We start from the raw sequence: 45,108 nt of genomic DNA, 5'->3' as shown, positions 1-45,108 counted from the left end.
ATTTTTGTGATGCATTTTTTTAAATTAACAAATTTATTTAATTTTTTTATTTTTGACTTGACATTTAATAGTTAGTCTTTAATATTCTTTATGATACAATAGGTTATAAAGATAAAACAAATAAATTAAAGGAGGTACGGATATGGCATTATCAGTAGAAGAGGCAAAAGTGATTGTTCAAGAATCTTTAGACAAACTAAAAGAGTCTATAAAAAGAGAGGTTGGGTATACTAAGGAGTTAGCTGATGATAAATTAACTCTTAAAACTCTTGAAAAAATGAGAACTGACGGAGAAGAACTTCCTGTTGGTTGTCCTTATGAATCTTTTGATGAATGGATTACTCAAATTAACAAAGAGATAAAATCTAGTGAGCAATCTATAGCGAGAATCGGTAAGGAAAAAGCTGAAATAATGGCTTTTGAATATTACGTCACTAACGGTAAATAGATATGGACAATTTCTATAAGTATAGGCTAATAGAGATACTTGCTAAAATCATTGAAAAAATAATAAGAAAAATCTTTTAGGAGGGAAAAGAATCCCTCCTTTTCTAATAGCTAGATTTATAGAGTGATTAGGTCTGAGAAAAGTTTTAATTAGTAACTGAATTTTTATTATTTATCAAGAAAAGACCAATCAAATTTGATATATAAATCTTCCTCTTTTATTTTATCATCTATAAATGGGATTTCTTCATTGATTTTATCATAGAAATCAGAAAATTCTAACTCTTCTACAAATATTTTTCTAATTTGATTTTCTATATCAACAAAAAATTGTATAGGAAGTTTTTCTAAATAATATTTTATATTTTTAAAATCGTCTTTATCCTCTTCGGTTTCTAATTCTTGATATAAATCCAATTGAATATCAAAATCTTTTTCAAAATTATAAATATACCCATTAAATAAAATTACATATTTTCTATTTTCTTTTAAAACTTCTATAAAAAAAGAGAAAAAATTATTAGAAGAACCATACTTATATTTAAAACTATCTAACTTTATCTCTATATCATAAGGGACATATATAAACAGATCACTAGGAGTTATCTTTAGATAATTACAAAGAGCATTCATAGTTTCAAACTGAATCCCTTTAGCAACAGACATCAATGAAGTAAGAGTTGTCCTTGAAATCCCAGTATCATTGGAAACTTGAGTTATTGATATATTTCTCTCAGCTAATAGCACTTTTAAATTACTTTTTAACATTTAATCACCTCTTTCTTTTTATAATATTGTACAATAGTTTGAACGTTTTGTCAAAATTTATTTAAAAAAGTAGTTGACAATTAAAAAATATAGGGTATAATTAAAATATAAAAAACGTTCAACAGTCTGAACAAATTATAAAATATTTTAATAAAAAGGAGCTTTGAAATGAGGTTTAATGAAAGGAAATTTAGAGAAAAGATGATTGAAAATTGTCTAAGCCACAGAGAATTATCTAAAAAATCTGGAATTTCTGAGGGAACTATAACAAGATTAGTGAACCAAAATGGAGAGCCTAGATTGAAAACTCTGGGGTTGATTGTAAAAGTTTTAAAATGCCAAATATCAGATTTATTAGAGGAGGAATAATATGACAGAATTAATTAAGGTTCAAGAAAGAGACGGAGAACAACTTGTAAGCGGTAGAGAGTTACATAGATTTTTAGAGGTATTAACTCCATATAAAAAATGGTTTGATAGAATGAGTGAATATGGATTTATTGAAAATGTTGATTTTATCGTGATGGACAAAAATGTCCAAGACGATACAGCCTTTGGTGGAATAAGAAAAATAACAGACCATTTAATGAAAATATCTATGGCTAAGGAGATCTCAATGTTACAAAGAAATGAGAAAGGTAAAGAGGCTCGTATGTACTTTATAAAATGTGAAGAGGCTTGGAACTCTGATGAAATAGTGATGGCTAGAGCAATACTAATACAAAATAAGAAAATACTTGGATATAAAGAAAAAATAGATATTTTAGAAAAAAAGATAGAAAATGATGCTCCAAGAGTTTCTTTTGCTGAGACTATCGAAAAAGCCAGTGATTGCTTGTTAGTTAGGGAGTTTTCAAAGTTAATAGCTACTGAGGGGATACACCTTGGAGAGAAAAAACTATATAGATGGTTTAGAGAAAAAGGATTTATCTTGAAAAATTCCACAGAACCAACACAGACAGCAGTACAAAAAGGGCTTTTTAAGGTGGCAGAAAGGGTTGTTAAAGCAGTAACTGGAGATATAATCTCAACAACTACTCGTATCACAGGAAAGGGGCAAGTATATTTCTTGGATTTATTAAAAAAAGAATTTTTAGCTTAGGGGATAGATAAGTTAAAATAAATAGATATAATGGTTTAGAAAAATTTTTAATATTTTTGTGGGAGAGAAGAAAGGGGGAGAAAATGAATTATAATTATACAAGACAGGGAAATCAACTTAGATTTAAGTATTGTCCAATCTGTGATAAAGTTAAAGAAAATCCAGACTTTACAATAAATATAGCAGAGGGAGTTTACTTTTGTTTCTCAAATAATATTGGGGGACGTGTAGAGGATTTATCAAAATATGGTTTTGATATTGGGGAGATACCAGAGCTTAGGAGATTTTATAGAGTAGAAACTAAAAACAATGGAAGTTTAAGGGGAGATAATCCCCTTAACTCCAAGGATAGTTCTTTAAATGGAGATATAAAAAAATATTATAAAGAGGAGGGAAAAAACTCAAAAGATTTTGCTAGAGACATAGAAAATAAAGATAGATGTTTAGGGGGAGAAATCCCCCAAGATTTTAAAGATGGTTCTTTAGGTGGAGATAAAACTTTATCAAATGGTAGAGCTAATAATTTTACTGATAATAACTCTTTTAATAAAGAAATTAAAAAAAATATAGATTTAACCTCTATATTCCTTGCTAGAAAAGATAAATTTCTAAATGATGAATGGATAAAATATCTTGCTAGTCGTGGTATAAGTGATAAATATCTTAAGAAGTTTGCAAGACTTGGAAAAAGTAATACTATGATGATGCCACTTACCAACGGCAAAAAAGTGATTGGTATAAAATATAGAACTATTGATAAAAAGATATTTTCTGAAAGGGAAAGCCAAAGCGATTATCTTTTAGGTTGGCAACTTGTAAAGGATTTTAGCTATGTAATTATAGTTGAGGGGGAGATTGATTTATTAAGTGCTTTGGAAGTGGGATTTGAGAGTGTTGTAAGTTTGCCTTTTGGAGCTGGTAACTTAAAATCTATCGAACATCAAAAAGATTGGCTCTCTAGTTTCGAGAAGATAATAATAGCAACTGATAACGACACCCAAGGAAAAAAATCTAAAGATGAGATAATTAAGATTTTATCTAGTATTAAAAGTAATAAAGATAAATTATTTGAAGTAGATTTAGGAATTTATAAAGACTTTAACGAAGTATTGACAAGTGGACTAAAAAATAAATCTACCGATAATAAATCAGATAATATTAATCAAACTTACCTAAGTAGTAAATCTTTAGAAAATAAGCCTACTAACAATCTATCAAAAGAAATTAACCTACATAATAACACTTTAGAAAATAGATTAACTAATAATCAGTTAAACGAAACTAATCAAACCAATCAAGATTTAATAAACCTTGGAAAAGAAAGGCTTATAAAAATAATAGATAATCCTATAAAAATTAACTTTAGTGAAGATATTAAAAAAGACTTAAATAAAAAGATTTCCCCTTTTAGCAAAGGAGAGGACGGATATTACTACAACTTAACTACCAAAATAACAGATTTTCTTTTAAGGATTACAAAGTTTTCTGATAACTATATTGGAGGCTTTGTCATAACCAATGGACGTGAGAGGGAGTTTTTTGCCAAGAAGACAGACCTTATCACAAAAAATGGAATCCTTGAAAATATAGGGTATTTTTTAGGTAGTATCACTATTATTCCCAATTTTTGGAGCTGGATTTTGGAAGAAAATGCCGAAAAATATATTGAGGAGATAGAACACTATGGGATAATTAATGACAAATACTATGACCCTACCTCTCCTGTTATCTGTAGTAAAGCTGATTTAAAAATAAAACCTCTAGAGGAAATAAAAGATTTTACTGATGAGGAAAAATTTTGGTTAGATGAGAACCTTTTGAGCCTTAGAAAAGATAGAAATGAAAGTTTACTGGGGATTTGTTGGGCATTAGGAAGATTTCACATAGATGGAGCATACCCAATACTTGAGGTAAGCGGAACAACTTCCATTGGTAAAACTGAGTTTATAGAGTTTATCTCTAGGATTATGTTTGGTACAAGGGAAAATATTAAATCTCTAGTAACCTTATCAAATCATCAGATACGTAGCTTTTCAAGTTGTTCTAATATAACCCCTTGGGCGATAGATGAGGTAAAAATCACAGGGTCTCGTCAAAAGGAAAAAGCAGAGGATCTATATGCCACAATCCGTTCTGTCTATGACAACAAAACCATAAACCAAGGAAATATAACCTCAAAGCTTACTGAATTTAAACTCTGTACACCGCTTATTATATCTGGAGAATCTGAGCTATCTGATGTATCTGTAAAAAATAGAATGATAAGCATAAAACTTACAAAGGAGAATAAATGTGAAAGCAAGATTTTTAATATTTTTAAAACCACAGATTATTTGGAGAAGTTGGGGAAATATGCTCTCTTTTATAGACTTAACAGAGAAAAAATAAAATTTCCTCAATGGGAAGTCCGTTATCATCTTCAAAGTGTAGATGACGAGAGACAGCTTTATAATGGACTATGTATTTTTACAGGGCTTAGAGCCTTGGAATGTATAATCCCTCTAAAAGATGAGATTTTAGAAGATTTTTATAAATTTTTAAATAAAAAACTATCTAATTATTACACACCTACTGCCAACTTTTTAGAACTTTTGGAACTTGTAAAAGAATCTGGAAAAGATACGAGTCTTTTTTATCAGATTAAGGGGGATAGACATTTTGTGAGATTTTCCCTACTTTACAAAGCTATTGCAGAAGAACACTTACTTACTAACTCTACCCTTGAACTTCTGGATATGAGAGGACTTAAGAGACAACTTATAGAGGAGGGATTTATCATAAACGACAGAGTATCTGTGAGATTTCCTAAGGGGGATTTTACCAAAGAAAACATCATTGTAAAAGCTTGTGAGATTATGAAAAATGATATTTTTAAAAAAGATTTTTTAGCTATAGACTAGGTGTAACCTTTGTAGCCTTTGTTGTAGCCTAAAACCTTTTATCTAACATTTAATAAAAACTAAAATTAAATAAGACGTAGTAATATCAAAAAAACTTTGTCTACTACCTAACTCTTTTAAAATAGCTAAACTATATTATTAATATTTAAAATGTAGTCAGAAAATATATTTTTTATTATTATAGTTACTTTTCTTAATATACTATTTGTTATTATCTAATCTAATATATGTATGAATAATATTATTTTGACTACAAAGGGTAGATTTTAACTATAACTCTATCAAATAAAAAAGTTTAGGAGGTAGACACTGGTTTTCTACAACCTACTAAATAAAAAGATAATCATAATATTTATATAGATTTAAAAAAAATAAAATGTAGCCAAGGAGGGACTATGGATTTTAAGATGAGCAGATCATATGAGGCATTTTACTATAGGGCTTTGTCTTTTGATGACGCCGAGAGCCTTAAAAAATTTTTACATTTTCATAAATGGTATTTTAATCACTCGCCTTTGGAAGTGAGGGAGCAACTTGAGAAATTATATTTTAGTTTAAAAGAGAGGGAGGAAAAAAATGGATTTTACTAATTATCGTTATCACTTGACAATTAAACAGATGAGAACAATATTTGGGCTATGCTCTGAGATTGCTAAAAAGTTTGGTATTGATAGGGAGGAGGCTAGAGAGGCTTTAAAACTTAACTTCTGTGAGGCAAAAGGGATAGATTATTTTTCTTGTAGCCCATATGAGTTTGATGCTCTGGGGTACTATGATGCAATAGAGTTTATCGAATATCTTAATTCAAAAATATAGTTAGTTTAGAAAAAAAGTTAAGAATTACTACAGACTTCAATAAATTGATTAACTACTAGGATTATATATCTAAAAATTACTCCATATTTCAGAAATCTGACTTAGCTAAGCTCATTTCACTAAAAACGACAAACTCACTTCGTTCAAACAGTGTCGTTTTTTAGCGTTCAACATCACTTGCTAATTCTAGCTTTCTTCCATAAATTACGTAATTTTTAATATGTAGTTATTGGTATTCGTAATTTTTTTAAATTTTTAAAGGAGGTAGCATTATGGCTAAAATTAATAGAAACAAAAATTTTGATTTTTTATCTAACGAGGAGATAATAAAACTGGCAACACCTCAAAACGAAGTGGAATCTCAGTTTCTAGATGACGCATTAAAAAAACTTGGGGATAATACATCTGTTATAAAACTAGCTAATTATCTTAATGTTGGAAAAACTACTATCTATAGAGCTATTGAAGATAAAAAATTGGTAGCTTTTAAAGTAGGAAGTAGAAATATAATTATGACTAAATGTATTTTAAACTTAGTAGAAATAGAATCTTAATATAAAAAATAAGGAGATGCAACTTCTCCTTATCTTTTTTTCTTAAAAATCCTTATATATCTGTCCCCTTGATGCCACAGCAACAACACTTACTACTATTATCTCACCATTAACTAATTTATAAACAACTCTATAATCATTTATTCTCATTCTATAAAGATTTTTATAGGTTTTCATTGCTTTTATATCAATATTTTGGTTTTTATAATGATAGTAACTTTTTATATTTTCAATAAATTTCTCATAGACTTCTTTATGTTTGGAAAAAAATTTATCTGCTACTTTAGTAGTTTCCAATGCTATTTCTTCAGTAATTTTTATCATAATTCAATTTTTTAAGAAATTTAGTTTTTTTTACATTTATTTTGACATCTATTTAATATACAAAAAATAAAAAAAGACAGATTACTCTGTCTTGATTTATATAATATTTAAAAATTATAATGCAGCTTTAGCAGTTGCAGCTAATTTTGCAAATCCTTCAGCGTTGTTTAAAGCCATATCAGCTAAAACTTTTCTGTCTAAAAGGATTCCAGCTTTTTTAAGACCATTCATAAATGTAGAGTAAGTCATTCCGTTTAATCTTGCTCCAGCGTTTATTCTTATGATCCATAATTGTCTCATTTTTCTTTTGTTAACTTTTCTATCTCTTGTAGAGTAAGCCATAGCTCTCATAACAGCTTGTTTAGCTTGTTTTATAACGTCACCAGATGCTCCTCTAAATCCTTTAGCAGCTTTTAAAACTTTTTTATGTTTTCTTCTTCTTACTATTCCAGTTTTAACTCTCATTATTATCCTCCTCTAATTTATATATCCGAAAATCGAATTATCTTCCAACTCCGTATGGTAATAATCTAACCATAGCTGTTTTATGCACGTTATCTAAAATTACAAAGTCTTTTTTCATTCTATTTTTTCTTTTTCTAGTTTTTTTAGTTAATATGTGGCTTTTTCCTGAGTGTTTAGCAACATATTTCCCTTTTCCTGTTACTTTGATTCTTTTAGCTGTTCCTCTATGAGTTTTCATTTTTGGCATTTTTGTGTTCCTCCTCTCAAATTACAAACCTATTTTTTTAGTGACAATAATAAATGCTTTTGTGCATCTTTATATCTTTTTTCAACTTCAGCAAATCCATCAAATTTACTAGCTACGTCATCAAGAAGTTCTATTCCCATATCTTCGTAACTTCTCTCTCTTCCGAATTGTACTAAAGTAACTTTAACTTTATTATCTTTTTCTAAGAATTTTTTGATACTGTTGATTTTTGTTTCTAAATCGTGAGTATCTATTCTTGTTCTTAACTTAACTTCTTTAACAACTATTTGTTTTTGTTTTTTCTTAGCATCTTTAGCTTTTCTAGTTTGCTCATATTTATATTTTCCAAAATCCATTATTTTGCAAACTGGTGGAGCTGCATTTGGAGAAATCTCTACTAAATCTAGATTTTCTCTTCTTGCCATATCTAAAGCCTCATTAGCTGTCATTATTCCTAGTTGTTCTCCAGAATTAGATATGATTCTAAATTCTTTCCCTTTTATTTTTTCGTTAATTCTAATTTTGTCAGAAATAGCCGACACCTCCTAATAAGATAATCATATAAAAAAACGAGGTCAGACCAACCCCGTTATAAAATCAAAATAATTATTATTTTAATTACTCGTTACCTTATAAAAGCTCGTAGCCTGTAAGGTGAGAAACGGGAGTTTCTACTTCATTAATTCAACTATGATAGTATACTATATATTTCCTATTCTGTCAAGTATTTTTATTCAAAAAATCTATATCTTCCAATTCTTTTTTAGTTGATACCTCGTAAATATACACATCATCAAGATTTTCTTTTATTATCTTTTTTCCACCAATATCTCCAGAGAGTTTTTTTAAATTCTCAAGATACTTCCAAGAAAAAATACAAGGATTTCCCATTATTTTTTCAAAAGCCACAGCACCTATCCCTTTATCACTTTTTAGAAAACTTTTGATAAAATTCTCTATAGTGGAGCTTTTTGTATAGGGCTGGTCACATACCATAAACATTATATAATCACTTTCAGATTTTTCACTTTCAGAAATCCCAAAGATAATAGAGGTAGAAATCCCCAATTCACTTTGAGGATTTTCTACATAAATCATATTTTTAGAAAGTACATATTCTTTTATCTCTTGATATTTAGACACCACTATTATATTTTTTATAGTCTCTTTCAAAGATTTTTTTAAATCATCAGCTAAATCCACCGAATATTTAAACATCTCTTTTCCATTTATCTTATAAAGTAGTTTATTACTACCAAATCTTTTGCTATTTCCACTAGCTAACAAAACCAGATTAATTTTCATTTAATTTTTTCATTCCCATAAATACTTTTTCTGGAGTTATTGGAAGTTCTCTTATTCTTACACCAACAGCGTTATATACAGCGTTAGCAATAGCTGGAGATGAAGTATTTATTACAACTTCCCCTATTGATTTTACACCAAATGGACCTGTTGGCTCGTAGCTACTTTCAAACTGTACTTCCACTTCTCCAATATCCATTCTTGTAGGGATTTTATATTGCATAAATGAACCTGTTTGTAAATTTCCTTTCTCAGTATAGACTACATCTTCATAAAGAGCCATTCCTATTCCTTGAACGATTCCTCCCTCTGTTTGTATTCTTGCAAGATTAGGATTTACAACAGTTCCACAGTCAACCACAGCTTTATAATTTATAATATCTACTTTTCCAGTTTCTGTGTCAACTTCTACCTCTGCAATTCCTACCATATATGGTGGTGGAGATACTTTTGAAGAGTGAGATTCGCTTGCATATAAAATATTTGTATTATTGCAAAAAGCTTTATTTGCTATATCTTTTAGAGAAATTTCTTTATTAGTTGCTAAATCATATACTCTTTTTCCGTCAAAGTCTACATCTTCAACTGATGAGCCTATATATTCAGCTCCTTTTTCTTTTATTCTTTCAATAAGTTTTTCACAAGTTTTTACAACAGCCATTCCAGTTAGATAAGTTGTACTTGATGCGTAAGAACCAGAATCATATGGAGATACATCTGTATCAACCCCTTGAGTTATGATATTGTCTACGCTACAATCTAAACATTCAGCAGCTATTTGAGCAAGGACTGTATCACAACCAGTTCCCATATCTGTTGCACCTACCATAAGATTATAGAATCCATCATCTCCTACTTTTATTGCAACAGAACCAACGTCAACATTTGATATAGAAGACCCTTGCATAGAAAATCCAAGTCCTACTCCTCTAACTTTTCCATTTCCCATATCACGACGTGGATATTTAGAATCCCAGTCTATCATTTTTTTAGCACGAGCAAGACATCTATCTAAAGCACAGCTATTGGCAGTTTCTCCATAATAAGCTGGCATAAAATCTCCCTCTCTTACCATATTTTTTTCTCTTAGTTCAATAGGATTCATTCCTAGTTTTTCTGCTAACTCATCAATTATTGATTCAATAGCAAATATTCCTTGAGTAGCTCCGTAACCTCTATATGCTCCAGCTGACATAGTATTTGTATAAACTACATCATAAGTAAATCTGTATGAATCTGCTTTACTATATAATGGAATAGATTTATGTCCACTAAGTCCTACTGTTGTTGGACCGTGTTCTCCGTAAGCTCCTGTATTTGAAAGTGTGTATAGATCAATAGCTTTTATTTTTCCATCTTTTGTAGCTCCGATTTTTACAGTAACTTCCATTTCGTGTCTTGGGCTAGATGCTGTTTGACTTTCCTCTCTTGTGAAGATAAGTTTTGAATTTTTTCCAGTCATATAAGTTACAAAAGCTGGATAAATCTCCATTACTGCTGTTTGTTTTGCTCCAAATCCTCCACCGATTCTTGGTTTTATCACTCTTATATTTGATTTTGATATATCAAGGGCGTTTGCCACTATTCTTCTTACGTGGAAAGGTATTTGTGTAGATGAAACTATATTAAGTCTTCCAAACATATCTTTTGTGGCATAAGCTCTAAAAGTTTCCATTGGAGCTTGTTGATTTGCCTTTGTATGATAAGTATTTTGTAAAACTACATCACATTCAGCAAAAACTTTATCTATATTTTGATCTCCGTCTGTTGCACTAGCACAAAGATTTCTTTTGTTGTCAGCACCTACTGGACAAAGAGCTTTCCAGTTTTCTTCTGGGTGGATTAAGATATTGCTATCTTTAGATTTTCTAAAATCCAAGATTGGCTCTTGTACATCATATTTTACTTTTATAAGTTTTATAGCTTTTTCTACAGCTTTTTCATTTTCTCCAGCAACTATTGCCACAACGTCTCCTACAAATCTTAATCTTTTGTCAAGGATAAGTCTATCATATGGACTTGGCTCTGGATAAGTTTGACCAGCCAAAGTAAATCTTTTATTTGGCACATCTTTATATGTAAAGATACACTCAATTCCTGGCACTTTTTTTGCAATATCTATATTTATATCCTCTATAAGTGCGTGTGCATAAGGACTTCTTAAAAGTTTTATAACTAGACAATCACTTGGAGCTATATCGTCAGTGTACACAGGTTTTCCTGTAACAAGTGCCATAGCATCTTTTTTTATAACTGAGGTATTAACTACTTTCATTATTTTTTACCTCCCATTTTATAATCTAAATATTTTTTTACAGCTCTAAACTGTCCCATATATCCTGTACATCTGCAAAGATTTCCAACTAAATATTCTTTTATATCCTCGTCAGAAAACTCTTTTAACTCTCTTGCCATTGCAAGTACATTCATTATAAATCCAGGGTTGCAGTATCCACATTGGTCTGCTCCCTCTCCAGCCATAAATTTTCCAAATTCATAAGCCTCATCTTGTAGACCCTCAAGAGTTGTAACTTTTTTTCCATTAGCTCTTACAGCTAGGACTGTACAAGAAAGTACAGGCTTTTCATCTATCCAAAGAGTACAAAGTCCGCAGTTTGATGTTTCACAACCTCTTTTTACACTTAAGCACCCTTTTGATCTTACATATTCAAGTAGCGGAGTATCTGGTTCTATTGTATCTTCTATTAATTTTCCATTAAGCCAAAATTTTATTTCCATTATTTTACCTCCACTAGATTTTTTAAAGTTCTCTTCACTAAAACTTCTGTAAGATGTTTTCTATACTCTCCACTTGCTCTCATATTACTATCAAATTTTAAAGAGTTACTTACATATTTTGCAAATTTTTCTATATTTTCCATTGATTTAACTTCTAAAATATTTTCACTATCTTCCACAACTCTTGCTCTATGTGGTCTTGCTCCGATACTTGCCAATACTTTTCCATTGTCAAGGATTGCCACCCCACAAGTTAGGACAGGGAAGTCTGTTGTTTGATTTCTAAAAGATGAATATCCAACCAATCTTTTAGATTTTTTTATAATTATATTTACCAATATATCTTTATCATATTTCATATCTACAAAATCTTTTAAAGGGATAATTCCACCTTTATACATCTCTACATAAGTATCAAGAGCTAAAAGTGAAGTAAGTATATCTGAAAATCCAAATCTACTGTAGATACTTCCACCTATTGTTACAGAGTTTCTAAATTGAACTCCCACTATATGTCTTAAGCTCTCTTTTATAGCTCCCTTTGTAAATTCGTTTAAAGATTTGTTAAGCTCTATATCCCTTAAAGTTGTCATACAACCGATTACATATTTTTCATCATCTTCAATTATTTTATCAAGCCCTAAGTTTGATAAATCTATTGCTTTTCCTATATTTCTATTTTGTAATTTTAACCAACCAGTTCCACCAAGAATAACATTATTTATATTTTGGTTTAATTTATAAGCCTCTTCTAAATTTTCAACTAGGATATAATCTTTTATTGTTAGCATTTAACACCACCTTATCCAAGAAAAAAGAGTTGATATTTCTAAACTTTCGTTTAGAATGGAACAATCAATCTTCATCAACTGTTTCTTTCAACTCTCCTCTCCCTTATTTTTATTATTTTTTTAATTTTACCATTGTTTTTTAATATTTTCAATATTTTTATCACTGAAAATATTATTGTCTATATACATTATTTATCAGCTTTTTTTGTTGGTAATAATAAATTTAAAGCTGTTGCTATAACGAATGTCATAATGATTCCGTTTTGAGCGAATATTTGTCCTACCCAAGCTGGTAATTGTCCAAGAAGTTCTGGAACGTTTCCGATTCCTACTCCAAGTCCTAAAGATATAGCGATAATTAAACCTTTTCTGTCATCTATCTCTTCTCTTAATAGAGATTTTAATCCACTTACAAATATCATAGCAAACATTACAACTGCAGCTCCTCCAAGAACTGATTGAGGCATTACTGTAAATATTGCACTTAATTTTGGAATAAATCCCATAAGTACAAGAACTATTGCTCCAGTTCCTATAACAAATCTATTTACTACTTTTGTAACTGCTACTAGTCCAACGTTTTGGCTAAATGTTGTATTTGGTAAAACTCCAAAGAAAGCAGCGATTAAACTTCCAAATCCGTCAGCAATAACTCCACCAGATAATTCTTGGTCAGTTGGTTCTCTGTCAAGTCCTCCGTTAGCGATTCCTGATAAATCTCCAACAGTTTCAACAGCAGTAGCTATATACATAATAACCATTGCTATGATTGCGTGAGTATTAAATACTATTTTTACAGGCATAAATTTAGGAAGACTTATCCAAGCAGCCTCTTTTACAGCTGTAAAATCTACCATTCCCATAAGAATTGCCAAAGCATAACCAATAACTATACTAATTAAGATAGCTGATGATCTTATTACTCTATTTTTAAATTGATTGAAAATAATTACTAACAAAATAACTGTAGTTCCTACAATAAGGTGTTTAGGGTCTCCAAACTCTTTTGTAAATCCACCACCAAAATATCTTATCCCAACTGGTAAAAGAGAAAGTCCGATTGATATTACTACAAGACTTGTTACTATTGGTGGGAATAATTTTTTAAGTGGTTTTATGAAATATCCTAAAATCATTTCAAAAATAGCACCAAATATAGATGCTCCCATAATAGCACCATAACCATAACTTGCACCTATTGCTTTACAACTTCCTAAAAATCCAGAACTTGTTCCCATAACTCCTGGAAGTCCACTACCAATTTTTAAAACTGGGTAGATTTGAATAAGTGTTGTTACCCCTGCAATAAACATAGCATTTTGAATAAGAGATGTTTTTAAACCAGTTTCCATTTGTAACATTCCACATACAATAATAAGTGGTGAAATATTTCCTAAAAACATAGCAAGTAAGTGTTGCACACCTAAAGGCACAGCAATTTTTAAAGGAACTCTTCCTTCCAATTGATAGATATTTTCGTTTTTTGTCTCTAACATTTTCCTCTCCTTATTTTTAATTTTCAAAAAAACAAAACCACAACATTATATCATATCTTTTATTTTTTACAAGATATTTTTTTGTAATTTTTTAATAAAAAAAAGACCAACTTTGATTAAGTAGCATCTCAGTCAGTCTTTATTTTTTATTTATATTATCTTGAGAATATATCAGCTATACGATATAGATCTAAGATGTTATTTCTCTTAGTTCCTTCCCAAGCATAAGAGATTGGGTGAGCAACAAGATCTCCTCTTTCTATACCGATCATAACTCCACCTTCTCCAGCCTCTAGAGTTTCAACAGCTTTTACTGCCATTTGAGTAGCTAACATTCTATCTCTTCCACTAGGAGTTCCTCCTCTTTGAACGTGTCCTAAGATAACTGTTCTTACTTCTGTTGTAACTTTTTCTTTTAATTGTTTTTCTACTTCAAATATATTTCCAACACCTTCAGCTACAAGAACGATGTCGTGTAATCTTCCAGTATTTCTTCTTTGTTTGATTTGGAAAGCTAACATTTCAATAGAGTTTTCAACTTCAGGAATAAGTATTCCGTCTCCTCCACCACAGATACAAGAATGAACTGCTAAGTCCCCTGCTCTTCTTCCCATTACTTCTACAAGTATTGTTCTTTCGTGAGAAGTTGCTGTATCTCTTAATTTAGATATAGCATCTAATATAGTATTTAAACAAGTGTCAAATCCTATTGTAAAATCTGTTCCGATTATATCATTGTCTATAGTTCCAGGAAGTCCAACAACTTTTATTCCGTGTTCTTTAGATAAAAGATCTGCTCCTCTATAAGAACCGTCTCCTCCAATAACAATAAGTCCTTCAATTCCTCTTCTTTTTAAGTTTTCAGCAGCGATTGCTCTGTATTTAGGATCTTTAAATTCTGGACATCTTGCTGTAAGTAAAGCTGTTCCACCTTTTTCAATTATTCCAGATAAGAAACGACCGTCCATTAAGAAGATCTCGTCCATTAACATTCCGTGGTATCCTCTTCTTACTCCATAAACTTCCATTCCTTTATACTGAGCCATTTTTGCAGCAGCTCTTATGGCTGTATTCATTCCTGGAGAGTCTCCACCACTTGTAAGGATTGCTATTTTTTTCATCACTCAACCTCCGAAAAATTTTTTATAAATATGATAAATTTTAATTATTTTCTATGTTATTTTGTGAAGTTTTTTCTGTTATTTCTTCATCGACTTCTTCTAGATAAAATCCCATTTGTCTAAATTTATTATATCTATTTTTCAATAAAGTATCTACATTTATTTTCTTTAATTCAGAAATTGATGAGAGAACTGCTTTTTTTAGGTTAATTTGTGCACATAAAATATCACGATGTGCTCCTCCAGTTGGTTCTTCTATTATGTCATCTATTATTCCTAATTTTTTTAGGTTTTGTGCTGAAATTTTTAAGTTGTTTGCTGCTTTTTCAGCTAAAGCTCCATTTTTGAAAAGTATTGCAGCACAACCTTCTGGAGATATAACTGAATATATTGAGTGTTCTAACATTAAAACTTTATCTGCAACAGCAAGGGCTAAAGCTCCTCCACTTCCTCCTTCTCCGATTATAACAGAGATGATTGGCACTCTCACTCCAAACATTTTCATAAGGTTTCTAGCGATTGCCTCTCCTTGACCTCTCTCTTCTGCCTCAATTCCTGGGAAAGCTCCAGCAGTATCAACTAAAGTCAAGATAGGAATATTAAATCTTTGAGCTATTCTCATAAGTCTTAAAGCTTTTCTATATCCTTCTGGGTTAGCCATTCCAAAGTTTCTACGGATTTTTTCATTAATGTCTCTTCCTTTTTGATGACCAATGATTACAAATTTTTGTCCATCAATTTTACAAAGTCCACCTACAATAGCAGGGTCATCTCCATAAAGTCTATCTCCGTGAAGTTCAACGAAATCTTCTGTTATTCCTCTGATATAGTCCAAAGTATTTGGTCTATTAGGGTGTCTTGCAATAGAAACTTTATCCCAGTCAGTAAGATTTGAATAAATCTCTTTTATTTTTTGGTTATAAAGCTCTTTTTGTTCTTCTATCTCATCTGATAAATCAACATTTTTTGATTTAGCAAAATCTTCTAGTTCTTTTATTTTATTTTCTATATCCGAAAGTTGTTTTTCAAAATCCAATTTATTACCTCCTAACTTAGACCAAGTTACTTAAAACTTTTGCTACTGTATCTTTCATCTCTTCTCTTTTTGTTATTATATCAAGCATTCCGTGTTTTAATAAAAATTCACTTGTTTGGAATCCTTTTGGAAGTTTTTGTTTTATTGTTTGTTCTATAACCCTTTGTCCAGCAAAACCTATTAATGCTTTTGGCTCAGTTATTATAACGTCACCAAGCATAGCAAAAGATGCTGTAACTCCTCCTGTTGTAGGATTTACAGGGATAGAAATATATGGTATTCCAGCTTTTTTAAGTCTGTGAACTGCTGCTGATGTTTTCGCCATCTGCATAAGAGAAACTATTCCTTCATACATTCTAGCTCCTCCAGAACTTGATACTACAATAGCTGGTATTCTTTTTTCTAACGCTCTTTCTAAAGCTCTTGTTATTTTTTCTCCAACAACTGAACCCATACTTCCACCAAGGAAATCAAAGTCCATTACAGCTATACTTACTTCGATGCCTTTTATTTTTCCTATTCCAGAAACAACAGCCTCATTTATACCTGTTTTTCCCTCTGCTTTTTCAACTTTTGTCTTGTACCCCTCAAATCCTAAAAAGTCTTCTGTTTGAAGATTTGCATCTTCTTCTACAAATGTTCCACCATCAATAAGTAAGTCTATTCTTTCTCTAGCACTCATTCTATAATAATGACCACAGTTTGGACATCTGTATAGGTTTCTTCCGATATCTTTCTTTAAAACTATCTCCCCACATTCTGGGCATTTTTCCCAAAGATCAGAAGGCTCTTCAGTGATACCAGTATTTTTCTTATCTTCCTCAAGCATTCTGTTTTCATCGACTTCGTCTTTTACTGTTAAAGTTGCATATTTTTTCTTTCTTAGAGAAAAAAATCTCATTTTCTCCCTCCTTTAAAATTTATTTTTTATTTAGTTATTCACTTTTTTAATACAATTTTCAGAAAAATCTCCCTCCCGAAAATTAGCTCCTAAGATTTTATTTTATAAAATTTTTCTAAAAATTTCAATAATAATTTGCAATAATTTTTAATTTGCTATAAAATAATAGTATAAAAATTTTGTAAAATTCATCTTATAATGTTAGATATAATTTTTATGTCTTTTGTTTAAATTACATAAAAAAAATAATATTATAATATCTTGGAGGGTGATACAATGAAAAAAATAATGTTCGCAATATTAGCTACTACAATGATCGGGTGTTCTGGGCTTCCTAGCTTACCTACTAGCCAAAAACAACCTTCTATTGCAGAGGAAAAAATCGCTAATACAGTAGATGTTACTAGAGAAATTTACGGAATCGGTAAAGCTAGAATCTCTTCAGCTGGACCTTTCGTTACTGAAGAAAGAGCTAGAGAACAAGCTCTTAATGATCTGAAATCTAAAATGAACCAAAAAATAGATGGTTACTTCCAACAACAATTAGCTCTTGTTGACACTTATTCAAAAAGAATATATACTGGTTCTCTAAAAGAATTAAGAGATTACACTGCTAATATCGCAATAGGAAATGTAACTGAAAAAGCATCTTTTGTTAATGATGGAATGCTATATATTATAGTTACAGCATCTTTAGAAGATATATTCAAACAATCTAAATATACTTTCGTTGAATATACTAGCGACCTATTAAAAAGATTAGAAACTATCAAAACTAATGTAAATGCTATGGAATATATTCAACCTATCGAACCAATGAACACTGCTCCTGTAGCTAAAGGAGAGGAAAAATTAGTTGAAGATGAAGAAGAACTACTTGTTAAATAATGGAATTAAGTTTTTTATTTTATCATCTCTTTTATTTCAAGGGGCTTGTACTAGCCTAAATACAACTTCTTCTGAAAATCCTTATAGACTTTCCACTGTTACTGCTAGCGGAACTGGAGAGATTATCGACCTTTCTTTGAGTAAAGATAGTATAAGAAGAGTTTTTCCTATCTCTCGTGGAAAAATAAATGGAGTATATAGGGAGTTTTATTCTACTGGTATTATTAAAGAAGAGATTTGCTTTGTAAAAGGTCAAAAATATGGAATTGCTAAAAAATTCTATGAAGATGGTACTCTTAAATTAGAGGGAAACTTTATAAAAAATCAACCTTTTGGAGATTTTAAATACTACTATTCTGATGGAAAACTAGCAAGAATCGAAAATTACTCTTTAGGAGTTTTTCAAGGAGAGTACAAAGAGTTCTATGAAAATGGAAATCTTAGATATTCAGTAAACTATGAAAATGGATACAAAACTGGAAAATGTACTTCTTATTATGATAATGGAAAATTAAAAGAAGAGGGCAATTATTTACAAGGAAAAAGAGTTGGTATCTGGAAAACTTATGATGAAAATGGAAAACTTATTTTTTCCGAAGACTATAAAGATAAAGGTTTTATAAGACCTGAAGAAAGATAAAAAATACTACACCTAAAGTCTTATTTGAGATTTTAGGTGTATTTTCTTTTTTATTATGTTATACTTTAATTGTAAATTTTGTTTTTTATTTTCCATAAAATGGTTAGGTCTATTTATAAAATGGTTAGGTCTATTTAGATTTTATAAAAAATTTTTTTATAAAACCTTATTTTTAAATATTATACAACAATAAATTAAACTTTATAAAAATGGTTAGGTATAAAAAAAATGGTTAGGTCTATTTATAAAATAGTTAGGTTAAAAAAGGAGGAAGAATAAAATGGAACATTCAAAAATAAATCCTTTAATAGATATTGAATATATCAAAACAAAAGCAGAAAATAAATACTTTGACGTTAAATCATCTAAAATAAAAGCCAGTGATTTGGCTCCTCATTTTTCCGCTTTTGCCAATGCTGAGGGTGGGGTTATAATAGTTGGAGTAAGTGATAAAAAAAGAGAATTTGAAGGAATGAAGAGTCTACCTCACGATAAATATAATGATATCATCTCTTCTCCTAAAGAGTGTTGTTCTCCTATGCCTAATTATAAATTAGAAATATTGACCTTTGAAAATAAAAATGGAGAAATTGATGAAATATTCTTATTTCATATAGAAGCTGAAACTGAAAGAATAATTAGAACAAAAAATGGCACTACTTATCTAAGAATAGGTGATAGAAGTAAAGAGTTAAAAGGTGAAGATTTAATTAATTTAGAATATTCTAAAAACACAAGACGTTACGAGGATGAATTAAATAAAGAAGCCACATTAGAAGATTTAGATTTAGAACTTTTAAAAGAATATAAAGAAAAAATATCTGCTTTAAATTTATCTGATGAACAAGTTTTAAAAGCTAGAGGTTTTCTTAAAGAAAAAGATAATAAAAAATATTTAACTAACGGAGCTATTCTACTATTTTCTAAAAATGTAACTGAATTTTATCCAAATTGTAGAGTTAGATTTTTAAGATATGATGGAAATTCTATGCAGGTTGGAGAAAGAATTAATATTATAAAAGATATAAATATAGAAGATTCTTTGTTAAAAATAATTCCAAAAACTAGAGAGGTGATTTCTTTACAATTAAGAGATTTTATGAGCTTAAATAAAGAAACTGGCAAATTTTTAGTCGTTCCTGAATATCCTGAATTTGCTTGGTTAGAAGGAATAGTTAATGCAATAACTCATAGAGAATATTCTTTTCAAGGAAACTATATAATGGTTGCAATGTTTAATGATAGACTTGAAATTACAAGTCCTGGAAAACTTCCTAATATTGTTACTTTAGAAAATATAAAAGAAACTAGATACTCGAGAAATCCTAGAATAGCCAGAGTTTTAACAGAATTTGGCTGGGTAAGAGAACTTAACGAAGGGGTTAAAAGAATATACGAAGATATGAAAATATTTTTCTTAGATGAACCGCAGTATTCTGAACCTAATAATAGTGTAAAATTAATTTTAAAAAATAATATCATTATGAGAAAATTAAGACAAAGTGATAAATTAGAAAGTTCTATTGGAGAAGAAGCTTGGTCTAAATTAGATTCTACAGACAAAAAAATTATTTTATATATTGCTAATAGAGGACAAGCAAATAGAAAAGAACTAGAAAAAGAAATCAATAAATCAGCAACAACAATTAATAGAAGAATAAAAAATTTAATTGAAAAAGGATTAATTATAAGAATTGGAGATAAAAGTGATCCTAAGCACCATTTAGAATTAAAAATCAAATAATTTTAAACTTTATTAAAAAAGCCATACCTAAAATTTTGAAAATTCCAAAATAAAAAGGTAAGCTTTTTTATTTTATATATCCTAGATTATTATTTTATAAAAAAACATATTTTTCTCAATAAAATAACACTCGTGATTTATGTTTTTTCTATATTTTCTACTTTTTTAAATTTTTTATTAACAAATAAAATTTTTCCAACAAACAACAAAAAAATAATTACTATTGCAATATTATAAGATAAATTTGTCTGTTTCTCATAATAGACTTGTGAAGTTCCTATCTCAGGAAATGGAACAGGATCGATTAAAATTCCATTTGCAAGAGCAATCCCTTTTATATTCAAAAGGTATAAAACTGGTTTGTTGTCCTCTAAAAACTTTCCAACTAATCCACCCTTTACATTTAGATTTTTTTCTTTATTTAATAAAACTTTTGTATTTATTACTATATCAGCATTTTTTCCAAGAGATAAAAGATTTCCTCCCACATTCACAAAAGCTCCTATTTTTCCACCACTTTTTTCTTGATAATATCTGTACCTTTCCTCTATATTTTTATCAAGTTCTTCCTCATAGAAAAATTTTAGCCCATATTCTTGATTTTTATCTTTTATTCTCTCTTTTGTACTTTCCTCAAATTCTTTTCCAATATCATTTATTCCACCAAACGAAAAAGATTCACTTCTATTTTTTATAAGCCCTTTTTTATAAAGATGATTTTCCATATCGAGATAATCAAATTCTTCTAAATTTCCACCATAATTAGAAGAACCAACACTATTTATTAAAACTCCCTTTAGTTTTAATGTATCAAGAGCTGAAATAAGAGCAAGATTAAGAGCTGGAAAAGAGCTTGACATATTGGCAACTACCACATCTCCCTCTTTTAATTTTAGTTCTTTAAGATTTTTTACTATAAGAGCTGAAAAATCTGGATTTATACTTGTTCTTTTAGCCTCTTCATTTCCCAAAGTAGTAGATATTCCACTCCACTCTTCTCCCATAAGACCAGTAAGATTTTTATCTATATTTTTATCAATGAAAATTCCTCTTCTTATTTTTTCAGCTTTTATTTCATTAGTTAATTTTTCCATATTTTTAGCTGATAAAACCATCTCATTATAAAATTTATTTTTTACTTTTATATCTCTATTCTTTAAACCATAATGTATAAAAATTAAAATCAAGCTACAAAGTACCAATAAAATTAAATCTTTTTTTGTTCTCAATATAATCCACCTACCTCATATACAATCTCTACAACAGCTTTTATAAAAGTAGATAACATCAACAATGAAAATATACTTTTTATCATTCCATTCCTTTCAATATCTCTAGCCATTATGGCTGGAATGATTACCCCTATAATATTTCCTCCAAGAATAAAAATATCATATCCTTCTAAAAAGATATTAAATTGTTTTAACACCTCTCTCATTAAAAATCCAACCAAAACATATACTGTAAATTTTCTTCTACCATAAAGAATTGTTCTATCTGAAATAACTTTTACAATAAAATATGTTATTATACCAGAAAGTATTGTTACTATCACTCTTTTAGGATTATCCATATAAAAAGCTAAATAAGCTGGTACTATAAGCCCTCCTGGAGATATTTCAGTTATTTCATAAAAAATTATACTTATTATAATCCCCAGTATAATTATTTCATTAACCATCTACAACCTCCCCCTTTTTCTCTATATATTCCACTAAACTTTTTCCATATCCACAAATATTGCCAACTGCCACTATTAAAATATCTTCATCAATTTTATCAAAATAATTTTTATCTTCTAATATTTCAATTTTATCTTTTGAAATATTTTCTTTAGTAATATATTTATAAAACAAATCTTTACTCTCTCCAGAAACAATTATTTTATCAAATCTCTCTTCCATTTTTTTAGCAAATTTTATATACTGTTCCCAACGACTAACCCTATCTTTTCTGTTATTAATCAATAAATATTTCCTATTTTTGAAATAATCTTTTTTTGAAATATTTTCTAAAATTATTTCAGTTGAATTTGGATCATTAGCAGCCATAGCATTAACAAAATATATTTTTTTGTCCATTTGATTTTTATAACAAAGAGTCTTTAAACAACCAGGATCTTTATAATAGTTTCTCATTCTTTCTAAAGCTTTTTTTTCATCAACTCCAGCATATTTACAAACTGCTAAAGCCACTGCCACATTACTTGGAAAATCAATTTCCCTATATTCTTCTTTTTCTTCTGCCAAAAAAACTTTTGTTCCTTTTTTATTTCCTATCTCTCTAAAAAAATCTACATATTTTTTATCACTTGTAAATAAGACTCCATTAGTAGGCATCGTATTGCTTAAAGACTTAGCTATCTCATCTAGACTTTCCCCCATTTCATCAAGATGGTCTTCTCTTACATTAGTGATTACACAAATATCAGCTTTTAATATTTTATTTTCACAGATATTTTGAAGTTCTGGATTTACTGCCATACATTCCAAAACTAACACTTCTGCATTTTCTCTGTCAGCCCATTTTATAGCCTTTATCTGCTCCCTTATATTTGCCTTTCCCTTTCTTAAAATCTCTTTTTCCTCTCCAAAAGTATCTATAATTCTTGGAGAAGTTCCAGTGATTTTAGTAAAAACTTTATATCCTCTAGCTCTCATTCCAGCGTCAATCAATCTAGAAGTTGTAGATTTTCCTCTTATTCCATTTATGTGAATCACATATTTCAATTTTTTTCTTCTTTTTTCAGTCATCATTTTTTCATAAAAAAGATAACCAAAATACATACTTATTAAAATTAAAATAAATTTTTCCATAAATTCCTCCCATAAAAAATTTACTAACACAAATATTTTACATCTTTTTTATAATATTTTCTATATGTTTTATAAAAAAGCTGTTGCGAACTTTTAATAGTTTTTCTGCAACAGCTTATTTTATTATTCTATTTTACTTCTTTTAAATAGTGTCCTATTCCATTTTCCATTAAGTCAGCATAGATTGGTACACCTTCAACTATCATTTCTTTATCAGGTTCATTTTCTCCCATAACAGTGATAAATTGCATAATTCCTGAAAGATGTCTTCCTACTCTTTCTTCTAATGGATGTCCATTTTCATCATAAGGAACATATAATCTTCCAAGTTTTGCAGCTTCAACATATCTTGGGTCTTTTCCTGTTAAAACTAGATTAGCATCAGTTTTTCCTCTAAGTCTTCCTTGAGAGGCATTAGCAGATTCCATAAGAACTGCATAAGTATCTGTGTAGTCTCCTAACTCTCTATGAGTTAATCCTCTTAAACTTACTGGAGATGGTTCCAAACTTATTGCTATATCTTCAAATTCTAAATTCATAGCCACTTGTGAAGCGATTCCCATTGCTCTTTCGTGAGAAACAATAGCATTGATAACTGGATATTCTGGAGATGCTTCGTGTAAATCTATTGTTAAATTAATATCATTTTGTCTTATCATTTCAGTGATAGCATAAGCCACTTTTTCTGTATAAGTTCCGTCTGGTCTTCCAGGATAAGCTCTATTTATATTTCTTGTTTCACTTCCTGATAGATTTTGTCCAGAAGCTGCGTGTACATAAACATCTGGATCTGGCCATTGATCTAAAGGATTTGTTGCTCTTGAACCAAATCTAAACCATCTTTCTCCAAAAGGAGTTTTTATTGTATATCTTTGTGGAGAACCTTCTTGTGGGTCGTTATGAGTAAGTCCACTTCCATTTGTTCTTGGAAGTACATATAAAGTTCCTTTTTTAACTTTAGCATTTTCTACTAAAAGTGTTGCACCTATAAGTCCTGACGGCTCATTTCCGTGAGTTCCTCCAAGAACTAAAGTGCTTCCTCCTGGTTCTTCTCCTTTAAATATATAGACATCACTATCCCCAGATGTTCCTTTTAGCGACGGTAAATAATCACTTAATTTTTGTACAGATGTTACTCCCTCTCCTTTTACAATAGGTTCTGGCTCTCTCATTTTAAGAAATTCTTTTCCTGCAGTAAATGCAATTGCTAAAGAGAGAAAAATTATAGCTATTCCTGTTTTTTTATTTCCTTCCATTTTTATTTCCCCCTTATTTTATTCTTAATATTCTTAAAAGTAATGGTATTATTACTAATGCAGCATTCAATTGTTTTGGTATATTTTTTTCAGTTAGTAAGTTTAGCACAACTAATACTAAAACGTATAAAATTATTGCTAAATATATATACATCATCATTTTTATCCACCTCTTTTTTTATAAAAAACTAAAATATAATACTTCCTAATTTGTTAGATAATAATATTATAACTATTGAATATAATATCACTACTATTCCGGGAACCAAAGATTTTTTCAAAACAGGTGTATATTTATCCATTCCAACTATCTGAGCAGCAAATATTCCAGCTAATGCTGTTGGAGGCATCAAATCTCCTAAAGCTGCTATAAAAGATATTGCTGATCCTGTTATAATTTGGTTGTATGATAGGAAAGCCATTAAGAAAGGAACTCCTAGTACAGACGCTGCACCATATGATGATACTGCACCAAATAAAGGTATTGTTATTGCCATAGCTACAAATAGCATAGCTGATGGAAGACTTAAACTATTTACAACAATGTATCCTCTGACACCTGTTAAAGTCATAGTTTGAATAAACATTCCTACACCCATTAATATTCCTAATACTGGTAAACATTGATTTATCGCTTCTTTTGATACTGTTACAAGATTAACTTTCTTTCCACAGAATAATCCAATTACTGTACCTATCATAAATATTAATGGCATTCCTAATCCAAATACTCTTGGGAAAACTTTATCAACTATCATTAATATAACTACTGCTATTACTGGAATATATAGTTTAAATCCATACTCAGTTACAGCTGTTTGGTCAATCTCTTTTTCTACCTTGTCATAATCTATAGTTTTAACATATTTTAATCCTAAATATAAAACTGAGAATATAGCAACTGGTATTGTTAAAATAAGAAGTGGAATAGTAAATCCTACATATGGCATATCAATTCCTCCACCTATTATCATAGCTGGAACGTTTACTGGAGGTGCTATCATTCCACAAAGTCCACCAATAGCGATTATTGTAGCAGCTTCTGTTATAGGAATTCCTATTAACATTAAAATTGGTGCTACTATGCTTCCTGCTGTTAAAACAGATGCTGTTGATGATCCTGTTATCATTCCTGGGAACATAGATATAAACATTAAAATTATTAACAATATAGCTGGTGTTTTATGAAACTTTTTAAGCATTGAAGCACTCAAAGCATTTAAAGTTCCAATTTCTTGGACTACCTTCATAAAAACCATTGCTGTTGCAATAACCAAAATAGTATCTATATACCCGAAACACCCCTCTACTAAATGTCTTACTGGTATTCCGTTTCCAGATACAATCATAGCTGAAATCGATGCTAAAACCATCGCAATACTTACTGGTAATTTTAGTACAAAGCAAGATGCCATAAATACAATTACCATAGTTAAAAATAGTATAAGTTCTATTGACATATAACTTTCCCCCTTTTTTTATTATTTTTTTGTTTTATTTTTATTTTTTTTATATTATTTTAGTATAATTCGGTTGTTAACTACCTACTATAAATATACCATATTTTTTATTGTTGTAAATCTTTAACTTTTATTTCTCTTTTTTCTCTTTTTTCTCTCTTTAGAAAAATAGCAACCCCAGTTTTAAAACTGAGATTGCCATTTCATAACTTTCACCAAGATTAATTATTATTCAAAAGCTTTTTTTAGTGGTTCTAAAGCTCCTGTTATTTTTTCTACTGTGTCCATTGGTATTTTATTTTCTTCTGCTATCTTTGTAAATGCTCCGTCTTTATTTCCTTCTGATACTACAATTAGATAGTCTGAATGTGGAGCTGCTGCGTTTACGAATTTATCTGATAATTCTCCTCTTCTTGCTGCTCCTCCTATATGCATTCCTATTATTTTTACTCCTTGAGCTTTAGCTTCTTTTATTAACTTTTCTGTTCTTGCTATCTCATCTTCAGCTTTTATTCCTGCTGCTCCTAGACCTTTTGAACTTCCTCCTATTGCTAGTATTAAAGTTTTTTCTCCTTTTAATCCTTCTGCTGTTACTGATTTGTCAAAGTTTGCTTCTATTTGACCTTTCTTTAATAATGCTTTTACCATTTGTACATCTGCACTTTGTCCTACTGATGTCAATAGTATTGGTTTATCAAAGTTTGCCGCTAAAGCTGCTGCTGTTGATAATAAAAATGTTGATAGTAATAATAATTTTTTCATTCTTTAATGCCTCCTAAACTTTTACTAGAATCCTAGTGCTTTTCCGTCTCTTCTTGGGTCTGCTCCACCTTCTAATAGACCATCTTCTCTATATAGTACACCTTGAACTGAACCCATTCCTCTGTCCCAATCCTCAGTTGTTACAACTTTATGTCCCATTTTCTCTAGTTTCTTAACTGTTTTTTCAGAAACTCTTGATTCAACATTAATTACATCAGATGTATTATCATAAAGTCTTGGAGCATCGATAGCTTCTTGCATTCCCATTCCGTGGTCAATTACTCTACTGATTACTTGAGAAACTGTACTTATTATTTTAGTTGCTCCTGGAGAACCTAAAACCATAAATGGTTTTCCGTCTTTAAGAACTATTGTTGGTGACATTGAGCTAAGAGGAGTTTTCCCTGGCATAACTGAGTTTGGATGTCCAGCTCCTGTTACAAAGTCGTCCATTTCATTATTTAAAACAAATCCATATCCATCTACAACTACACTGTTTCCAAATAATCCATTAACTGTTTTTGTAATAGAAACCATATTTCCTTCTTTGTCAGCTATTGAGTAGTGAGTTGTATCTTCTGATTCATATTGCCAAGGGTCGTGAGCTTTACTTGGTTTAGATTGTTTCATATCTATATATTTAGAAACTTCTTTAGCATAATCTTTTGATACAAATCCTTTCATAGGAACTGGAATATAGTCGCTATCTCCCATATATTTTGCTCTATCAGCATAAGCTAATTTATATGCTTCAGAGAATAGATGTAAATATTCTGGAGAGTTAACTTCCATTTCTCCTACGTTAAAGTTTTCTAAGATATTTAATATTTCAATTACTATTGCTCCACCAGAACTTGGAGATGGAGAAGAAATTATTTCATAACCTCTATAATTTCCTACAACTGGTTTTCTAATAATAGGTTTATAGTTTGCTAAATCTTCCATTGTAAATAATCCATCGTGTTTATTTAAAGATTTAACTATAGCTTTTCCTACTTCACCTTTATAGAATCCATCTTTACCTTTTTCTATTATTATTTCTAAAGTTTTTGCCATATCTGGATTAGTAAATTTTTCTCCAACTTCATATGGGAATCCATCATTTAAAAATACTTTTCCAGTTTCTGGATATTTTTCCATCATATCAAATTGATTTTTCATATCTCCTGATAATGTAGGAGTTACATAAAATCCATTTCTTGCTAAATTAACTGAAGGTCTGATTACTTCCTCTCTTGACATTGTTCCATATTTTTCAAGGGCATATAAAAGTCCTGCAACTTCACCAGGGATACCTGCTGCTTTTCCTCCCTCTTTCTTTTGATTTCCTACTACTTTTCCATCTTTGTCAACTTTCCACATCTCTGCAGTTGCTTTTTTAGGAGCTCTTTCTCTAAAGTCTATAAATATAGTTTCACCTGTTTTGGCGATTCTGATTGTCATAAATCCTCCACCACCAAGTCCAGATGAGTTAGGTTCACATACTCCTAAAGCAAATCCAGCAGCTACTGCAGCGTCAATAGCATTTCCACCTTTTTTAATTATATCAAGTCCTATTTTACTTGCTTCAAATTTACTTGTAGAAACAATTCCTACTTTTCCATAAGCTCCCCTATCTTCCCTTATCATTTCTCCTTGAGCATCATAAGGTCTCCAATCCTTTACCTCTTTTACAACAAAATTTTGAGGATTAACAACATCTTTTTTAGATGATCCACTACAAGCTGTTAAACTTAATGCAAATGATGCTATAACAGCTGCGAAAAAAAGTCTTTTTTTCATAAACTTACCCCCTTTATGTTTTATTTAAAATTTAAAAGATTATTTTTAATATTTTTTGTTCTCTTACTAATAAGTATACTACATTTTTTTGTTTTGTAAATTTATTTTTATTTTTTCTCTTTTTTCTCTTTTTTCTCTCAAGAATATTTTTTATTTTTTTGCAATTATTTCATTTTTTAGTTATAATATTAGATAGAATAATTATTTTTAAGTATTTTGGGGCTATTTATGGAAAATTTAAATAAATTTTTTGAAATAAAACTTAATAAAAAAGAATCTATTTGGGGAATCATTATGGTGGCTTTTAGTATTATCTTACCAAATTTTTTGCTACCTTACATATTCAATATCTATAAGTATTTTAATAAAATTGTAGATTTATGGAGTATTGAATATCTTATCTATTCTGCTTTTTATCTAGTTTTTTTTAATACTCTTACTCTGTTCCCAATTTTTTTGTCTGTATTTTTACTAATGGATTCAACTGAGATAGAACTAAATAAAAAACAGAATTATTTTCTTAAAATTTTATTTGGATTTTTCTTGATTCAAATAATATATCTTTTAGTTTATAAATATTATTATGATATGGATTATTATTTTGGAAAAGTGGCTATTCTTGAAATGATATATATATCTATCCACTCCAATCAAAGATTTAAAAATATTAGTTTATTTAAAAGAAATATGGTATTATTTTTAATCTTTATAGGAATACAGTGGCTCGAGATCACTAAATATTTCTCCTTTTTAGAATATGCAAATACTGGTGAAATATTTTTTGATTTAAAAGCTATGGCTGATCTTTTAGATGCCTCTTTTTTATTAGATTTTATAGGATTTTGTCTTTTCATTATATTTTTTATTTTCTCTATAACTTTGCTCTTATTATTTCTTGATCAAGAGAAAACAAAAAATATCTACGAAAATGAAAAACAGATAAATCAGACTCTTTCAGAATTAGCCATACAAGAAACTGAAAATAGATATTTAAAAGAGATTCAATATTTAGTACACGATTTAAAAACTCCTCTTTTTTCAATAGGAACTCTTGTAGAGATTCTTAATATGGACGAAGAAAATCCTAGAAAATTAGATTATTTCAAAAGAATTGATGCCTCTTTAGATAGATGTAATATTATGATTTCAGAAATTTTAAGAGATTCTACTAAAAATGCTTTAAAGTTACAAAAGGTTTTTGATTTTATTTTCTCTTATCTTTCTACTCATAACTCAATAAACTATATAAAATTTAAAAATTATTGTCCTAACATAAAACTTAAAGTAAATAAGATAGTTTTTTCAAGAGCTATAATAAATTTGATAATAAACTCTTATGAGGCTATTGGAAATAAAAAAGATGGAGTAATAAATATTGTTGTTAAAAGTTACTCTTCTTCTGTTTTAATTATTGTTGAAGATAATGGAATTGGAATGGATAAATTTCAGATGAAAAATATTTTTAATAAAGGATATTCCACTAAGAGTTCATCTGGAATTGGATTAAATTTTGTAAAAAAAGTTCTTGAAGAACATAAAAGTAAAGTCTTTGTAAAAAGTAAAAAAAATTATGGAACTAAATTTTTTATAGTTCTTGGAAAGGAGAGTATTAAAAATGAAAAATAAGATTTTAATTATAGATGATTCAGAAGAGATACTTTTTGCCATCTCTGAATTTTTTAAAATAAAAGATTGGGATACTCTTGTAGCTCATAATGTAGAAGAGGGATTAAAAATAATAAATTCTGATAATAATATAGATATCATTATTATTGATTACCATCTTCCTTATATAAATGGAATTCTAGGAGTAAAACTTATTCGTCAAATTAACAAAGATGTTCCTATTATTGCTCTCACTATTGAGGGAGAGGAAAAAGTAGCTGAACAATTCTTTGAAGTTGGAGCAAATGATTTTGCTATTAAGCCAATAAAAGTTTTGGATCTTTATTCAAGAGTTAATGTACATCTAAAAACTAATGAAAAATCAAAAGAAAAATTAAATTTTGATTATAGAAAAGGAATCAACCAAAACACTATTATTCTGATAAAAGAAAAAATGGAAAATCTTGATAGATATATAACTATTGAAGAGATTTCTGAAATCACTGGACTAGCTCCTAAAACAGTCAATAAATATATGAATTATCTTGTTGAATGTGAAAAAATTCATATGAAGATAATCTATGGAAAAATTGGAAGACCAAAAAATAAATATTTATGGAAATAAAACTATAAAAGAGCTAGGAAACAAATCCTAGCTCTTCTTTTACTTCTATTCAATTAATAGAAAATATTACAAATATTTTATCTATTATCTACTTTTTCAGGATATAAATCGTGGTTAGACATACGATTAAAAGCTATCTCCTCCCATTTTGTCCCTTTTTTTCCATAATTACAGTATGGATCAATTGAGATTCCTCCTCTTGGAGTAAATTTTCCCCATACTTCTATATATTTTGGATCCATCAACTTTATTAAGTCTTTCATTATTATATTTATACAATCTTCATGGAAATCCCCATGATTTCTAAAACTAAATAAATACAATTTTAAAGATTTACTTTCAACCATTTTTATATTTGGCACATAAGAAATTACTATATTTGCAAAATCAGGCTGACCTGTGATTGGACAAAGGCTTGTAAACTCAGGACAATTAAATTTTACAAAATAGTCATTTTCAACATGTTTATTATCAAAAGTTTCTAGCACCTCAGGTGCATAATCCCGAGGATATTTCACTCCTTGATTTCCTAAAAGTGTTAAATTATCTAATTCTCTCATTTTTTTCCTCCCTTAATTTTACCAATGGGTCAACTGTCCCATTTAATTCAAAAGCTCTTTCTCTATCTATACAAGTTCCACATTCTCCACATGAAAATTCTTTTCCTTCATAACAGCTCCACGTTAATTCATATGGTACTTTTAAATCAAGTCCAATTTTTACTATATCTTTTTTATGCATATCTACAAAAGGAGCTTCGACTTTTAATTTTTTTCCACTTCCCTCATAAATTGCCAAATTTATAGCATCGTTAAATTCTTTGCTACAGTCAGGATAAGCATTTCCTGCTGCATCATCACCGTGAGCTCCGTATAAAATGACATCACAATCTTTAGAAAGTGCTATACTTGCTGCCACTGACAAAAATAATCCATTTCTGAAAGGAACATAAGTTGAAACTGTTTCTCCTTCTGCTTCTTTCAACTGATTTGCATAACTGCTATGTGGTATTTTTTTATCTGAATGAGCCAACAAAGAACAGCTACTATATGCAAATATTTTTGTCAAATCAATTTCTAAAAGTTCTACATTATAATATTTTGCTATATCCCTTGCTGCCTTTAATTCTTTTGTATGTTTTTGTCCATACAAAGTACTTAAAGCAATAACATTTTCTCTTCCATATTTTTCAATAGCCATTGCTAAACAAGTTGTACTATCTATTCCACCACTAAATAAAATCAACGCTTTCATTCTTTCCTCCTAAATCATGTTGTATAATTTATTTTGCAACATAAAATTATTTTTAAATTTTCCATTAAAAACAATTGTTTCTGTAAAACTATTATTTTTTTTAATTCCTCTCATTGTCATACAACTATGTTTTCCTTTTATCAAAACTGCTACATCTGAAGAGCCTGTAACTTTTTCCATTATGTAAGCTATATCTTTTCCTATTCTCTCTTGAAGTTGAAGCCTTTTGCTCACCATATCACATATTCTTGCAATTTTGCTTAGTCCGATTACTTTTCCTTTTGGAATATAAGCAACTGTTACACTCATATCATACATAAGTGCTAAATGGTGTTCGCAAAAACTAAAAATATCAATATCCCTCACGATAACCATATTTTCATTTTCTGAAACCACATCATCTTCAAAAGTTTTATTAAACATAGAGACAATCTCATCATTTGTATATTTTGTTCCCTCAAAAATCTCTTCAAACATTTTTGCAACTCTCTCTGGAGTTTCTTTCAGACCTTCTCTTTCAGAATTTTCTCCCAAAGCTGTAATCAATCCCTTTATATGAAATTTTATTGCTTCTGTATCCATCTTTAAACTCCTTTTGTTTCTGGGTCCCAAATTATTTTATGAATTTGTAATTGCATATTTACACCGTTCATTTTATATTTTTTCATAAAATCAACCATGGAAGACAATTCTATCTTTCCAAAAACAGGACTTATATATACTGCACATTTTTCAACAAGAGAATATTTTTCAATTATTTCCCTCGCTCTCTCAAGATCATCAATATTGCTTACTACAAACTTTACGGTATCTTTCTCTTTTAAATATTTAAAATTTTCTAGATCCATAAATTTTTCCATATTACTTTTTGGAAGTTTATAATCCATTGTAAATGATGGAGCATTTTTTATTTCTCCAAACCTTTTTAAATTTATACTTCCGTTTGTTTCTATTTCAACATTTATTTCGGGATTTTCAGCTAACTTTTTTAAAAATATTTCAATATTTTCTTGAAGAAGTGGCTCTCCTCCTGTAATTGTTACGTTCTTTATCCCACTTTCCACAACTTTTTTGTATAATTCTTCCAAATTCATAAGAGTATAAGGAGAATCATCGCTGTTTGCCCATTTTGTATCACAATAACTGCAATTTAAATTACATTTTTGAAATCTTATAAAAAGTGCTAATTGTCCTGCTTTTTTCCCCTCTCCATTAATACTTTCAAAAATTTCAACAACTTTATAATTTATCATTTACATCATCTCACTGTATATAGCACAATTATTCGGTGTTTCATAAACAGAAATACTTTTTACAGAAAAACCTTTTTCTATAAAATAATCATAAAAATTTTTTGCAAAATTTTCTGCAGTCGGTCTAAACTCAACCTCTATAATTCTGAATCCGTCTTCCTTAAGAGCATTCAAAGTAATTTTTCTCATTGTATTTTTTTCAATAATAAGAGAATGATCATAAAAATCTACTAGTTTTTTTAATTCACTTTTTAGTTCTCCGAAATCAATAAGCATTTCTCTTTTACTTCCATTTTCCTGAAGTTTTTCTCCAAATATTTCAACTTTTACAGTCCAACGATGTCCGTGGATATTTCTACATTTTCCCTCATATTGTGCTAAAAAATGTGCACTATCAAAACTTGCTTCACTTACTAAACTATACATTTTTTTAAGCCACTAAAATATTTAAGTGGTATAACCTCCTTTAAATTGTTATTATTTTTTTAAAAAGAGACTATTAATTTTTTATAGTATTTTTAGATAAAATAAAAACTGCTGCATCATAAAATTATGTAAAAATTTATTTCTACACAATCTGCAACAGTTCATCTATTTTAATTATCCAAAAAATTGCAATAAAAAAATAGCCCTAGTTTTGTTTATAGACAGGATGGTACAAATGAACTGTCTTTTGCTTATACATATTAACATCTATTTTTTTTCATGTCAAGAAAAAAAAGAGCTGAGCAAATTAATGGTTAAAAATCATCAACTTGCAACAGCTCTTCTTTTACTTTCTATCTATCAAGGAGGTTAATTATCCTTCTATTTGGATATATTTCTTTTCTTCAACTGCTTTTTCAGGCTCTTTTTTAGGAACTTCTAAGCATAAAATACCATTTTCAAATTTTCCTTTTATGTCTTTTTCAGTTAATCCTTCACCTACATAGAAACTTCTAGTGCAATATCCAGAATATCTTTCTTTTCTTATATATTTTCCTTCTTGGTCTTTTTCATCTTTGTTTTCATCGTGCTTAGCCTCGATAACTAGATATCCATTTTTTACTTCTGCTTTTATCTCGTTTTTATCAAATCCAGGAAGTTCCACTTCTAACAAATAACTATTTTCCATCTCTTTTATATCTGATTTCATTAGGTTATTTGTTTTATTTCCTCTGAAGTCCATTAAAAAATCATCATCAAAAAAGTCATTCATAAATCCTCTGTTAAAAATACTTGGTAACATATCAATCAACTCCTCTTTTATGTTATACCTTTATGCTCTTAACGAGTAGTCTGATATAATTTTTTATTTTCTTTCCTTTTGATAACTATATGATAGTACTTTTTATTAGCAATGTCAATAGTTGAGTGCTAATTTTTTTAAGTTTTTTTTATTTTTTTACACAAAAAAAGTGAAGACAAAAATTATCTCCACTTCTTAATAATCTCATATTACAATTCGTTATAGTATAAGTTCTCTGTTGGGAATACCATATCACAAGTTACGTCCATTCCAAGTTTTCTTAAAAGTTGTTCATCTACTTTTCCTAAAATTATAGTAGAGTGAGCTTGAGAACCTTTTAATTTTGGAAGTTGTTCTATTGCATTTTTAGCTCTTTCATCTGTTAAAGCACAAATACTTAATGCTATTAATACTTCTTCACAGTTAAGAGTAGCTTTTTTACTTCCAAAGTTATTAATTTTTAAATTCATTATAGGCTCTAAAGTTTCTTGAGCAAGTAAATGAACTTCATCTTCAAGACCAGCTAGATATTTTACAGAGTTTAAAAGTGCTGATGCTGCTGCACACATTGTTTCTGAACTCTTACCAGTTATTAAAGTTCCATCATCTAATTGAATTGCCACAGCTGATGGCATTGTTTTATTCAAATTATTTTTATTAGCTTTTTTTATTTTTTCCAAACGTTTTCTAGCTGCTACTAAAACTGCTCTATCTTCCTCTTTAAGTTGAAGACCTTCCATTATCATTCTAGCTCTTTGGAAAGTTTCTTGGTCGATATATCCTTTTTTATATTCACAACCAGCGTTTAAATATCTTCTGATTACTTCTTGTTCTGATGCACGTCTTACAACTTCATCATCAATTATTCCATATCCAACTCTATTTACTCCCATATCTGTTGGAGATTTATATTCAGATGGATTTCCTGTTATTCTTTCGATTATTCTTTTAAGAACTGGGAAAGCCTCAACGTCTCTGTTGTAGTTTACTGCCATTTTTCCATAAGCCTCTAAATGGAATGGGTCTATCATATTTACATCTTTTAAATCAACAGTTGCTGCCTCATAAGCTATATTTAAAGGGTGTTTTAAAGGAACGTTCCAAACAGGGAAAGTTTCAAATTTAGAATATCCTGCTTTTATTCCTTTTTTTCCTTCGTGATAAAGTTGATTTAAGCAAGTAGCAAGTTTTCCACTTCCAGGTCCTGGAGCTGTAACAACTACTATTGGTTTAGTTGTTTCAATGTAAGGATTTTTTCCATATCCTTCTTCACTTACTATTGTATCAACATCTGTTGGATAACCTTTTGTTGTTCTGTGTCTATATACTTTTATTCCTCTATGCTCAAGTTTATTTATGAATACTTTTGTTGCTGGCTGATCTTCAAATCTTGTTATTACAACACTATTTACTTGTAAGTCATAATCTCTAAGGTCATCAATAAGCTTTAAAACGTCCATATCATAAGTGATTCCAAAATCTCCTCTGATTTTGTTTCTCTCAATATCCCCAGCATATACGCAGATAATAACCTCTACTTTTTCTTTTAATCTATGCAATAGTTTTATTTTAGCATTTTCATCAAATCCCGGTAAAACTCTTTTTGCATGTAAATCAAAAAATAATTTTCCACCAAATTCTAAATATAACTTATCATAATTATTTACTCTTTCCAAAATAAATTTAGATTGTTCTTCAAGGTATTTATTGTGATCAAATCCTATTTTCATAAATATCTCCTTATAATAAATTTTATCAACCACACATTCTAACATATTTTCTATAATTTTTCCAATGATTATTATTTTTTTATGAAAATAGCTATTTTTTCAATTTTATTAGAAAAATTTTTTTATATCTAACCAAAAATTATTTATTTAAAGCATTTTTCTTTTTCATACGGTTTCCATATTTTCTTTTTTTAGGTTTTTCCTCTGTTTGTTTATTCTCTTCTGTTTTTTTAGGAGCTTTTTTATTAACCAACCCCTTTTTTATCTTTGTTTTTTCTTTCATAACAGAAAATCCAAAACTTCCTAAAACTTTTTTAGACATAGGAAAATATTCTCCATGACAATAGTTTATTAGGTTTGCCTCTTCAAAATGTATCTTTCCATTTTCATCTAAAAGATTTTCATCTATATGAGAAGTCAAAACCTCTGCCAAAAACAGATCGTGAGTTCCAAGAGGGATAATACTTTTTACACGACACTCAATATTTATTGGACACTCATCTATATATGAACAACCAACCTGTTCTCCCTCTTTCATTGTAAATCCCATCTCTTTTATCTTATCAACAACTCTTCCAGAACGAACTCCACAAAAATCTGTTTCCTTTGTAAGAGCCACTGTCGGTAGATTTACTATAAACTCTTGACTTTCTTTTATATACTCATAAGATAATCTTTCAGGTCTTATAGAGATTGAAAGCATTGGAGGTTTTGTACATATTGTCCCAGTCCAAGCAACTGTAAATACATTTTCTTTTCCCTCACTGTTTTTACTAGTTATTAAAACCACTGGCACTGGATTTAATACAACACTTCCTTTAAAATCTATTTTTTTCATAAAACTCCTTACTTAAAAATTTTCCAAAGTTATTTTTTCATTTTCTAAAAATCTTTCTTTTGTCATATTAAAGATATTATCAAGTATTTTTACTCTTAGACTTCCATTTCCCTCTGATTGAAGTAAAGTCCCCTCTGCAATCTCTCCAGCTATTCCCATAGAAGTTACTGCTGTTACAGCTCCTAACATACAATCTACTCCACTTCCACAAGCACAACCAACTAATGATGCAGTCATACAACCTGTACCAGTTACTTTTCCCATCATAGCAGTTCCATTATTTATTAATGCAACTCTTTCTCCGTCTGTTACAATATCTTCTTTTCCTGTTATAGCGATCACTGTTTTTAATTTTTTAGCTAGATTTTTTCCAATCTCTTTAGCATTTTCTTCCACTTCAACAGAGTCTACTCCTCTGTTTTTAGAGTTTTCTAATCCTGCTATTGTTTTTATCTCAGCTAAGTTTCCTTTTATTACTGCAAACTTAACTTCTTTTATTAGACTTTCTACTAATTCTTTTCTTGGTTTACTTGCTCCAGCTCCAACTGGGTCAAGAACTACTGGAACATTTAATTTATTAGCTATTTTTCCAGCTTTTACCACTATTTTTCTCATATTTTTTTCCATTGTTCCAATATTTATTACAAGAGCTGATGAGAAAGAAAGTATCTCTTCTAATTCCTCTTTACAAAAAGACATTAGTGGAGATCCTCCCATAGCTAAAGTAATATTTGCACAATCATTTATAGTTACAGTATTTGTTATATGAAAAACAAGAGGATTTTTTTCTCTTATTGTTTCAATTATATTTCCGAATAATTCTTTTGACATTTTTCCTCCTACATATTCTTTCAAAGTTTTTGTAGCCTCAAAAATATTCTCTTTTCCTAAAATTTCAGAGATAACAGCCACTCCATCTGTGCCTGTTCCCATTACCTCTTTTACATTATCAAGATGAACTCCACCTATTGCAACACTTGGAATATTTATTCTATCAACTATCTCTTTTAATCCTTCAATCCCCATTGGAATATTTATATCTTTTTTACTTCCTGTAAAAAATACTGCTCCAATTCCTAGATAATCAGCTCCATCTTTTTCTGCTTTTAGAGCCTCCTCTAGATTTGTTGCTGATACTCCGATTATTTTATCATCACCTAGTTCTTTTCTAGCCTCTGTTAATTCCTCATCACTTTGTCCAATATGAACTCCGTCAGCATCAACAAGTTTTGCTACCTTTACATTATCATTTATTATTAAAGGTATATTATATCTATCAGTTACTTTTTTTAATTTTTTAGCAATCTCTAAAAATTCTTCGTCACTTACTTTTTTTTCTCTAAGTTGGACTACTGTAGCTCCACCTTTTATACTCTCTTCAACAGCCTCACAAAGATCTCTTCCTGCTAAAATATCTCTATCTGTTACAAGATAAACTGAATAATCTATATTTTTCTTACTCATATTTCATTCCAGCTTTCTTATAAAGATCTACAAAATGTCCTACTGGTCCTACTCCGTGACCTATTGGGAATGAATTTCTTATTGCCTCAGTTATATATTCTTTTCCAAGTCTAACAGCCTCTTCAATAGAATTTCCTTTTGCAATTAATGATGCTATTGATGAAGAAAGTGTGCAACCTGTCCCGTGAGTATTGATTGTATCAATTCTTACACCAGGGAATTTTACAACTCTTCCATCTTCTAATAAAAGAATATCTGTACAGTTGTCCTCTCTATGTCCACCTTTAACTAAGATATTTTTTGCTCCAAGTCCTTGGATTTTTTTAGCTGCCTCAATCATCTCATCTTCATTTTCTATTTTCATATCAGCTAAAATTTCAGCCTCTGGAATATTAGGAGTTACTAAAGTTCCAAGACTTATGAATTTTTTTAAAGCCTCAATAGCCTCATCTTTTAAAAGTTTGTATTTACTTTTTGAAACCATAACTGGATCTATAACTATATTTTTTACATTGTATTTTTTAAACATCTCTCCAATAGCCTCTGTAATTTCACTACTAGAAAGCATTCCAACTTTTACTGCATCTACTTCTATATCTTCAAATATAACTTCTATTTGTTTTTGGATTATCTCTTTTGATATTTCTTGAACTCCAAAAACTCCTTGTGTATTTTGAGCTGTAACAGCAGTGATTACGCTCATTCCATAAACTCCTAAAGCACTCATTGCTTTTAAATCTGCTTGTATTCCTGCTCCTCCACAAGAATCTGAACCTGCTATTGTCAGTACTTTTTTCATATCTATTCCTCCATCTATTTTATTTTCCATATTACTGTCACTGTATCTTTATATTTTAAATCCTCTGGTTGAAAATTAAAGTTTGAACTTGCTTTCATAAGATTTAAGTTTCTATCTGTAAAATCTATAACATCTATATTATTTCCTTTTGAATTATAATATATTTCAACCACTTTTCCAAGAGAAAAATCTCCAGTTTTTGCAATCAATTTTGCTTTTTGGTAAGCATCATTGTATGCCTCTACCATAGCTTTATTTTTTACTTCACTATCATCTTTTAATTTATATGCTAAAGATATTCCAATATTATCTATTTTTAATCCATTAAAAACATCTAATACTTCTCCAATTTTTTTATCATTTATTGAAAGTTCTATATAAAGATTATGGCTATATCTATATCCCATAAATTTTCTTTCATAACTTCCATCTTCTTTTCTCACATTTTCATAATAACTATCTATATTAAAATTAGTAGTTTTTATCTGCTCTTTCTTTACTCCTTTAGATCTAAGTTTATCCTGTATAAAATCTAAAGTCTTAGAAGATGCAAGATAGACCTCATCATATGTAGGTTTTATTTCAGAGATATCTATATTTAAACGAACAGTATCTGGAGCAACTGTCACAACACTTTCTCCTACCACTCTTATTACATTTCTCTCTTCTTTTCCGAAAGAATAGGAAAAACTTCCAATAACTAATAAAAATACTAAGATTATTTTCTTCATAAATCCCTCCTAAAAAAATTTTTTTATAGCTTTTAGACATAAAATATTTATTTTTAGTTAGAAGATTATTTCAAAAATTTATCTATTATTTCAATATCTGCTGGTGCCCAGACAAGTGATTTCAAGTTCTTTCTTTCAAGCCAAATACAAGCGTCGTGTTCATTCAGTTTTATTGGAGAAAGTTGCTTGCATTTTATTGCAATAATATTTACTGTCCCTCTTTCATATTTATGATAAGCATCTCCTATTATTTCAATAGGCTCAATATCACAGTTTAATTCTTCTTTTATCTCTCTTTTTATTCCATCAAACTCTGTTTCACCTTTTTCTAATTTTCCCCCAGGAAATTCCCAATTGTTTCCCAAAATTTTTCCTATAGGTCTTAAGGTACAAAGTATTTCATTTTTTTCATTTTCAATAACAGCAGCTACCACTTTTATTATTTTTTCCATATTTTACCTCTCAAACTTAAATATAGAATCATTATATCATAAAAAAAATTATAAATTAAGCTTTATAAAAAAAGTACTGAGATAGAAGTTTCCCTCTAAATCAGTACCTTATATTTTTAATAGATTTTATTTACTATTTAGCTAATTTTTTTAATTCATCAGCAACAAATTCTACTTGTGGTCCAACTATTACTTGAACAGCTGTTGCACTTGGTTTTAAGATTCCTGGAACTAATTTTTTAATTTCAGAATCTTTAACTATTGTAGTATCTTTTACTTCAAGTCTTAATCTTGTAGTACAGTTATCTATTAAAGTGATATTTTCAACTCCACCTAATAAAGGTAATAAAGCTGCTGCTAAGTCAGCATTAGAAGAAGAACCACCTTTGAAGTTGTTGATAACTTCTGTATCGTCGTCATCTTCTCTTCCTGGAGTTTTGATGTTAAACATTTTTATAGCTTGAGAGAATACTACATAATAGATTACGAAGAATACTACTCCAACTACTAATAACATCATTGGTTGATTTGCATTAGGATTTTTTAATGATAATACAAAGTCAACAAGTCCTGCTGAGAATCCAAATCCAGCTGCATAGTTTAAACTTGCTACTAAGAAAGCTGAAATTCCAGAAAGGATAGCATGTACTAAGTATAATCCTGGTGCAACGAACATGAATGCAAATTCAATTGGTTCTGTTACTCCTGTAAAGAAACTAGCAAATCCAGCTGCTAACATTATTGATTTTACTTTTTCTCTATTTTCAGGTTTAGCTGTTTTTATAAATGCAAGACAAGCTCCTAATAATCCAAACATCATGATTGGGAAGAATCCTGCTTGATACATTCCAACGTGGTAAGCACCTTTAACTGCTTCAGGTAATCCTTCATAAGCTGCAGCTGGTGATCCCCAGAATCTTCCGATATCGTTGATTCCTGCAACGTTAAACCAGAATACTGAGTTTAAAGCATGGTGTAATCCAACAGGGATTAAAAGTCTATTGAAGAATGCGTAAATTCCTGCTCCGATAGCTCCCATTTTTGCAATGCTAATACCAAAGCTAACTAATGAATTATAGATTGCTGGCCAAATATATAATAAGATGAAAGAAACAACTATCATTACAACTGAAGTGATAATTGGTACAAATCTTTTTCCACTGAAGAAAGCTAAGAATTTAGGTAGTTCTAATGTATGGAATTTATTGTATAATTCTCCTGCTATAACCCCACAAAGAATTCCTACGAATTGGTTACTAATTTTTCCAAATGCTGCGTCAGCAGGTGCTCCTGTTAACATTCCTACAGTTCCTGGAGAAAGTAAAGTAACAACAACTTCAAAAGCAACTAATCCAGCAAGAGCTGCTGCACCATTTTTATCTTTTGAAAGACCGAAAGCAACACCAACAGCAAATAGTATAGGCATATTATCTATTAAAGATGCCCCTGCTTTTATTAAAAATGCTGCTAATTGGCTGTTTCCTCCCCAACCGATAGGGTCAATCCAATATCCAATACCCATTAAAATCGCTGCTGCAGGTAATACTGCAACTGGAACCATCAGTGCTTTACCGATTTTTTGTAAATAACTGAACATAAAAACCATCCTCCTTAAAATTATAAAACATAAAATATAATAAATCTTCTCATACCACTATTATATTATATTTTTCAAAAAAAGCAAGCTTTTTTTGAAATCTTTTTACATAAAACGAATATTTTAAAATAAAACTGAATTAAAAAAACACATTAATTCTTTCAGAATTTGTCTAACAAAATACATTTTTCGTTCTATAATTTAATTAACATAATTAATCGATTATTTTTGTTAATTTTGATTTATTAACTAATTCATAAAAAATAAAATACTTAAATTTTATAATTTTTTTCATAAAATTATTAAGAAATAATTCCTTGACACCTATTATAATTTAGTATAAAATGTATTATGTATACAGAAAACTATTTTTAAGGTGAGATAGAATGATTATTGAAAAAAGTAAATCTATGAGAGAAAAGGTTTATGATGTGTTAAAAGAGATGATTATCGAGGGAAAAATCGCTCAAGGTGAAAGAATTATAGAAACTGAGTATTCAGAACAATTTCAAATAAGTAGAACTCCTATAAGAGAGGCTCTTAGAATGTTGGAACTTGAAGGACTTGTTGTTTCTAATGCAAAAGGTGGAGTACTTGTAAAAAAATTCACTCAAGAAGAAATTGTTGAAGTTTATAAAATAAGAATCGCTTTAGAGGGAATAATTCTAGAAGAAGTTATTCAAAAAGCTACTGAAGATGATATTAAAACCATTGAAAAAATTTTAGAAGATACAAAAGTTGAAATAGAAAATAAAAATCTTGAAAAAGTCTTTGAACTTTTCTCAAAATTTAATTTTGTTTTATATGAAATAGCAAAAGTTCCTAGAGTTATGGGAATGATAAATAATATCAATCTATATCTAAAAAGATTTAGAAAACTATCTATTGATAATACTATTAGAAAAGAAGAGGCTTTTGGTGATCACGTTCAAATCCTTGAATGTATAAAAAATAAAGATCTTAAAAAAGCTCTAAAGATAAATAGAAAACATTTAGAAAAATCTATGACTTTTATGATTCCTAAATTTGAAACAAAAAAAAATAGTTAAACTTATAAAAAAATTGCTCAGGTTTTATACTTGAGCAATTTTTTATTTGGGTATATTTTAAAATATTATCTAAGCATATTGAGTAAAATAAGCAAATGAAAGAATTATTGAACCTAATAACATCCATATTAGGAATAATTTTCCCATAAATTTCATCCAACGATCATACGTAATTCCTGTTGCTCCCAAAAATCCCATTAATGCTGAAGCATGAGGTAAAACATAGTTACAGAATCCATCTCCCATTTTATATGCAAGAACTGCTGTTTGTCTTGTAATTCCAGAAACGTCAGCAAGTGGAACCATAACTGGCATAACTACTGCTGCTTGTCCAGTACCTGAAGTTACAAATCCATTTACTATAACGTTCATTATTAACATAACTGGAGCTTTTAAGAAGTTAGGGAACCACTCCAACATATTTGCTAAACCATAAACAACTGTATCAAGAACTTTTGCCTCTTGTAAAATTAAAGCTACTGCTGCTCCAAGTCCAACTATCATAGCTGCTGAAGCCATTCCTTTTATTCCTTTTACAAAACAACTAGCTATCTTACTAGGAGTATATCCATAAACAAGACCTGCTACAAATCCCATCCACATAAAACATACTGCTGTTTGAACTAGACCCCAACCGAATTTTATACAACCATACAGTGAACCCCTCCCACTTAAAATTACCTTGTAATTTTTGAAGTGGGAGCTTCTTCTTGGGAAGTAGTTGCTTTTGTTAGACAACTATATTTACCAAGCTATCCCCATAGTTCCTACGGTTCTTTATATTTTTATATTACTTGTCTTATTCTTAGACCTTCAGCTAATATATTTTTACTTGCATTTATATCTCTATCGTGATGAGTATAACAAACTGGGCAAGTCCACTCCCTTATATCAAGAGTTTTCTTACCATCACGATTCCCACATACAGAGCATATTTGACTTGATGGATATAGTCTATCTATTTTTATTATTTCTTTTCCATACCATTTCGCTTTATATTCAAGTTTATTTATAAAACTAGCCCAAGATACATCAGCAATAGATTTTGCTAATTTATGATTATGAAGTAATCCTTTTGTATTTAAGTCTTCAATACAGATAATATCGTGGTTTTTGATTATATCCATACTTAACTTATTTAAGAAATCTGTTCTCATATTCATAATTTTTTCGTGTATCTTAGCTACTTTAATTCTTTGTTTTTGATAGTTCTTAGCTTCGCTCAGTTTTTTATTTACTTTTTTAGCTATTAGAAGTCTTTTAGATAATTTTCTTTGTTCTCTTTTTATTTTATCTTCTAATTGTTTTCTAAATTTAAGATTTTTTATTTTTTCTCCAGTAGAGAGAATAACCATATCTTTAATGCCTAAATCAATTCCAACTGATGAATTAGTTTTTGGTAATTCTTGAATATCAGCTTCACACAACAAAGAGATAAAATACTTTCCACTTCCATTTCGCGAAATAGTAGCAGATTTTATTATACCCTCTATTTTTCTATGAACTTTAATCTTTACTAATTCTTTAAGTTTTGGAAGTTTTAACCAATTTTCAAAAATGTTTACAGTCCCATTTTGATTATTAGTTGTATAACTTTGTACAGGATTTTTCTTAGATTTGAATTTAGGAAAACCTATAGACTTATCTCTAAAAAAGTTTTTATATGCCTTATCTAAATTCATTTGAGCATTAGCAAGAGCAAGACTATCAACTTCTTTTAGAAATTCATATTCTTTTTTATATTTTGCAGGAGTTGGATATTTTATCTTTTTATCAGGATTTCCTTTACTTTCTTCATATGCTTTAATTCTATCATTTAGCATAAGATTATAGATAAGACGGACACAACCAAAAGTTTTACTAAAAAATAGCTTTTGTTCATCGCTTGGATAAATTCTGAATTTATATGCTTTTAGTTGTTTCATCATATCCACCTCCCTCAAAATTACCTTGTATTACTATTATATCACAATTATTCAAAAGTTTTGCCAAAAAAATAGGCAATTCATCGCACCACCTATAGAGGTGGGCGACTTTTTGCCCATGATATGATACCCATAAAGGACACATATATATTATCAACAAATTAAAAAATATAAGAAAGTTGGTAATGTATGTCTAAT

49 protein-coding genes and 1 other annotated feature are annotated in these 45,108 nt (G+C 29.4%); of the genes, 13 read left to right on the top strand and 36 right to left on the bottom strand.

Annotated elements, in window-relative coordinates:
• The first annotated feature begins 142 nt into the window (after positions 1-142).
• On the top strand, positions 143-448 hold the full coding sequence (locus I6E15_RS05440) for a hypothetical protein (RefSeq protein ID WP_235246414.1): 306 nt from the start codon (positions 143-145) through the stop codon (positions 446-448).
• Positions 449-615: 167 nt separating this feature from the next.
• On the opposite strand, the gene I6E15_RS05435 is transcribed toward I6E15_RS05440, so the two are convergent.
• The gene (locus tag I6E15_RS05435; RefSeq protein ID WP_235246412.1) at positions 616-1,215 is read right to left on the bottom strand and encodes a helix-turn-helix domain-containing protein; all 600 of its coding nucleotides are present in this window, start codon (positions 1,213-1,215) and stop codon (positions 616-618) included.
• A 168-nt stretch (positions 1,216-1,383) separates the two neighbouring features.
• Between I6E15_RS05435 and I6E15_RS05430 the strand changes: the two genes are divergently transcribed.
• From I6E15_RS05430 to I6E15_RS05405, 6 genes are all read left to right on the top strand, one after another.
• The gene (locus tag I6E15_RS05430; protein ID WP_235246402.1) at positions 1,384-1,584 is read left to right on the top strand and encodes a helix-turn-helix domain-containing protein; all 201 of its coding nucleotides are present in this window, start codon (positions 1,384-1,386) and stop codon (positions 1,582-1,584) included.
• A 1-nt stretch (position 1,585) separates the two neighbouring features.
• The gene (locus I6E15_RS05425; protein WP_235246396.1) at positions 1,586-2,317 is read left to right on the top strand and encodes an antA/AntB antirepressor family protein; all 732 of its coding nucleotides are present in this window, start codon (positions 1,586-1,588) and stop codon (positions 2,315-2,317) included.
• 83 nt (positions 2,318-2,400) lie between these two features.
• Positions 2,401-5,217 carry a toprim domain-containing protein gene (locus I6E15_RS05420; RefSeq protein WP_235246389.1) on the top strand — a complete coding sequence of 939 codons (2,817 nt, stop codon included), beginning with the start codon at positions 2,401-2,403 and terminating at the stop codon, positions 5,215-5,217.
• A gap of 395 nt (positions 5,218-5,612) precedes the next feature.
• Complete coding sequence (locus tag I6E15_RS05415; RefSeq protein ID WP_235246382.1) at positions 5,613-5,807, top strand: hypothetical protein; 195 nt, start codon at positions 5,613-5,615, stop codon at positions 5,805-5,807.
• Entirely contained in the window at positions 5,794-6,033 is a 240-nt protein-coding gene (locus I6E15_RS05410; RefSeq protein WP_235246379.1) for a hypothetical protein, read from the top strand. Before I6E15_RS05415 ends, I6E15_RS05410 begins: the two co-directional genes overlap by 14 nt.
• A 272-nt stretch (positions 6,034-6,305) precedes the next feature.
• Entirely contained in the window at positions 6,306-6,587 is a 282-nt protein-coding gene (locus I6E15_RS05405) for an excisionase family DNA-binding protein (RefSeq protein WP_235246377.1), read from the top strand.
• 42 nt (positions 6,588-6,629) lie between these two features.
• Here I6E15_RS05405 and I6E15_RS05400 read toward each other — a convergent pair whose 3' ends face one another.
• The 12 genes from I6E15_RS05400 to accD form a co-directional block, all read right to left on the bottom strand.
• Positions 6,630-6,911, bottom strand: coding sequence for a type II toxin-antitoxin system RelE/ParE family toxin (locus tag I6E15_RS05400; protein WP_235246369.1), 282 nt, complete (start codon positions 6,909-6,911; stop codon positions 6,630-6,632).
• Positions 6,912-7,025: 114 nt separating this feature from the next.
• Complete coding sequence (rplT, locus tag I6E15_RS05395; RefSeq protein WP_235246367.1) at positions 7,026-7,376, bottom strand: 50S ribosomal protein L20; 351 nt, start codon at positions 7,374-7,376, stop codon at positions 7,026-7,028.
• Between the two features lie 37 nt (positions 7,377-7,413).
• The gene (gene rpmI / locus I6E15_RS05390; protein ID WP_177160085.1) at positions 7,414-7,623 is read right to left on the bottom strand and encodes a 50S ribosomal protein L35; all 210 of its coding nucleotides are present in this window, start codon (positions 7,621-7,623) and stop codon (positions 7,414-7,416) included.
• Between the two features lie 29 nt (positions 7,624-7,652).
• Complete coding sequence (gene infC / locus I6E15_RS05385) at positions 7,653-8,165, bottom strand: translation initiation factor IF-3 (RefSeq protein WP_177160084.1); 513 nt, start codon at positions 8,163-8,165, stop codon at positions 7,653-7,655.
• A gap of 13 nt (positions 8,166-8,178) precedes the next feature.
• Positions 8,179-8,306: a sequence feature (ribosomal protein L20 leader region), on the bottom strand.
• A gap of 37 nt (positions 8,307-8,343) precedes the next feature.
• A complete protein-coding gene (locus I6E15_RS05380; protein WP_235246358.1) occupies positions 8,344-8,928 on the bottom strand; it encodes a nucleotidyltransferase family protein in 585 nt (194 codons plus the stop codon).
• A complete protein-coding gene (locus I6E15_RS05375) occupies positions 8,918-11,203 on the bottom strand; it encodes a xanthine dehydrogenase family protein molybdopterin-binding subunit (protein WP_235246351.1) in 2,286 nt (761 codons plus the stop codon). The genes I6E15_RS05380 and I6E15_RS05375 overlap by 11 nt, the downstream gene beginning before the upstream one ends.
• Entirely contained in the window at positions 11,203-11,667 is a 465-nt protein-coding gene (locus I6E15_RS05370) for a (2Fe-2S)-binding protein (RefSeq protein ID WP_235246343.1), read from the bottom strand. Before I6E15_RS05370 ends, I6E15_RS05375 begins: the two co-directional genes overlap by 1 nt.
• A complete protein-coding gene (locus I6E15_RS05365) occupies positions 11,667-12,458 on the bottom strand; it encodes an FAD binding domain-containing protein (RefSeq protein ID WP_235246335.1) in 792 nt (263 codons plus the stop codon). The genes I6E15_RS05370 and I6E15_RS05365 overlap by 1 nt, the downstream gene beginning before the upstream one ends.
• Positions 12,459-12,646: 188 nt before the next feature.
• Entirely contained in the window at positions 12,647-13,954 is a 1,308-nt protein-coding gene (locus I6E15_RS05360; RefSeq protein ID WP_235246317.1) for a uracil-xanthine permease family protein, read from the bottom strand.
• A gap of 155 nt (positions 13,955-14,109) precedes the next feature.
• Entirely contained in the window at positions 14,110-15,078 is a 969-nt protein-coding gene (gene pfkA / locus I6E15_RS05355) for a 6-phosphofructokinase (protein ID WP_235246315.1), read from the bottom strand.
• Positions 15,079-15,115: 37 nt separating this feature from the next.
• Entirely contained in the window at positions 15,116-16,111 is a 996-nt protein-coding gene (locus I6E15_RS05350; protein ID WP_177160077.1) for an acetyl-CoA carboxylase carboxyltransferase subunit alpha, read from the bottom strand.
• A 16-nt stretch (positions 16,112-16,127) separates the two neighbouring features.
• Positions 16,128-17,012, bottom strand: a complete 885-nt coding sequence (gene accD, locus I6E15_RS05345) for an acetyl-CoA carboxylase, carboxyltransferase subunit beta (protein ID WP_235246309.1) — start codon at positions 17,010-17,012, stop codon at positions 16,128-16,130.
• A gap of 276 nt (positions 17,013-17,288) precedes the next feature.
• Between accD and I6E15_RS05340 the strand changes: the two genes are divergently transcribed.
• The 3 genes from I6E15_RS05340 to I6E15_RS05330 all read left to right on the top strand — a co-directional run bounded on the left by I6E15_RS05340 (position 17,289) and on the right by I6E15_RS05330 (position 20,284).
• Positions 17,289-17,900 carry a hypothetical protein gene (locus I6E15_RS05340; RefSeq protein WP_177160075.1) on the top strand — a complete coding sequence of 204 codons (612 nt, stop codon included), beginning with the start codon at positions 17,289-17,291 and terminating at the stop codon, positions 17,898-17,900.
• Complete coding sequence (locus I6E15_RS05335) at positions 17,875-18,540, top strand: toxin-antitoxin system YwqK family antitoxin (RefSeq protein WP_235246440.1); 666 nt, start codon at positions 17,875-17,877, stop codon at positions 18,538-18,540. Before I6E15_RS05340 ends, I6E15_RS05335 begins: the two co-directional genes overlap by 26 nt.
• A 280-nt stretch (positions 18,541-18,820) precedes the next feature.
• Complete coding sequence (locus I6E15_RS05330; RefSeq protein ID WP_235246299.1) at positions 18,821-20,284, top strand: ATP-binding protein; 1,464 nt, start codon at positions 18,821-18,823, stop codon at positions 20,282-20,284.
• A gap of 137 nt (positions 20,285-20,421) precedes the next feature.
• Here I6E15_RS05330 and pgsW read toward each other — a convergent pair whose 3' ends face one another.
• The 8 genes from pgsW to ggt all read right to left on the bottom strand — a co-directional run bounded on the left by pgsW (position 20,422) and on the right by ggt (position 28,360).
• Entirely contained in the window at positions 20,422-21,513 is a 1,092-nt protein-coding gene (gene pgsW, locus I6E15_RS05325; protein ID WP_235246285.1) for a poly-gamma-glutamate system protein, read from the bottom strand.
• The gene (gene pgsC, locus I6E15_RS05320; protein ID WP_235246272.1) at positions 21,510-21,965 is read right to left on the bottom strand and encodes a poly-gamma-glutamate biosynthesis protein PgsC; all 456 of its coding nucleotides are present in this window, start codon (positions 21,963-21,965) and stop codon (positions 21,510-21,512) included. Before pgsC ends, pgsW begins: the two co-directional genes overlap by 4 nt.
• Complete coding sequence (gene pgsB, locus I6E15_RS05315; RefSeq protein WP_235246264.1) at positions 21,958-23,100, bottom strand: poly-gamma-glutamate synthase PgsB; 1,143 nt, start codon at positions 23,098-23,100, stop codon at positions 21,958-21,960. Before pgsB ends, pgsC begins: the two co-directional genes overlap by 8 nt.
• Positions 23,101-23,228: 128 nt before the next feature.
• A complete protein-coding gene (locus I6E15_RS05310) occupies positions 23,229-24,356 on the bottom strand; it encodes a succinylglutamate desuccinylase (RefSeq protein ID WP_235246251.1) in 1,128 nt (375 codons plus the stop codon).
• A gap of 13 nt (positions 24,357-24,369) precedes the next feature.
• On the bottom strand, positions 24,370-24,516 hold the full coding sequence (locus I6E15_RS05305; RefSeq protein ID WP_235246243.1) for a hypothetical protein: 147 nt from the start codon (positions 24,514-24,516) through the stop codon (positions 24,370-24,372).
• A 28-nt stretch (positions 24,517-24,544) separates the two neighbouring features.
• Positions 24,545-25,816, bottom strand: a complete 1,272-nt coding sequence (locus I6E15_RS05300) for a TRAP transporter large permease subunit (RefSeq protein ID WP_235246241.1) — start codon at positions 25,814-25,816, stop codon at positions 24,545-24,547.
• 228 nt (positions 25,817-26,044) lie between these two features.
• Positions 26,045-26,578 (bottom strand): DUF6305 family protein, encoded by a 534-nt coding sequence (locus I6E15_RS05295; RefSeq protein ID WP_235246228.1) that lies wholly within the window; start codon positions 26,576-26,578, stop codon positions 26,045-26,047.
• A gap of 24 nt (positions 26,579-26,602) precedes the next feature.
• Positions 26,603-28,360, bottom strand: a complete 1,758-nt coding sequence (gene ggt / locus I6E15_RS05290) for a gamma-glutamyltransferase (RefSeq protein WP_235246221.1) — start codon at positions 28,358-28,360, stop codon at positions 26,603-26,605.
• 228 nt (positions 28,361-28,588) lie between these two features.
• Between ggt and I6E15_RS05285 the strand changes: the two genes are divergently transcribed.
• Together I6E15_RS05285 and I6E15_RS05280 are read left to right on the top strand one after the other, a co-directional pair.
• Entirely contained in the window at positions 28,589-29,986 is a 1,398-nt protein-coding gene (locus tag I6E15_RS05285) for a sensor histidine kinase (RefSeq protein ID WP_235246214.1), read from the top strand.
• Positions 29,976-30,590 carry a response regulator transcription factor gene (locus I6E15_RS05280; RefSeq protein WP_235246207.1) on the top strand — a complete coding sequence of 205 codons (615 nt, stop codon included), beginning with the start codon at positions 29,976-29,978 and terminating at the stop codon, positions 30,588-30,590. The genes I6E15_RS05285 and I6E15_RS05280 overlap by 11 nt, the downstream gene beginning before the upstream one ends.
• Positions 30,591-30,667: 77 nt before the next feature.
• Here I6E15_RS05280 and queF read toward each other — a convergent pair whose 3' ends face one another.
• The 13 genes from queF to nagE form a co-directional block, all read right to left on the bottom strand.
• The gene (gene queF, locus I6E15_RS05275) at positions 30,668-31,150 is read right to left on the bottom strand and encodes a preQ(1) synthase (RefSeq protein ID WP_177161700.1); all 483 of its coding nucleotides are present in this window, start codon (positions 31,148-31,150) and stop codon (positions 30,668-30,670) included.
• Complete coding sequence (gene queC / locus I6E15_RS05270) at positions 31,134-31,844, bottom strand: 7-cyano-7-deazaguanine synthase QueC (protein ID WP_177161699.1); 711 nt, start codon at positions 31,842-31,844, stop codon at positions 31,134-31,136. Before queC ends, queF begins: the two co-directional genes overlap by 17 nt.
• A gap of 9 nt (positions 31,845-31,853) precedes the next feature.
• Positions 31,854-32,426 (bottom strand): GTP cyclohydrolase I FolE, encoded by a 573-nt coding sequence (gene folE / locus I6E15_RS05265; protein WP_235246198.1) that lies wholly within the window; start codon positions 32,424-32,426, stop codon positions 31,854-31,856.
• 2 nt (positions 32,427-32,428) lie between these two features.
• Entirely contained in the window at positions 32,429-33,097 is a 669-nt protein-coding gene (queE, locus tag I6E15_RS05260) for a putative 7-carboxy-7-deazaguanine synthase QueE (protein WP_235246185.1), read from the bottom strand.
• Positions 33,098-33,523: a 6-carboxytetrahydropterin synthase QueD gene (queD, locus tag I6E15_RS05255; RefSeq protein ID WP_235246171.1), complete on the bottom strand. Its 426-nt coding sequence runs from the start codon at positions 33,521-33,523 to the stop codon at positions 33,098-33,100. It lies immediately after the preceding gene.
• 373 nt (positions 33,524-33,896) lie between these two features.
• Positions 33,897-34,325, bottom strand: a complete 429-nt coding sequence (locus I6E15_RS05250) for an Hsp20/alpha crystallin family protein (RefSeq protein ID WP_235246153.1) — start codon at positions 34,323-34,325, stop codon at positions 33,897-33,899.
• Positions 34,326-34,534: 209 nt separating this feature from the next.
• On the bottom strand, positions 34,535-36,055 hold the full coding sequence (locus I6E15_RS05245) for a DUF1846 domain-containing protein (protein ID WP_177161695.1): 1,521 nt from the start codon (positions 36,053-36,055) through the stop codon (positions 34,535-34,537).
• Between the two features lie 139 nt (positions 36,056-36,194).
• Positions 36,195-36,893: a flavin reductase family protein gene (locus I6E15_RS05240; protein ID WP_177161694.1), complete on the bottom strand. Its 699-nt coding sequence runs from the start codon at positions 36,891-36,893 to the stop codon at positions 36,195-36,197.
• Between the two features lie 12 nt (positions 36,894-36,905).
• Positions 36,906-38,357 (bottom strand): hydroxyethylthiazole kinase, encoded by a 1,452-nt coding sequence (gene thiM / locus I6E15_RS05235; protein WP_235246144.1) that lies wholly within the window; start codon positions 38,355-38,357, stop codon positions 36,906-36,908.
• Positions 38,350-39,156: a bifunctional hydroxymethylpyrimidine kinase/phosphomethylpyrimidine kinase gene (gene thiD, locus I6E15_RS05230; protein ID WP_235246130.1), complete on the bottom strand. Its 807-nt coding sequence runs from the start codon at positions 39,154-39,156 to the stop codon at positions 38,350-38,352. Before thiD ends, thiM begins: the two co-directional genes overlap by 8 nt.
• Positions 39,157-39,170: 14 nt before the next feature.
• A complete protein-coding gene (locus I6E15_RS05225) occupies positions 39,171-39,887 on the bottom strand; it encodes an SIMPL domain-containing protein (RefSeq protein WP_235246121.1) in 717 nt (238 codons plus the stop codon).
• Positions 39,888-39,952: 65 nt separating this feature from the next.
• Complete coding sequence (locus I6E15_RS05220) at positions 39,953-40,339, bottom strand: (deoxy)nucleoside triphosphate pyrophosphohydrolase (RefSeq protein WP_235246108.1); 387 nt, start codon at positions 40,337-40,339, stop codon at positions 39,953-39,955.
• 133 nt (positions 40,340-40,472) lie between these two features.
• Entirely contained in the window at positions 40,473-41,936 is a 1,464-nt protein-coding gene (gene nagE / locus I6E15_RS05215; protein WP_235246101.1) for an N-acetylglucosamine-specific PTS transporter subunit IIBC, read from the bottom strand.
• A gap of 386 nt (positions 41,937-42,322) precedes the next feature.
• Between nagE and I6E15_RS05210 the strand changes: the two genes are divergently transcribed.
• Positions 42,323-42,985 carry a GntR family transcriptional regulator gene (locus tag I6E15_RS05210; protein WP_235246080.1) on the top strand — a complete coding sequence of 221 codons (663 nt, stop codon included), beginning with the start codon at positions 42,323-42,325 and terminating at the stop codon, positions 42,983-42,985.
• Positions 42,986-43,054: 69 nt separating this feature from the next.
• Here the strand turns inward: I6E15_RS05210 and I6E15_RS05205 are convergent, their stop codons facing one another.
• Together I6E15_RS05205 and tnpB are read right to left on the bottom strand one after the other, a co-directional pair.
• The gene (locus I6E15_RS05205; protein WP_268827929.1) at positions 43,055-43,723 is read right to left on the bottom strand and encodes a Na+/H+ antiporter NhaC family protein; all 669 of its coding nucleotides are present in this window, start codon (positions 43,721-43,723) and stop codon (positions 43,055-43,057) included.
• Between the two features lie 47 nt (positions 43,724-43,770).
• A complete protein-coding gene (gene tnpB / locus I6E15_RS05200; RefSeq protein ID WP_235246427.1) occupies positions 43,771-44,910 on the bottom strand; it encodes an IS200/IS605 family element RNA-guided endonuclease TnpB in 1,140 nt (379 codons plus the stop codon).
• Between the last annotated feature and the right edge of the window lie 198 nt (positions 44,911-45,108).

It is taken from the genome of Fusobacterium perfoetens, assembly GCF_021531475.1.
Taxonomy (GTDB): Bacteria; Fusobacteriota; Fusobacteriia; order Fusobacteriales; family Fusobacteriaceae; genus Fusobacterium_B.
Note: the sequence above shows the minus strand (reverse complement) of the source record. Positions and strands in the feature narration are given on the sequence as shown.

Excerpts from the sequence above, each read along its gene's own strand:
- I6E15_RS05440 (WP_235246414.1), top strand. The coding sequence starts at position 143 with ATGGCATTATCAGTAGAAGAGGCAAAAGTGATTGTTCAAGAATCTTTA.
- I6E15_RS05435 (WP_235246412.1), bottom strand. The coding sequence starts at position 1,215 with ATGTTAAAAAGTAATTTAAAAGTGCTATTAGCTGAGAGAAATATATCA.
- I6E15_RS05430 (WP_235246402.1), top strand. The coding sequence starts at position 1,384 with ATGAGGTTTAATGAAAGGAAATTTAGAGAAAAGATGATTGAAAATTGT.
- I6E15_RS05425 (WP_235246396.1), top strand. The coding sequence starts at position 1,586 with ATGACAGAATTAATTAAGGTTCAAGAAAGAGACGGAGAACAACTTGTA.
- I6E15_RS05420 (WP_235246389.1), top strand. The coding sequence starts at position 2,401 with ATGAATTATAATTATACAAGACAGGGAAATCAACTTAGATTTAAGTAT.
- I6E15_RS05415 (WP_235246382.1), top strand. The coding sequence starts at position 5,613 with ATGGATTTTAAGATGAGCAGATCATATGAGGCATTTTACTATAGGGCT.
- I6E15_RS05410 (WP_235246379.1), top strand. The coding sequence starts at position 5,794 with ATGGATTTTACTAATTATCGTTATCACTTGACAATTAAACAGATGAGA.
- I6E15_RS05405 (WP_235246377.1), top strand. The coding sequence starts at position 6,306 with ATGGCTAAAATTAATAGAAACAAAAATTTTGATTTTTTATCTAACGAG.
- I6E15_RS05400 (WP_235246369.1), bottom strand. The coding sequence starts at position 6,911 with ATGATAAAAATTACTGAAGAAATAGCATTGGAAACTACTAAAGTAGCA.
- rplT (WP_235246367.1), bottom strand. The coding sequence starts at position 7,376 with ATGAGAGTTAAAACTGGAATAGTAAGAAGAAGAAAACATAAAAAAGTT.
- rpmI (WP_177160085.1), bottom strand. The coding sequence starts at position 7,623 with ATGCCAAAAATGAAAACTCATAGAGGAACAGCTAAAAGAATCAAAGTA.
- I6E15_RS05380 (WP_235246358.1), bottom strand. The coding sequence starts at position 8,928 with ATGAAAATTAATCTGGTTTTGTTAGCTAGTGGAAATAGCAAAAGATTT.
- I6E15_RS05375 (WP_235246351.1), bottom strand. The coding sequence starts at position 11,203 with ATGAAAGTAGTTAATACCTCAGTTATAAAAAAAGATGCTATGGCACTT.
- I6E15_RS05370 (WP_235246343.1), bottom strand. The coding sequence starts at position 11,667 with ATGGAAATAAAATTTTGGCTTAATGGAAAATTAATAGAAGATACAATA.
- I6E15_RS05365 (WP_235246335.1), bottom strand. The coding sequence starts at position 12,458 with ATGCTAACAATAAAAGATTATATCCTAGTTGAAAATTTAGAAGAGGCT.
- I6E15_RS05360 (WP_235246317.1), bottom strand. The coding sequence starts at position 13,954 with ATGTTAGAGACAAAAAACGAAAATATCTATCAATTGGAAGGAAGAGTT.
- accD (WP_235246309.1), bottom strand. The coding sequence starts at position 17,012 with ATGAGATTTTTTTCTCTAAGAAAGAAAAAATATGCAACTTTAACAGTA.
- I6E15_RS05340 (WP_177160075.1), top strand. The coding sequence starts at position 17,289 with ATGAAAAAAATAATGTTCGCAATATTAGCTACTACAATGATCGGGTGT.
- I6E15_RS05335 (WP_235246440.1), top strand. The coding sequence starts at position 17,875 with ATGAAGAAGAACTACTTGTTAAATAATGGAATTAAGTTTTTTATTTTA.
- I6E15_RS05330 (WP_235246299.1), top strand. The coding sequence starts at position 18,821 with ATGGAACATTCAAAAATAAATCCTTTAATAGATATTGAATATATCAAA.
- pgsC (WP_235246272.1), bottom strand. The coding sequence starts at position 21,965 with ATGGTTAATGAAATAATTATACTGGGGATTATAATAAGTATAATTTTT.
- pgsB (WP_235246264.1), bottom strand. The coding sequence starts at position 23,100 with ATGGAAAAATTTATTTTAATTTTAATAAGTATGTATTTTGGTTATCTT.
- I6E15_RS05310 (WP_235246251.1), bottom strand. The coding sequence starts at position 24,356 with ATGGAAGGAAATAAAAAAACAGGAATAGCTATAATTTTTCTCTCTTTA.
- I6E15_RS05305 (WP_235246243.1), bottom strand. The coding sequence starts at position 24,516 with ATGATGATGTATATATATTTAGCAATAATTTTATACGTTTTAGTATTA.
- I6E15_RS05300 (WP_235246241.1), bottom strand. The coding sequence starts at position 25,816 with ATGTCAATAGAACTTATACTATTTTTAACTATGGTAATTGTATTTATG.
- I6E15_RS05295 (WP_235246228.1), bottom strand. The coding sequence starts at position 26,578 with ATGAAAAAATTATTATTACTATCAACATTTTTATTATCAACAGCAGCA.
- ggt (WP_235246221.1), bottom strand. The coding sequence starts at position 28,360 with ATGAAAAAAAGACTTTTTTTCGCAGCTGTTATAGCATCATTTGCATTA.
- I6E15_RS05285 (WP_235246214.1), top strand. The coding sequence starts at position 28,589 with ATGGAAAATTTAAATAAATTTTTTGAAATAAAACTTAATAAAAAAGAA.
- I6E15_RS05280 (WP_235246207.1), top strand. The coding sequence starts at position 29,976 with ATGAAAAATAAGATTTTAATTATAGATGATTCAGAAGAGATACTTTTT.
- queF (WP_177161700.1), bottom strand. The coding sequence starts at position 31,150 with ATGAGAGAATTAGATAATTTAACACTTTTAGGAAATCAAGGAGTGAAA.
- queC (WP_177161699.1), bottom strand. The coding sequence starts at position 31,844 with ATGAAAGCGTTGATTTTATTTAGTGGTGGAATAGATAGTACAACTTGT.
- folE (WP_235246198.1), bottom strand. The coding sequence starts at position 32,426 with ATGGATACAGAAGCAATAAAATTTCATATAAAGGGATTGATTACAGCT.
- queE (WP_235246185.1), bottom strand. The coding sequence starts at position 33,097 with ATGATAAATTATAAAGTTGTTGAAATTTTTGAAAGTATTAATGGAGAG.
- queD (WP_235246171.1), bottom strand. The coding sequence starts at position 33,523 with ATGTATAGTTTAGTAAGTGAAGCAAGTTTTGATAGTGCACATTTTTTA.
- I6E15_RS05250 (WP_235246153.1), bottom strand. The coding sequence starts at position 34,325 with ATGTTACCAAGTATTTTTAACAGAGGATTTATGAATGACTTTTTTGAT.
- I6E15_RS05245 (WP_177161695.1), bottom strand. The coding sequence starts at position 36,055 with ATGAAAATAGGATTTGATCACAATAAATACCTTGAAGAACAATCTAAA.
- I6E15_RS05240 (WP_177161694.1), bottom strand. The coding sequence starts at position 36,893 with ATGAAAAAAATAGATTTTAAAGGAAGTGTTGTATTAAATCCAGTGCCA.
- thiM (WP_235246144.1), bottom strand. The coding sequence starts at position 38,357 with ATGAGTAAGAAAAATATAGATTATTCAGTTTATCTTGTAACAGATAGA.
- thiD (WP_235246130.1), bottom strand. The coding sequence starts at position 39,156 with ATGAAAAAAGTACTGACAATAGCAGGTTCAGATTCTTGTGGAGGAGCA.
- I6E15_RS05225 (WP_235246121.1), bottom strand. The coding sequence starts at position 39,887 with ATGAAGAAAATAATCTTAGTATTTTTATTAGTTATTGGAAGTTTTTCC.
- I6E15_RS05220 (WP_235246108.1), bottom strand. The coding sequence starts at position 40,339 with ATGGAAAAAATAATAAAAGTGGTAGCTGCTGTTATTGAAAATGAAAAA.
- nagE (WP_235246101.1), bottom strand. The coding sequence starts at position 41,936 with ATGTTCAGTTATTTACAAAAAATCGGTAAAGCACTGATGGTTCCAGTT.
- I6E15_RS05210 (WP_235246080.1), top strand. The coding sequence starts at position 42,323 with ATGATTATTGAAAAAAGTAAATCTATGAGAGAAAAGGTTTATGATGTG.
- tnpB (WP_235246427.1), bottom strand. The coding sequence starts at position 44,910 with ATGAAACAACTAAAAGCATATAAATTCAGAATTTATCCAAGCGATGAA.